This is a genomic window from Chengkuizengella sediminis (assembly GCF_010078385.1).
Lineage (GTDB): Bacteria > Bacillota > Bacilli > Paenibacillales > KCTC-33759 > Chengkuizengella > Chengkuizengella sediminis.
Map to the genome: position 1 here is coordinate 1 of NZ_SIJC01000016.1, position 56503 is coordinate 56503.

A 56503-nucleotide genomic window follows, 5' to 3' on the forward strand; every position below is an offset into this window, starting at 1 on the left:
GGGGTACCACGCGTACCCATACCGAACACGACCGTTAAGCCCTCCAGCGCCGATGGTACTTGGACCGCAAGGTCCTGGGAGAGTAGGACGTTGCCAAGCTAAACCAAAGACACTGTAGTGATATACTCACTACAGTGTCTTTTTTCGTTTTTGGAAGTAATTCTCATAGTTACTTGCGTTTTCTTTGGAAATAGAGTGGTTAGCGGGAATGAAGGGTCTTATTTTGCTTATTTCAGAATTCTATTAGATACTAGAGGGAAAAAACGGTCTTATTTTAGCTGTTTTTTAATAAAAAGAGGTAAATTGTACGATAATGCTAGAAATAAGGCCATCAAAACCCGCTATTTAAATAACTAAGTTCCTTTTTGGCGACTTAAGACCGTGAATTCCCCTTATTTTTCCTTTTAAACAGCTCCCTAAACCTTTACTGAAGCAACTTGAATTGATCAGTGGAACTCTAAAGAGTTTTGATTACACTCACAAAATTTGTTTTGAATATTTCAAATTTCTTATTCAAAAAAATAAAACATTGCTTAAGAGTTTCATTCTTTAACTCACCGATTGGCGAGCCTTAAAGGTGAAGACAGAGGGGGAGTTGCACTTATACTTTTTACATTAAAATATTTATAAATTAAAGTATTAAAAATAAAAATTGACCTAATAACCTATAATTGGTCATGAATTCCGCTTTTTTTGTAAATAATAGTACACTGTGAAAGAAAAAAGGGTTTGAACGATAAATTTGCAAAATAAACATAATTGGGTATAATAGTTATAAGGTCAAAGAAAGTCAAAGTCAGTTAAACTGACAACGTCAAACAACGTGAATGCTTGGGGGAACTGATATATGCGTAATATTTCCGATATTATTGAACAATATCTGAAACATATTCTGCATGAAAGCGAAGAGAAGGTCGTTGAAATTCAACGGAACGATTTAGCAGATCAGTTTAATTGTGTTCCTTCTCAAATCAATTACGTCATTAGTACTCGGTTCACTTTGGAGAAAGGTTATTTAGTTCAGAGTAAACGAGGTGGTGGCGGATACATTCGAATACAAAAGGTATTGTTCCCATCAAATTCATCTCTTCAGAATCATATATTTCAAACGATTGGTCAACAAATCGATCAATCTGCAGCGGAAGGATTCATTTATCAACTTGAAGATACGGGTATCATAAGCGCCCGTGAAGCCAATTTGTTTAGAGCTGCAATAACAAGAGATGTATTAACATTAAAGTTACCCTTAAGAGATGAAATCAGAGCAAAAGTCTTGAAAGCCATGCTCATTTCTTTAATTAGTAAATAAGGGAGGTTTGATTGTGTGATATGCCAAGAGTGCGGTAACAAACCAGCAGCATTACATTTCACTAAAATAGTAAATGGTGAAAAAACAGAGTTTCATTTGTGCGAGTCTTGTGCTAGGGAAAAGGGTGATTCTATTCCAGGTGCACCCAATGGGTTCTCGATACACAATTTATTATCGGGCATTTTAGAATTTGAGCCATCAATGGGTCAAAATGTAAAACAACAAAAAAAAGTGATTCGATGTGAAAATTGCGGTCTGACTTATTCTCAGTTTAGAAAAATAGGGCGTTTTGGTTGTAGCTCCTGTTATAATCATTTTTCAGATCCATTAAACCCATTGCTTAAAAGAGTACATGGCAATTCAGTTCATGTTGGTAAAATCCCTAAGATATCTGGTGGGAAAATAAAATATAAACGTCAAATCAAAGATCTAAAAAAAGAACTTCAATCAAAAATTGATCTTGAAGAATTTGAAGAGGCAGCAAAACTTCGTGATGAAATTCGCAGCCTGGAGCAAAAAATATCAGAGGCATAAATTTAAATAAGTTCAACCTTAATTCTAGGGGGGATTAGGATTGTCTTTAGAACGATTTATTGAGGACGCATTAAGTGAATGGATGAAGGGTGAAGGAGCAGACTCCGACATCGTAATTAGCAGCAGAATCCGTTTGGCTAGGAACTTAACTCACTATCCATTTCCAATGCTTTCAACCAATCAACAATCTGAAGAAGTATTAGAAAAAGTATCTGATGTAGTTCATGATGAAGATTTAAAAATGATTAGTAATTTTGAACGAATCCCGCTTTCTGAAATAAACAGTTTAGAAAGTAAAGTTTTAGTCGAGAAACACTTAATTAGTCCTAATTTAGCAGAGGAATCACGTAATGGTGCAGTGATTCTCAGTGAAAATGAGTCTATTAGCATTATGATTAATGAGGAAGACCATATTCGCATTCAATGTTTATTTCCAGGTTTTCAAATTAATGAAGCATGGGAACTAGCCAATCATATTGATGATATATTTGAAGCGAAATTAAATTATGCTTTTGACGAGAAAAAAGGATATCTGACAAGTTGTCCAACTAATGTTGGCACAGGAATCCGAGCTTCTGTTATGCTCCACCTTCCAGCTTTAGTACTTACACAGCAAATCAATCGAATACTTACAGCAGTTAGTCAAGTTGGTTTAGCTGTTAGAGGGTTGTATGGTGAAGGAAGTGAGTCTTTAGGAAATCTCTTTCAGATATCAAATCAAATTACATTGGGACAGTCTGAACCAGAGATTATTCACAATTTATATAGTGTGGTAAAACAAATTATTGAACACGAGAGAACAGCAAGGGCTAAGATGTTATCTGAGTCAAAAACATTTTTACTAGACCGAGTTAATCGTTCCTATGGAATTTTGTCTTATGCACAAATTATGGATTCGAAGGAAGCTGCTCAACGGCTTTCAGACGTTAGATTAGGGATAGATTTAGGTCTAATATCTAATGTATCAGCGAATGTTTTAAATGAATTAATGATTATGACTCAGCCAGGATTTTTACAGCAATATGCAAGTAAGAAGCTTTCTTCTGATGAAAGAGATGTTTTAAGGGCTGAGATGATTAGAGAGAGAATTAAAAAATAATAAATAAATGAACTGAATTATATGGAGGTGTATGTCATTATGATGTTTGGTAGGTTTACAGAACGAGCGCAAAAAGTGCTCGCATTAGCTCAGGAAGAAGCAGTTCGTTTAGGACATAACAATATTGGAACTGAACATATTTTATTAGGTTTGATTCGAGAAGGAGAAGGGATTGCTGCTAAAGCGATTGTTTCATTGGGGTTAAGTTTGGAAAAGATACAGGATGAAGTTGAAAGCTTAATTGGAAGAGGGAAGGAACAACCTTCAAACATAGCTTACACACCAAGAGCTAAAAAGGTGATTGAACTTTCGATGGATGAAGCAAGAAAATTAGGTCATACGTATGTAGGAACTGAGCACATTTTATTAGGTCTCATTCGTGAGGGTGAGGGTGTTGCAGCAAGGGTACTTAGTAATTTAGGGATTAATTTAAATAAAGCTCGTCAAAAAGTATTACAGTTGTTAGGGAGCAGTGAGAGCTCATCATCCAGCCATAATACGGCAACAAATGCAAATACACCTACATTGGATGGATTAGCTAGAGATTTAACAGCCATTGCTAAAGAGGATAATTTGGACCCTGTCATAGGGAGAAATAAAGAAATCGAACGTGTCATTCAGGTACTAAGCAGAAGAACAAAAAATAACCCAGTATTAATTGGTGAACCAGGTGTAGGTAAAACCGCCATTGCAGAAGGGCTTGCACAAAAAATTATTCATAATGAGATTCCTGAAACGCTCCGCGATAAAAGAGTCATGACATTAGATATGGGTTCTGTTGTAGCTGGGACCAAATATCGTGGCGAATTTGAGGATCGTTTGAAAAAAATTATGGAAGAGATTCGCCAAGCAGGCAATATTATATTGTTTATAGATGAGCTTCACACATTAATCGGTGCAGGAGGCGCTGAGGGAGCGATTGATGCGTCTAACATTTTAAAGCCTTCCTTAGCTAGAGGAGAATTACAATGTATCGGTGCAACGACATTAGATGAATATAGAAAATATATCGAGAAGGATGCTGCTTTAGAAAGACGTTTCCAGCCGATCACAGTAGATCAACCCTCACCTGAAGAAGCGATTCAGATTTTATACGGTTTACGTGACCGTTATGAAGCACATCATCGTGTGAAAATTACAGACGATGCAATTGAAGAAGCCGTGAAGCTTTCAGATCGATATATTACGGATCGATTTCTACCTGATAAAGCCATTGATTTAATCGATGAAGCAGGGTCGAAAGTAAGGCTCCGCTCATATACAGTACCGCCTGATTTAAAGCAGTTAGAAAGCAACTTAGAGGATATACGTAAAGAAAAGGATGCTGCAGTACAAAGTCAAGAATTTGAAAAAGCGGCTGGATTAAGAGATACAGAGCAAAAGCTACGTGAAGAATTAGATTCAACGAAAAAGGAATGGAAAGAAGAGCAAAGTAGTACGGATTCTGAAGTCACTCCAGAGGATATTGCTCAAGTTGTAGCTAGCTGGACAGGAATCCCTGTTAGCAAACTTGCAGAAGAAGAAACAGAACGATTATTAAAAATGGAGTCTATTTTACATGAGAGAGTCATAGGGCAAGATGAAGCAGTCAAATCAGTCAGTCGTTCTATTCGAAGAGCAAGAGCAGGTTTAAAAGATCCAAAAAGACCGATGGGTTCATTCATTTTCCTAGGTCCAACAGGAGTTGGGAAAACCGAATTAGCTAGAGCTTTGGCAGAAGCACTATTTGGTGATGAAAATGCGATTCTACGAATCGATATGTCAGAATATATGGAGAAACACTCTACTTCAAGATTAGTTGGAGCACCTCCAGGGTACGTTGGATATGATGAAGGCGGTCAATTAACAGAAATGGTACGTCGTAAACCTTATTCAGTTGTATTACTAGATGAGATAGAAAAAGCACATCCAGAAGTTTTTAATGTTTTATTACAAGTTTTAGAAGATGGACGTTTAACAGACTCAAAGGGTCGTGTAGTTGATTTTAGAAATACATTAATCATTATGACATCTAACGTGGGTGCAGATACGATTAAGAAAAATTCTTCCTTAGGATTTACAGCTGCAAGTGATGTAGGTAGAGATTATAATAATATGAAGGATAAAGTCATCGAAGAATTGAAAAAAAGCTTCCGTCCTGAATTTTTGAATCGTATTGATGAATCGATCGTGTTCCATTCACTTGATGAGAAACACATTGCAGAAATTGTAACATTGATGGCAGAAGAACTTCGTAAACGTCTAAAAGAGCAGGAAGTAGACTTTAGTTTAACGGATTCAGCCAAAGCCTTCCTTGCAAAAGAAGGGTACGACCCAACCTACGGGGCGAGACCTTTACGCAGAGCGATTCAAAAGCATATTGAGGATAGATTATCAGAAGAGCTTCTAAAAGGGAATATCACTAAAGGTGGCGCGATCGTAATTGATGAAAAAGATGGAGAGTTATTGGTTCAAAAATAATTAGAGCGTCAGCCTAATAGAACAAAAACCCCGAAATTTTGGATTCTTATGAACCAAAATTCGGGGTTTATTAATAAAAGTTACTTCACTTATTAGGATACATAGGATCTACGTCTGCTTCATAATCTACTCCATCGAAAGCAAAACCAAATATTTGTAGAAATTCTTTGCGATATCCTTCTATATCAGAAAGTTGTTCTAAGTTGTCAGTATTAACGTCCTTCCATAGTGCGGCAACTTTTTCTTGAACGTCTTCTTTCATTTCCCAATCATCAATACGAATACGTCCATTTTCATCTAAAGGTTTTGGTGTTGATGTATAAAGACTCTCATTAAAGAGTCTATACATTTGTTCGATACACCCTTCATGAAGTCCTTTTTCTTTCATGACTTTATATAAGAGAGAGATATATAAAGGAACTACGGGAATAGCAGAGCTAGATTGTGTAACTAAAGCTTTATTGACGGATACAAATGCTCTTCCATTGATGGATTTGAGTTGTTCATTTAAATGATGAGCAGTTTGATCTAAATGTTCTTTAGCTTTTCCGATGGTTCCGTTTTTATATATTGCATGTGTAACCTCTGGACCTATGTAATTATATGCCACAGTTGAAAATCCTTCTGCTAGGACCTCAGCTTTGTCTAAGGCTTCAATCCATAACTGCCAGTCTTCTCCACCCATGACTTTAATGGTTTGTTCTATTTCTTCTTCTGTTGCCGGATCCACTGTAATTTCAGATACGACACCTTTTTGGGTATTTACAGTTTTATTTGTATATGCGGCTTTAGTTGGTTTAATTACTGAGTTATATACCTCACCAGTTTTTGGATCAAGTCGTCGAGGTGATGCTAAACTGTATACAACTAAATCTACTTTTCCAAAATCTTTTTTTATAAGTTCAATCGTATCTTTTTTAATTTCATCAGAAAATGCATCGCCATTAAAGCTCTTAGCATAATAACCTGCTTGATTAGCCTCATTTTCAAAAGCGATATTATTGTACCATCCAGCAGATGCTGTTTTAGTTTCAGAAGCGGGTTTTTCAAAATAAACACCAATTGTATCTGCTCCTGCACCAAAGGTTGAAACAATACGTGAAGATAAGCCAAACCCTTGGGATGAGCCAATGACAAGCACTTTTTTTGGTCCTTCTATTTGTTGTTGTTTTTTTACGTAATTGATTTGATTTAAAACATTTTTTTCACATCCTGTAGGGTGCGCGGTTGTACAAATGAAACCTCTAATTTTCGGTTTTACGATCATATTAAATTTACCTCCATATACTTGCATATAATTATTATTATAATTCATTTGAGAAATAAGTCACCCTTTACTTTAATCGAATGCTCTTTTCAGTTTTTGAACAAAATGGTAAACTTTGAAGTAATATTAAGTGTACACGATGAATTACATTTAAGGATTGGTTTACAAATATGGCAAAAAACAAAGTGAAATATACATGTCAACATTGCGGTTATGAATCTCCCAAATGGATGGGTAAATGTCCAGGGTGTTCATCATGGAATAGTCTTGTAGAGGAAACAGTAAAACAAATTAAAACCAAAGGGATGAAGGAATCTAATTATATATCACAGGAAAAAGCCACATCCATTTTAGAAATTGAAGGTGCAAAGGAACCGAGGATTTTAACAGATTTTAAAGAATTAGACCGTGTATTTGGAGGAGGGGTTGTACCGGGTTCACTTATATTAGTAGGTGGAGATCCAGGCATTGGTAAATCCACTCTTTTATTGCAAATGTCACATGCTTTAGTGCAAAAAAAATGTAAGGTACTTTATATTTCCGGTGAAGAATCCGTGAAACAATTAAAACTTCGAGCAGATCGACTAGGCGTTTTATCCGCAGATTTATATGTTCTTTGTGAGACGAATATGGATTCGATTGAAGAAGCCGTACAACATGTGGAACCTGATTTTTTAGTTATTGATTCCATTCAGACAGTTTATCAACCCATGTTAGAATCAGCACCAGGCAGTGTTTCACAAGTTCGCGAATGTACAAGTGCATTTATGAGAATAGCTAAGAATAAAGGTATAGCAACTGTATTAGTAGGTCATGTTACAAAAGAAGGGGCTATAGCCGGCCCTAGAATGCTTGAACATATGGTGGATTGTGTACTTTACTTTGAAGGTGAAAAACAGCACACTTTTCGAATCTTAAGAGCGGTAAAAAACCGTTTTGGTTCCACAAATGAGATGGGTATATTTGAAATGAAGGAATTGGGACTTGTTGAGGTTAGTAATCCTTCTGAATTGTTTTTATCAGAAAGACCTTTAGGGGTATCTGGCTCAATTGTGGTTTCCAGCATGGAAGGTACTCGACCTATTTTAGTTGAAATACAGGCGTTAATCTCTTCAACTAATTTTCCAGCACCTCGCAGAATGACTACTGGGGTGGATCATAATAGACTATCACTCATCATGGCAGTTTTAGAAAAGAGGATGGGATTGTTTTTGCAAAATCAAGACGCTTTTTTAAATGTAGCAGGTGGTGTGAAACTAGATGAGCCAGCCATTGACTTGGCACTCGCTGTTAGTATTGTTTCAAGCTTCAAAGATCAACCGACACGACCATATGATGTAGTATGTGGTGAAATTGGCCTTACAGGTGAAGTAAGGGCTGTTTCTAGAATTGAAGAACGTGTGAAGGAAGCTCAAAAATTAGGTTTTAAACGAATGATTGTACCAGAAAATAGTTTGAAAGGGTGGACGCCTCCTAAAAATATTGAGATTATAGGCGTTCGTAATGTTTCACAAGCACTTGAAGTAGCTTTACAATGAGGTACAGTTTAGAATAGACAAAATAAGACCACGAGGACAAGTAAGGGGGTGCGTCGTCTTATGCAAGAAGAGAAACAACTAGATGTCGTTAGCCAAATCCTAAGGTTAGTCGCTCCTGGTACTCCTTTTAGGGATGGATTAGAGAATGTACTACGTGCAAAAACCGGTGCGTTGATTGTTGTCGGTTGTACGCCCGAAATCATGGAGTTAGTAGATGGAGGATTTTCCATAAATAGTGACTTTTCGCCTAATAATTTATATGAACTAGCAAAAATGGATGGGGCGATTATCTTAAGTGAGGATATCAAACGGATCTTATATGCCAATACACAATTAAATCCCGATCCCTCTATTCCATCAACTGAAACTGGAATTCGGCATCGTACGGCGGAGAGAGTTGCCAACCAAACAAGAAAATTAGTGATATCTATTTCACAAAGAAGAAACATAATCACTTTATATCAAGGGAAATTACGGTATTCATTAAAAGATATAGGAGTGATCTTAACAAAAGCAAATCAGGCTATTCAAACTCTTGAAAAATATAAAGCCGTATTGGATCAGTCATTAACAAATTTAAGTGCGTTAGAATTTGAGGAGTTAGTGACTTTACATGATGTCACTAATGTTGTTCAACGATTAGAAATGGTGCTTCGAATCAAAGCAGAAATTAAAAAGTATATTATTGAATTAGGTTCTGAAGGTCGTTTAATTAGTATGCAGTTGGATGAGTTAGTTGCAACAGTAGATGACGAAGCTTATTTACTTTTGAAAGATTATTGTAAGGATATCGATGAAGATTTCATTCAAGATGTCAAACAAAATCTTAAAAAATTAACGGATGATGATTTATTAGAGCACCAAAACATTTTACGTGTCATAGGAACATTTAAGTCAAATGTTTCTTTAGAAGAAACCATTTCTCCAAGAGGATTCCGTATGTTAAATAAAATCCCGAGAATACCAACGGTCATTGTTATGAACCTAATTAAAAACTTTAAAAGTTTGCCCTATATATTAATGGCTACGATTGAGGAATTGGATGAGGTTGATGGAATTGGAGAAGTACGTGCAAGAGCAATTAAAGAAGGATTAAAGAGAATTCAAGAACAAGTATTTATTGACAGACATATTTAATTTCAATACAATCATACAAATGATAAGTATTTACTTTTTACAGTCCTTGAGGCTTTCTTACTATTGTTGTTTGTCCCTGTTCGTTCCCTTATTTAAAGGGTAATTTAATTTGAGGTGGAAAAACATGTTTACAAAATCACTTCCAAGTGTATTTACAGTTGCAAATTTATTTATCGGTATTACTTCCATCATATTTGTGTTTAATGATCAGCCCCAAATTGCTGCTTTATTGGTAATCATAGCTATTCTAACAGATGGTATTGATGGTCGGGTAGCAAGGGCTTTAAATGTACAGAGTGAATTTGGTAAAGAATTAGATTCTTTGTCAGATGTTATTTCCTTTGGAGTTGCACCAGCTTTCTTGATGTATGTGGTGGCTTTCCAGGAAATGAACACCATCGGATGGATTGCGACTGCTATTTTTCCAATCTGTGGTGCACTAAGGTTAGCACGATTTAATGTGGTGACCAATGATGTTAAGGAACATTTTATCGGTTTACCTATTCCAGCAGCAGGTGGAATCATGAGCTCATTGGCATTATTTCATGAGGGTATTCATCCCATTTTATTGGTCATCATTACGATTGTTTTATCTTTATTAATGGTAAGTAATGTGAAATATCCAAGTTTAAAAACAGTAGGAATTTCTAAATATACATTATTAGTGGCTATGTTTTTAGTTGTATCGGTTGTAATATTGGTGATTTTATTACCTGAACAATTTGGAGGGTATACGAAATATTTATTCCTCCCGTTGATCTTTTACGCAGTATATGGCTTAAAAAAAAACGCTAGTGATCTTATTAAAATGGCATTAAACAAGTACAAGGAAGCACGAAACAACTCAACATAAAGAACCTTATTCAATTGAAATAAGGTTCTTTTTTTTGCAAATCTTTAGTAAGACATACCAAACAAAAAAATACCGTCCAATGTTTATGGACGGCTTTCCTTTTAAGATAAATTAAAAAAACCAAGTGTCGCACATTTTTTAGATTCTTTACTTACCGTCTCTTCAAGATCAATATCTAGCAAATTACAAAGTGAAGACATGTAAAATAAATTTTTTCCAAGCTCTGAAACCACAGCTTCCTTACATTGATCACACATGTGTCCCTGTAGATGATTTTCAAGCAATTCCTTTGCCTGTTCTAATGTCATTTCTGTAGAGTAGGTTTGTTTTTGTGCCTGAATTTCAATACAACCACATTCTGTGACTGCTTTTACAACGGCACGATGTATGGATGAATTAGATTGGTCAAACTTTGATAATACATCCATAAGACTTCGGTGACGGAGAAGTAGATCTGATACTTGAGTTTGAAATTGTTTTAATTGCATAACGTAAAAAGTTCACCTCATTATGCTGCATTTATTTCCATTATATAAGAAATATGCTAATAATTCAAAGGTTTCAAACGAAATTATATGATGAAAATTTGTTTAAAAAGAGATTAGGTTGCTAAAAATTGGTTCATAATTGTAAGGAGGGATTTTCTAAAAAAACTAGGAGGTGAAATTTTATATGTTAAAAAGGTTGATACAAATAGGATTCATTATGATTGGAGGTGTAATAGGATATAGATTTAGTCACTTTTTTGAATCCTTGATTGGCTTAGAAACACAGCAAAATAGTCAATATATAATTATGGGAGTTGGTATGTTGTTATGTTTCCTAATCTCTTTAATCGCAATTCTTTTTTATAATAATGTGATTGAAAAGATGGAGGAAAAATTAGCTATAGTTCCATTATCTCACTTGTTATCAGGTATTGTAGGACTTATCTTCGGTTTACTTGTCTCCGTCATGTTGTATCCAGCTATCTCAACTATTAATGGGATGGGTAATTTTGTTCCGATTATTTTCTCAGTCATTTTAGGTTATGTGGGATTTAGAGTCGGATTCAGTAAAAAAGAGGAAATTAGTTCCATAATATCTAGAAAAGATCAGTCCAAGGAAGATGGGGAGGATGAAGGCCTTGGTGGCGATCATAAAATATTAGATACAAGTGTTATTATAGATGGCAGAATAGCGGATATATGTAAAACTGGTTTTGTGGAAGGAATATTAGTGATTCCTGAATTTGTTTTAGAAGAATTACAACATATTGCTGATTCATCGGATTTATTAAAAAGAAATCGTGGTCGCAGAGGATTGGATATTTTAAACAAAATTCAAAAAGAACTAGATGTGAAAGTGTTGATCTATGAAGGAGATTTCGAGGAGATATCAGAAGTAGATTCCAAGTTAGTGAAACTAGCAAAAGTTTTAATGGGTAAAGTGGTAACAAATGATTATAATTTAAACAAAGTATGTGAGCTACAAGGTGTTTCGGTACTTAATATTAATGATCTTGCAAATGCTGTAAAACCTGTTGTTTTGCCAGGTGAAGAGATGTTGGTGCAAGTCATTAAGGATGGGAAAGAAAATGGACAAGGTGTAGCCTACCTTGACGATGGTACCATGATTGTTGTTGAGGGTGGAAGTGATTTTATTGGTACCAATATTGAGGTGTTGGTGACCAGTGTTTTACAGACTTCAGCTGGTCGTATGATTTTTGCTAAACCAAAATTGTTGGAAAAAGCGCTATAAAAACATTATGATATATGGGAGTGTTCAAAGTTCGCGTCATGAATTTGGACATTTCTATTTTGTTTTTTAGGCGGGGATTGGATGTCAAATTTGGGTGTAGTTATCGTCTCAGCAGGTAAGGGAACAAGAATGAGAACTGAACAAAGCAAGCAGTATATCGAGCTGCAAAACAAACCTATTCTAGTTCACACCTTGGAGCAATTTCATCGTATAAAAGAAATAAAACATATCCATGTCGTTGTAGGAACAGATGATGTAAAACTGGTTGAAGGATATAAAGAAACATATCATCTTCATAAAGTAACCAGTGTGATTCCAGGGGGAAAGGAACGGCAAGACTCGGTTTACAAAGGGTTACTTTCATTTGATGAGTCCATCGATTGGGTCATGATCCATGATGGGGTTCGCCCATTTGTAACTGAGGATGACATTATGTCTTGCTGGAGAAAAGCGGAGGAAAAAGGAGCCGCGGTAATGGCTGTTCCTGTGAAGGACACAATTAAACTTGTGAATGAGAATATGGATGTATTGTCAACACCAGAACGTAAACAGTTGTGGGCAATTCAAACCCCACAAGTTTTCCAGTTAAAAGAATTAATAAAAGCACATGAATATGCAAAAGAACAAAAGTTGCTTGGAACAGATGATGCCATGTTAATGGAGATGGTAGGAGCTTCAATTCATGTTGTTCCAGGAGACTATCAAAATATTAAAATTACAACACCTGATGATTTAGAGTATGCTCAATTTATACTGGCTAAAAAATCGACTTCGAACAACTTAGGTGGGGAAGTTTTGGGGAGAGGGGGAACACAGCAATGATTCGTATAGGGCAAGGATTTGATGTGCATCAACTAGTTGAAGGGCGAGCATGTATTATAGGTGGGGTAGATATACCGTTTGAGAGAGGGCTACTCGGTCACTCTGACGCAGATGTTCTTTTACATGCTATAACGGATGCTATATTAGGTGCAATTGGAAAAGGGGATATTGGAACGCATTTTCCGGATACTTCAGAGGAATTTAAAGATGCTGATAGTAAGGTATTATTGAAAGAAGTATGGAGGATGGTAAAGGATGAAGGATTTAAACTGGGAAATGTAGATGCCACGATTATAGCGCAAAAACCCAAAATGGCTCCATATATTCCACAGATGGTATCCGTTATCTCAGAATTGTTAGAAGCGGATCCATCACAAGTGAATGTTAAAGCTACAACAACAGAAAATCTTGGGTTCACAGGTAGAAGTGAAGGGATTTCTGCTTTATCGGTTGTTTGTTTAACAAAAGATATGCTATGATTTGGAATATTGACCAGGAGAGTATATAGGAGGAGAAAGCATGTCTAGAGAAGAAGTTCGTGTACGTTATGCACCTAGTCCAACTGGACATTTACATATAGGTAATGCTAGGGCTGCACTATTTAATTACTTGTTTGCTCGCAGTTTAAATGGAAAATTTATCGTGAGGATTGAAGATACAGATTTAAAAAGAAATGTTGAAGGTGGAGAAGCCAGTCAATTGAAAAATTTGGCTTGGTTAGGACTAGATTGGGACGAAAGCATCGATAAAGATGGTGGATTTGGACCTTACCGTCAAACTGAACGTCTTGAAATTTACAAGAAATATTGGCAGGAACTTTTAGATAAAGAAGTAGCATATCCATGTTACTGTAGAGAGGAAGAACTAGAAGCAGAACGCGAACAACAAAAAGCATCTGGTGAAATGCCAAAGTATTCAGGGAAGTGTAAACATCTGTCAGAGGAAGATAAAAAAGAATTAGAGAGTCAAGGTAGAATACCTAGTATTCGCTTTAAAGTTCCAATAGATCAATCTTATACCTTTGATGATATGGTAAAAGGAACTGTCTCGTTCGATTCTAGTGATACAGGTGATTTTGTCATTGTAAAAAAAGATGGCATTCCTACTTACAATTTTGCCGTTGTTATAGATGATTATTTGATGAAAATATCCCATGTACTAAGGGGCGATGATCATATATCCAATACCCCACGACAGTTGATGATTTATGAAGCATTGGGATGGGTAGCACCCATTTTTGGACATATGACTTTAATTGTAAATGAGCAGCGCAAAAAATTAAGCAAACGTGATGAATCGACCATTCAATTTATTGAGCAATACCATGATTTAGGATTTTTACCAGAGACATTATTTAATTTTATATCTTTATTAGGTTGGTCTCCAGAAGGAGAGGAAGAAATTTTCTCTAAAGAGGAGTTAGTAAATATATTTGACTCGGCTCGTTTATCCAAAAGTCCAGCTGTTTTTGATACGAATAAATTAAATTGGATGAATAACCATTATATTAAAAATGCTGAACTATCTACAGTTGTAGATTTGACATTACCTCATTTGCAAAAAGTAGGTTATGTTCCTGAAACATTAAATGAAAAGGAAAAAAGTTGGGCCACAGATGTGATTGCACTTTTAAAAGAAAAACTAAACTACGGTGCTCAAATTGTAGAACTATCTGAATTATTTTTTAAAGAAGAATACAAGATAGAGGAAGATGCGGAGCAGGTTTTAAAAGAAGAACAAGTCCCTGTAGTTTTACAAAGTTTCATCAATCAATTGGAACAAACTGAGGAGTTTGCTGCAGATGTTATTAAAAAACTGCTTAAAAATGTCCAAAAAGAAACTGGATTTAAAGGAAAGCAATTGTTTATGCCTGTTCGTGCAGCATTAACTGGGCAAATTCATGGACCTGATTTAAATCAAACCATCTTTTTATTAGGTAAAGACAAAGTCATTCAGAGACTACAGGCATTAAACTCATTGTTTTCTGCTTAGAAATTCGTTATACTGTGATTAATTATGATAATAACCCCATGATTTAGGGAAATATAAAGCGTTGATCAGGAAAGTAATTTTAAGAATGAATGACCAGAGAAGGGTAATCATGAGCATAAGCTCTGGCTGCGAGTTATCCTATTCAATCCTTAGAATGAAGTGCACCTGTGAGCTTTGCAGCTGAATACATTTAGGCTGTAACGATTGGCTCATGTTACGAGCTATTAAGAGGGAAAATCTATCGTTTTTCCAAACAGAGTGGAACCGCGTACTTTACGTCTCTGTAGCAAATAGGCTACAGAGGCTTTTTTATTGGAAATTTAAATTTTAAAGTCCCATTTTGCACAAAGAAAATACTACGAAGTTAATTCGACACCTAAAAGAAAGGAGAGTAGATGTGATGTTTGAAACAATCAGATCTGACGTTCGTGCTGTATTTGATAACGACCCCGCTGCCCGCAGTTTTTTTGAAGTTATTTTTACTTATTCAGGTTTACATGCTTTGTGGTCACATCGAATCGCACATTGGTTTTTCAAAAGAAAACTTTTAACGATTGCCCGCATCATTTCTCAGATCAACCGTTTTTTAACCGGTATTGAAATTCATCCTGGTGCTACAATTGGCAAAAGATTGTTTATAGATCATGGAATGGGTGTAGTTATTGGAGAAACTTGTGAGATTGGCGATGATGTAGTTTTATACCAAGGTGTAACCTTAGGTGGAACTGGGAAGGAAAAAGGGAAGAGACATCCTACAATAGGAAATAATGTAGTGATTAGCTCAGGAGCTAAAGTATTAGGTTCCTTTAAAGTTGGCGATTATTCAAGAGTTGGTGCCAATGCGGTTGTGTTGCAGGAGATTCCGAAGCATAGTACGGTAGTTGGGATTCCTGGAAGAATAGTGAAGCAAAACGGAGTTCGGGTAAATAAGTTAGATCATTGCAATGTTCCTGATCCAGTTTTAGATATTTGTCTCAAATTACAATCTGAGATTGATACATTAAAAAATGAATTAGAATCGCTTAAAACAAGTGGAGGGAAAAAGGAAGATGGCGTTAAAAGTTTATAATACATTATCACGTAAAAAAGAAGAGTTCCAGTCCATTGAGCCTGGAAAAGTAAAAATGTATGTATGTGGACCTACCGTTTACGGTTATATTCATATTGGGAATGCTAGACCTCTCATCTTTTTTGATGTAGTTAGGAAGTATTTGGAAACGTTAAAATATGATGTTGAATATATCATTAATTTTACGGATGTAGATGATAAAATAATCAAAAAAGCAAATGAAACGAACAAAACTGTATCCGAAGTGGCAGAACAATTTATAGAGGCATATCTTGAAGATTCAAAACATCTTGGTGTTAAACCTGCAACAGGTTATCCTCGTGTTACTGAGAATATGCAAGAAATTATCGAGTTCATTTCTACATTAGTGGGAGATGGCTATGCTTATGCAAATGATGGGGATGTGTTTTATAGAACAAATAAATTCGAAGAATACGGAAAGTTATCTCATCAAAATATAGAAGAGCTGCAATATGGTAAAAGGGTTGAAGTAGATGATAGAAAAGAAAACCCCCAAGATTTTGTATTATGGAAAAAAGCAAAACCAGGTGAGGTATTTTGGGAAAGCCCATGGGGAGATGGAAGACCTGGTTGGCATATTGAATGTTCTGCAATGGCAAGTAAATTTTTAGGAAAAACGATGGATATCCACGGTGGAGGACAGGATTTGCAATTTCCACATCATGAGTGTGAGGTTGCGCAATCTGAAGTTGTTAATTCTGCTCCTCTAGCTAATTATTGGCTTCACAATGGTTATGTGAATATTAACAATGAAAAAATGTCGAAATCACTTGGTAATGGGGTAAATGTTACACAACTGCTTTCTCAATATACTGCGGAAGTTATTCGTTATTTTATATTAAGCACACACTATAGCAATCCACTGAATTTTTCAGAAGAAATCATGGAACAAGCAGAACAGAGCTTAGGTAGAATACAAAATTGTATTTCGAATCTGGATTACAGATTAGAAAATGCAACCGATGATAATAATGTTGAACAAGGTCTAGAACAAAAGATTAATCTAATTGTAGAAAACTTCCATGGACGGATGCAGGATGATTTTAATACAGCAGATGCGATTACATCGATGTTTGATTTAGTGAGTGAAACGAATCAATACCTAAAGCGTGAGGAAATCATTCAAGCCAACTTGCAAAGGATTAAAGGTGCATTTAATGAGATGAATACAGTATTGGGTTTAGTAGCTGAGGAAAATAATGATTTGTTAGATGAAGAGGTAGAGAACTTAATTCAAGAGCGTATGGAAGCACGGAAGAATAAAAATTGGGCAAGGGCGGACGAAATAAGAGATTTGTTACATCAGCAGGGAATTTTGTTAGAAGATACACCACAGGGAATGCGTTGGAGAAGAAAGTGAGTGATTTTGAACAAAACCAGCCTCTTTTTTCTTTTACGCCAAGCAAAGCACCCAATTTGCTAAATCCACTTGTACTAGCGTATTTGGGGGACGCCATATATGATACATATATACGCATGTATTTAATTTCGCGTCCTCATCATAAACCGAATCATTTACATCATGAAGCGACCAAGTTCGTTTCTGCAAAAGCACAGGCTCAATTATTGAAAATATGGCTTCCTCACCTAAGTGAAGAGGAGCAAGATGTTGTAAGACGGGGACGCAATGCTAAATCTGCATCCATTCCCAAAAATGCGGATGTATTGGACTATCGTCACAGTACTGCATTTGAATGTTTAATCGGATATTTATATTATAAGGAGCAGCACGATCGGTTGAGTCAATTACTAAAAATGATTATAGATGATTATGAAAGTAGAATATAATTTTATCTACAATCTAGAGAGGAAGATTATATGGATACAGAATATATAGCAGGAAAACATTCTGTTTTAGAAGCAATGCGTTCGCAAAGGTCCATTCATAAAATATGGATTGCTGATCAAACACAAAAATCATCCATACAGCCGATATTAACAGAAGCAAAAAATTCTGGCGCAATTTTACAATATGTGGATAAGAAAAAGTTAGATCAAATGGTTCCGGATATAAAACATCAGGGAGTAGTAGCTCAGGTTGCATCCTATCAATATGCAGAAGTAGATGATATTCTTTCCGCAGCTGCAGAAAAAAATGAAACGCCTTTCTTTTTGATCCTTGATGAAATTGAAGATCCTCATAATTTGGGTTCCATTTTACGTTCTTGTGATTGTACAGGAGTGCATGGGGTAATCATTCCTAAAAGGAGATCTGCAGGTTTAACGGCATCTGTTTCTAAAACTTCTGCTGGAGCTGTGGAACATATTCCTGTTGCAAGAGTTACAAATTTAGGACAAACAATTGATAAATTAAAAAAACAAGGGATATGGATTGCTGGAGCAGATGTTTCAGCTGAAGAAAATATATATCGTACCGATTTAACACTTCCTATTGGTATTGTCATCGGTAATGAACATAAGGGAATCGGGAGATTAATTAAAGAAAAATGTGATTTTTTAATTAAGCTTCCTATGTACGGTCAGATTAATTCTCTTAATGCTTCCGTTGCTGCAGGTGTCATTATGTATGAAGTTGTTCGGCAGCGACATTAAGAAGAGTTAAATATGATGGAAGAATATTTGATTGTGGACGGTTATAATATGGTTGGAGCTTGGCCCGAACTTATAAAAACATCTGAGACAAGTCTAGAAGAAGCACGCAATCAGTTAATTAAATTGCTAGCTGATTATCAAGGGTATTCAGGTATGAAAATCATCGTCGTATTTGATGCTCATCAAGTTCCAGGAATTGGGGTGAAAGAGAAGAATCACAAAATAAAAGTGATCTATACCAAAGAAAAAGAAACGGCAGACGAATGTATAGAAAGATTAGTCACGGAGTTAACTCATCGAAAAAGAGAGATACATGTGGCTACTTCGGATTATGTAGAACAACGTGTAACTTTTGGTAAAGGAGCGCTGAGAAGATCTGCCAGAGAATTATTAATGGATATTAAAGAGAGCAGAAGGAAAGTGGAGAACAAGATAACGAAACACACTAAAAAAAGTAGCTACACATTTGATAGTAAATTATCTAGTGATGTGAAAGATATTTTTGAAAAGTGGCGTAGAGGAGAAAAGTAACGATCTTTCTAAAAAGGTAAATTCAATAAAGACAAGTGGTTGACGGTTTTACTAGTAATCATGTATACTATTTTTATCTTAATTTAGAGTAAAATCTCAAAAATTGACAGTATCCTTGCAGGACCGGAGGGATTATAGTGAGCGTTGACCTCAACGAAAAGTTACACGAGTATTACCTCAAAACGGATGAAGAAATTGTCGAATCGGTCCGAGAAGGCGACAATATTGCTCTAGAGTACTTAATTAATAAATACAAAAATTTTGTGAGAGCTAAAGGGCGATCCTATTTTTTAATAGGAGCTGATCGGGAAGATATTATTCAAGAAGGCATGATAGGGCTTTATAAAGCTATTCGTGATTTTAGGGGAGATAAACTGGCTTCCTTTAAAGCATTTGCAGAATTGTGTATTACAAGGCAAATTATTACCGCAATAAAAACGGCAACTAGACAAAAACACATTCCTTTAAACTCGTATATTTCATTGGACAAGCCTATTTATGATGAAGAATCTGATAGAACTTTATTAGATGTGATTTGTGGATCTAAAGTTACTGATCCAGAAGAATTAATGATTAATAAAGAAGAATTCAGTGGTTTAGAAGATAAGATGGGCGAAATTTTAAGTGATCTAGAACGCAAAGTGTTGATGTTGTATTTAGATGGTAGATCTTATCAAGATATTGCATTGGATTTAGATCGACACATAAAATCTATCGATAATGCTTTGCAAAGAGTGAAGAGGAAATTAGAAAGATATTTAGAAATAAGAGAATTAAATCAATAAACTAAGCATCCATATGGTATATTAGGGTGCTTTTTTAGTAGCTTTTTGAAAAGTTGTGTTATTGAGATTGCTCATTGTTTATTATTAAGAGTGATTGTGAATAATGGGTAATATCATCTTTTTGTTACCTTTTCCTTGACATGGTTTATTCATTGTGATAAATTTTTTTGGGTAGCCTTATTTTGTTACGCGTATATGTTAACATAGACATGAATAGACATGGATAACTAAAAGTTGTCTCGGGAGGTGACATCATGCGGGTGATTATGACTCTTGCGTGTACAGTTTGTAAACGTAGAAATTATACATCAAACAAAAACAAACGAAACCACCCTGACCGCATGGAGATGAAGAAGTTTTGCAGCCATTGCAATCAGCATACGGTTCATCGTGAAACAAGGTAGTTTTTGGAGGTGTTTACTGTGGCAGTCATTAATAGGATCAAACAAGGTTTTGGCTCTACATTTTCATTTTTTTCAGGCAGCTGGTCTGAACTTAAGAAAGTGCGCTGGCCAAAACGGAAAGAATTAACTAGTTATACGATTGTTGTCATATCGACTGTGCTTTTCGTAACACTTTATTTTTACGTACTAGACTTAGGTATTTCTGGTCTTATCGAATTATTCTTTGGGTCAGAGTCATAGGGTGAATATGGATATGGACAAAGGTTGGTATGTTGTGCATACTTATTCAGGGTATGAAAATAAAGTCAAAGCGAATTTAGAAAAACGCGTAGAATCAATGAATATGACAGACAAGATTTTCAGAGTGCTTGTTCCTGTTGAGGAAGAAGTAGTGAACAAAGACGGTAAAAAGAAAACAGTCCAACGCAAAGTTTATCCTGGATATGTCTTAGTAGAAATGGTACAAACAGATGATTCTTGGTATGTAGTTCGTAATACACCAGGTGTTACTGGCTTTGTAGGTTCAGCAGGAGCGGGTTCCAAACCATCTCCTTTATTACCTGATGAAGCAGAATCCATTCTTAAACATATGGGCATTCAGGAACCAAGCCCTATATTTGACTTTGATATTAAAGACAATATTAGAGTGAAAGTAGGTCCATTTGCTGATTTTGTCGGAACAATTGAGGATATCATGCCAGACAAAAACAAAATCAAGGTCCTCGTAAACATGTTTGGTAGAGAAACTCCGTTAGAGCTTGAGTATGATCAAGTGGAGAAAGTTTAGTACCAGACTATTGAAATTACAGCAAGGAGGTGTTACGCATGGCAAAAAAGGTGATTAAACAAGTGAAGCTGCAAATTCCCGCTGGTAAAGCAAATCCGGCACCTCCAGTAGGTCCAGCATTAGGTCAAGCAGGAGTTAACATCATGGCATTTTGTAAAGAGTTTAATGCTCGTACACAAGAACAAGCTGGTTTAATTATTCCAGTTGAAATTTCTGTGTTTGAGGATCGCTCGTTTACATTCATCACCAAAACTCCGCCAGCAGCGGTATTGTTAAAGAAAGCTGCAGGTATTGAGAAAGGTTCTGGAGAACCACATAAAGTTAAGGTTGCTACGGTAAAACGCGATAAGGTGCGTGAAATCGCTGAATCTAAAATGGCTGACTTAAATGCAGGAACTGTGGAAGCAGCAATGCTTATGGTTGAAGGTACAGCAAGAAGTATGGGTATCGTTGTAGAAGACTAATTATTAGTTTCGAATTCGTGGGAGGAATATTCCGTTAATACCACATTAGGAGGAAAATACATCATGGCTAAAAAAGGTAAAAAGTATACAGAAGCTGTTAAACTAATTGATAGTGAGAAATTATATGAGTCAGCAGAAGCGGTAGAATTAGTGAAAAAGACAGCTACTGCGAAGTTTGATGAAACAGTTGAAGTAGCAATTCGTTTGGGTGTTGACCCTAAAAAACAAGACCAAGCTGTTCGTGGAGTCACTGTACTTCCGCATGGTACTGGTAATACAAAAACAGTATTAGTTTTTGCAAAAGGTGAAAAAGCCAAAGAAGCAGAAGCTGCTGGTGCTGACTTTGTTGGTGATCAAGATATGATTAACAAAATTCAACAAGGTTGGTTTGGGTTTGATGTTTGTGTGGCTACACCAGATATGATGAGTGAAGTTGGTAAATTAGGTCGTTTACTTGGTGGTAAAGGTCTAATGCCAAATCCGAAAGCAGGTACAGTCACTTTTGATGTTGAGAAAGCAGTTAAGGAAATTAAGGCTGGTAAAATTGAATTTCGTTTAAACAAACAAGGTCAAATTCACGCTCCAATTGGAAAAGCTTCTTTTGGTGCAGAGCAATTAAGTGAAAACCTTGATTCATTAATGAATTCATTATTAAGAGCTAAGCCTGCATCTGCAAAAGGAACATATTTGAAACATGTTTCCATTTCTTCAACAATGGGTCCTGGTGTGAAGGTGAATACTCAAGTTTACAAATAATTGCTAATTACAGTAATTAGATGTGGTCTTGACATGTATTGATTGTTCTGATAATCTTGAACCTATTGTAATCAATCAAAAATGAATATATTGATCCGTAGACAGTTGGTGCCTTTTATTTTGAGGCTTAATATCCCACCGAGGTGATGTGATAAATTGAAATTTCTTATCATTGAAATTTACATTATCCTGCCTTCGTAAAGTCTACGAAGGTTTTTCTTATTTATTTTAAATATTGGAGGTGTGAAATTTGGCTAATGCAAAAGTACTTGAGCAAAAACAACAAGTTGTTGCTGAAGTGAAAGAAAAGTTTGAATCGAATGCTTGTACTGTTGTTACAGATTATCGTGGGTTGAATGTTACGGATGTAACTGAACTTAGAAAATCTCTTCGTGAAGCAGGCGTAGAATTTAGTGTTATAAAAAACACCTTAGCTAGACGTGCGACTGAAGGATCAGAGTTTGAGAGTTTAAATGAGCATTTTGTTGGTCCTACTGCTGTAGCGTTTAGTAAGGAAGACGTAATTGCACCAGCTAAAATCTTAGCAGACTTCGCTAAAAAGAACGATAACCTAAAAATAAAAGCAGGTGTTCTTGAAGGTCAAGTTGTATCTGTAGATCAAATTAATGATCTTGCTGCTTTACCATCAAGAGAAGGTCTATTATCTATGTTGCTTAGCGTGCTTCAAGCTCCAGTTCGTAACTTTGCACTTGCTGTTAAAGCAGTTGCAGATAAAGATGAAAATGGAGAAGCGCAAGAAGCTTAAATTAAACAAAATTAAACAAAATTAAAATAAATTAAATAATGGAGGTTTACTCATGAGTCAAGAACAAATTTTAGAAGCAATTAAAGGTATGAGTGTTTTAGAACTTAATGATCTTGTTAAAGCAATCGAAGAAGAATTTGGTGTTACTGCTGCTGCGCCAGTTGCAGTAGTTGGTGGAGCTGCTGGTGGAGCTGCTGCTGAAGAAAAAACTGAATTTGATGTTATCCTAACTAGCGCTGGTGGATCTAAAATCAATGTAATCAAAGCAGTTCGTGAAGCAACTGGATTAGGTCTGAAAGAAGCAAAAGCATTAGTTGATGGTGCTCCTGCTCCAATTAAAGAAGGCTTATCTAAAGATGACGCTGAAGCTCTTAAAGCTAAACTTGAAGAAGCTGGTGCTTCAGTAGAATTGAAGTAGAACTTCTTGGAAGCCCCCTCTAGAGATTTTTCCGAGGGGGTTTTCTTTTAAATATGAAAGGAAGAATGGGATGGCTGAGCATTATTACACTCAAGAACCATCAGTACAAAGTAATCGACAAGTGATTCGTGTATCATTGAGAAACAAAGAGTTTAAATTTTATACAGACGCAGGTGTATTCTCTAAAAATATGATTGACTTTGGTTCTAAGTTATTAATAGAACATATGGATATTCCAAGTGACAGTAAAATTCTAGATGTAGGTTGTGGATATGGTCCAATCGGAATATGTGCAGCTTCACTAGAAAAAACCTCTGATGTCACATTGATAGATGTTAATCAAAGAGCGATAGAGTTGGCTGCTGAAAATGCAAAGCTTAATCATATTTCTAATATTAAACTACTTCAAAGTGATGTTTACAGTCGATTAGAAAGTGGTCAAAAATTTGATGTGATTTTAACGAACCCACCTATTCGCGCTGGAAAAGAGGTAGTGCATTCTATTTTTTCAGGTGCAGTTGAAAGATTGAAAGATGGTGGATCACTATGGGTAATTATGCAAAAGAAACAAGGGGCACCTTCAGCATTAGAAAAACTGAAGAGTTTATTTTCAACAGTGGAGGAAGTCTCTAAGAAAAAGGGATTTAAAATATTCAAAGCCATAAATGGCTAAATTTAAAATTTTTCATTAAATCAGTTGACCTTTATTTATCAATATGATATGATAGGTAAATGTCAGAATTAAAGTGGGCGCAATTTCTTTAGTTCATTAAAATGTCAAGATAAAATTTATGAATATTTTTTTCTCTTTTTACGTATAATATTAAGATTTTAGGAAAATCTACTTTATATGTATAAGTGTATCATACGGAGAAATATCTTGGCTACTACAACTTATATTCTGGAAGCTGCCTGAATCTGCAATTTTTAAATTTTGCTTGATAGGGCTTTTCTTGTTTTTCTTTAAGGATAAGGATTCGACGACATCTTCGAATAGTCATCGAAAGGTGATTTTGTTGTGTTGTTATAGGTCAATTGCATGAGAGGTGAAATAGTTTGGCAGGACAACTTGTTCAATTAGGACGACGCGAGCGTAGAAGTTACGCAAGGATTAGTGAAGTGTTGGAGGTTCCAAATTTAATCGAGATTCAAAGGAAATCATATCAGTGGTTTCTTGAAGAAGGTTTACGTGAAATGTTTCACGACATTTCTCCCATTCAGGATTTCACTGGGAACTTAGTATTGGAGTTTATTGACTATAGCTTAGGTGAGCCTAAGTATAATGTCGATGATGCTAAGGAGCGGGATGTGACTTACGCAGCACCGCTGAGAGTGAAAGTTCGTTTAATAAACAAAGAAACAGGAGAAGTGAAAGAACAGGAAGTTTTCATGGGAGACTTTCCACTTATGACAGAAACAGGTACATTCATCATTAATGGTGCTGAACGTGTTATTGTCAGTCAGCTTGTGCGTTCTCCAAGTGTTTATTTTAGTACTAAACCTGATAAACACGGAAAACCAGCTTATACCACAACCGTAATTCCGAATCGTGGAGCTTGGCTTGAGTTAGAAACAGATGCTAAAAATATTATTTATGTTCGTATTGATCGTACACGTAAAATTCCAGTCACGGTTCTTTTAAGAGCGCTTGGATTTAGCTCGGACCAGGAGATTATCGATTTATTAGGTGAAGACGAGTATATTCGTAATACCCTTGAAAAAGATAATACTGAAAATACCGATAAAGCGTTGTTAGAGATTTATGAGAGATTAAGACCGGGTGAGCCACCTACTGTAGATAATGCGAAAAGTTTATTGATTTCTCGATTTTTTGATCCTAGAAGATATGATCTTGCAAATGTAGGAAGATACAAGATTAATAAAAAACTACATATCAAGGATCGTTTGTTCAATCAACGACTTGCTGAATCATTAATAGATCAGGAAACTGGAGAAATTATTGCAGAAGCTGGTCAGGTTGTTGATCGAAGATTACTTGATTCCATTATGTCTAACTTGGAGAAAAGTGTAGGTTTTAAAGAATATAGTGTTTCTACTGGTGTTTTAGATGAAGATACGATACCAATTCAAGCGATTAATGTATTTTCTCCAATTGAAGATGCTAAAGTAGTAAAGATCATCTCAAATGGTAATATTGAAAAGGATGTAAAACACATTACTCAAGCTGATATCATCGCATCCATTAATTACTTTATCAATCTGTTGCATGGTATTGGTCATACAGATGATATTGATCATTTAGGGAATCGTAGACTTCGCTCAGTTGGAGAGCTTTTACAAAATCAATTCCGTATTGGGTTATCTAGAATGGAGAGAGTTGTAAGAGAACGGATGTCCATTCAAGACACAAACGCGATTACACCACAAGCGTTGATTAATATTCGTCCTGTCATCGCTTCAATAAAGGAGTTTTTTGGTAGTTCACAGTTGTCTCAATTTATGGATCAAACGAATCCGTTGGCAGAGCTTACTCATAAGAGACGTCTTTCAGCTCTTGGACCAGGTGGTTTAACAAGAGAGCGTGCAGGATTTGAGGTTCGTGACGTTCATAATTCTCATTATGGACGGATGTGTCCGATTGAAACTCCAGAGGGACCGAATATCGGATTAATTAACTCACTATCAACGTTTGCTAGAGTGAATGAATTTGGTTTCATTGAAGCTCCTTATCGTTGGGTAGACCCAAGTACTGGTCAAGTAACTACAAAAATAGATTATTTGACAGCGGATGAAGAAGATAACTATGTAGTAGCACAAGCGAATGCAAAACTGAACGAAGATGGTACATTTGAAAATGATATGATCATTGTTCGTTACAATAAGTCTGCGGATAACATTCAGACCATGCCTAAAGAACGTGTCGATTATATGGACGTGTCTCCGAAGCAGGTTGTGTCTGTTGCTACCGCATTGATTCCGTTTCTTGAAAATGACGATTCAAACCGTGCGTTGATGGGATCGAACATGCAACGTCAGGCTGTACCATTGTTGATTCCTAGATCTCCATTTATAGGTACGGGAATGGAACATAAGGCAGCCAAGGATTCAGGGGTTTGTATCGTTTCAAAACACGATGGTTTTATTGAAAAAGTTTCGGCCAACGAAATTTTAGTTAGACAACAAGAAACGATAGATGGAAAAGTAGTAAATGGTGATTTGATTCGTCATAGAATCCATAAATTCTTACGCTCTAACCAAGGGACTTGTATTAATCAACGTCCAATAGTGAAAGTAGGAGAGCCAGTTAAGATTGGAGACATTTTAGCGGATGGTCCCTCCACTGAAAAAGGCGAATTAGCTTTAGGTCAAAACGTTGTCGTAGCTTTTATGACGTGGGAAGGTTATAACTATGAGGATGCGATTCTTTTAAGTGAAAAACTAGTGAAAGAAGATGTGTATACCTCAGTTCATATAGAAGAATACGAATCAGAAGCTCGTGATACTAAACTTGGTCCAGAGGAAATCACTAGAGATATTCCTAACGTTGGTGAGGATGCACTCAGAAATCTAGATGAACGAGGCATTATTCGTGTAGGTGCAGAGATTTTCGCTGGGGATATATTAGTAGGTAAGGTTACACCTAAAGGAGTAACGGAACTTACTGCAGAAGAGAGATTGCTTCATGCTATATTCGGTGAAAAAGCTCGAGAGGTAAGAGATACTTCACTTCGAGTTCCACATGGTACAAATGGTATCGTCGTAGACGTAAAAGTATTTACGCGTGAAAATGGTGATGAGCTTCCACCGGGAGTGAATCAACTTGTTCGAGTATATATTGCTCAAAAACGCAAAATCTCCGAAGGGGATAAAATGGCAGGTCGACATGGAAACAAAGGGGTAATCGCAAGAATACTACCTGAGGAAGATATGCCTTTCTTGCCAGATGGCACACCAGTCCAAGTTGTATTAAACCCTCTTGGGGTTCCATCACGTATGAATATCGGTCAGGTACTTGAGGTTCATTTGGGTATGGCCGCAAGATATCTTGGCATACATGTTGCAACACCTGTTTTTGATGGGGCAACTGAGGTGGATGTATTTGATACGATGGAAGAAGCTGGAATGCAACGTAATGGTAAGACAAAATTGTTTGATGGTCGTACTGGTGACCAGTTTGAACGTGAAGTCACTGTAGGTGTGATGTATATGATTAAACTTGCGCATATGGTTGATGACAAAATTCACGCTCGTTCTACTGGACCTTATTCATTAGTTACACAACAACCGTTGGGTGGTAAAGCACAGTTTGGTGGTCAGCGCTTTGGTGAGATGGAAGTATGGGCACTGAAGGCTTATGGTGCAGCTTATACACTTCAAGAGATTTTAACTGTAAAATCGGATGATGTTGTAGGTCGTGTAAAAACCTATGAATCCATTGTCAAAGGTGAGAATGTTCCTGAGCCTGGTATTCCAGAAAGCTTTAAAGTTTTAATTAAAGAGCTTCAAAGTTTAGGTATGGATGTTAAAATGTTAACTGAAAATGAAGAAGAGATTGATTTGAAAGAGTCGGATGATGAAGACGAGGATTCAAACAAAGATAAGTTAAGCCTTCAAATTGAAGGTGCTGAAGTGAAAGTGGATTAATAAAAAAACACGCTAGAGGAGGGTCGCTCCTTGATGGACGTTAATAATTTTGAATTTATGAAAATTGGATTAGCTTCACCGAATTTAATACGCTCATGGTCTCGTGGAGAAGTGAAAAAACCTGAAACGATTAACTATCGAACATTAAAACCTGAAAAGGAAGGGTTATTCTGCGAAAAGATCTTTGGACCTACGAAAGACTGGGAATGTCACTGTGGAAAATATAAGAGAGTACGCTACAAAGGTGTAGTATGTGATCGTTGTGGTGTTGAAGTTACTCGAGCTAAAGTAAGACGTGAACGTATGGGACACATTGAGTTGGCAGCACCAGTAACTCACATTTGGTATTTTAAAGGGATTCCAAGTCGTATGGGTCTTGCGTTAGATATGTCTCCAAGGTCTTTGGAGGAGATCATCTATTTTGCATCCTACGTTGTGACAGATCCCGGTGAAACACCACTTGAGAAAAAACAGCTGCTTTCAGAGAAAGAGTATCGCAGTTATCGTGAAAAGTATGGTTTTGGATTTCATGCAGGTATGGGTGCTGAAGCTATAAAAAAACTTCTACAAAGTTTAGATGTCAACAAAGATATTAGTGTATTAAAAGAAGAGCTTAAAACTGCGCAAGGTCAAAGAAGAAATAGAGCAGTAAAACGTTTGGAAGTGTTGGAGGCCTTTAGAAACTCAGCGAATGACCCTGAGTGGATGATTTTGGATGTATTGCCTGTCATTCCACCTGAACTTAGACCGATGGTGCAATTAGACGGTGGTAGATTCGCTACCTCAGATCTGAATGATTTATATCGCAGAGTGATTAACCGTAATAATCGTTTAAAAAGACTTCTAGATTTAGGTGCACCAGATATTATCGTTCAGAACGAGAAACGTATGTTGCAGGAAGCAGTTGATGCATTAATTGATAATGGTCGACGCGGAAGACCAGTTACAGGACCAGGAAATAGACCGTTAAAATCTCTTAGTCATATGTTAAAAGGGAAGCAGGGTCGTTTCCGTCAGAACCTTTTAGGTAAAAGGGTTGACTATTCTGGTAGATCTGTAATTGTTGTTGGTCCTTACTTGAAAATGTATCAGTGTGGTCTTCCAAAAGAAATGGCGTTGGAATTGTTCAAACCTTTTGTTATGAAAGAGTTAGTTAGTAAAGGGTTTGCTCATAATATAAAAAGCGCAAAACGAAAAGTGGAAAAAGTAAGTCCTGACGTTTGGGATGTTTTAGAAGATGTGATTAAGGAACATCCTGTTCTTCTAAACCGTGCACCTACGCTTCATAGATTGGGAATCCAAGCCTTCGAACCTATTTTAGTTGAAGGAAAAGCGATCAGATTACATCCATTAGTATGTACGGCATATAATGCGGATTTTGATGGGGACCAAATGGCCGTCCATGTTCCATTATCTGCAGAAGCACAAGCTGAATCAAGAATACTGATGCTGGCTTCAGGTAATATTTTAAATCCAAAGGATGGGAAACCTGTTGTTACACCATCACAGGATATGGTTTTAGGTACGTACTACTTGACGATTGATAATCCAGAAGCTAAAGGAACTGGGAGAATCTTTAAATCGGTTCATGAAGCCATTTCTGCATATCAATTGGGGCACGCATCCTTACATGCAAGAGTTGCTATCCCAGTTAAGGCGTTAAAAAAAGAGGATATTACAGAAAAACAACAAAAAGCTCTGTTAGTCACGACGGTAGGGAAGATTATATTTAATGAAATTTTCCCAAGTGTATTTCCTTTCATTAATGAACCAACGAAGAGGAATTTAGAAAAAACACCTGATGAATATTATATATATAAAAAAGGTACGAATGTAAGAGAGTACATTAAAAGTTTGCCAACCGTTGGGGGCATTGGGAAAGACTATTTAGGTAATATCATTGCAGAATGTTTTAGGGAGTACAAAACGACACAATGTTCTATTATTTTAGATAAAATAAAAGAGGTTGGGTTTACTTACTCCACTAAAGCGGGAATTACAATTGCTGTATCAGATGTTATTGTTCCAGAAGAGAAATATGTGCTCATGAAAGAAAATGAAGATAAAGTAGAAACAGTAATGAAACAGTATCGTCGCGGATTAATTACACATGATGAAAGACATGAACGAATTATCGCCATCTGGAGTAAAGCAAAAGATGAAATCTCTGAAGTGATGATGAGTAAGTTTGATAAATTTAATAACATTACTTTAATGGTTGATTCCAAAGCAAGGGGTAATAAATCTCAGATTACTCAATTAGGTGGTATGCGTGGACTAATGGCAGATCCATCAGGACATATTCATGAATTACCGATCAAATCTAACTTCCGTGAAGGTTTAACTGTATTAGAATATTTCATTTCTACGCATGGTGCGAGAAAAGGTCTTGCTGATACTGCTTTACGTACTGCAGATTCAGGATATTTAACCCGTCGTTTAGTTGACGTAGCCCAGGATGTAGTAGTTCGTGAAGATAGTTGTAAAACCGATAAAGGATTCTTAGTATCAAAAATACAAGATGGTAAGGAAGTTATCGAAAATCTGTATGATCGCATTGAGGGTCGTTATGCATTTGCAACAGTACGTCATCCAGAAACAAACAAAATTATCGTTAAACGTGACGATATGATTGACGATCGAATTGCACAAAAAATCATCGCAGCAGGAATTGAAAAAGTACAAATTCGTTCTGTTCTAAGTTGTCGCGCTCGTCATGGCGTATGTAAAAAATGTTATGGTCGTAACTTGGCTACAGGATTTAACGTAGAAATCGGAGAAGCAGTTGGAATTATAGCAGCTCAATCTATCGGTGAACCTGGAACACAGTTAACCATGCGTACTTTCCATACAGGTGGAGTTGCTGGAGATGATATTACACAAGGTTTACCTCGTATTCAGGAGTTGTTTGAAGCTAGAAACCCTAAGGGTCAAGCGCTTATTTCTGAAATAGATGGAGTTGTAAAAGAAATCCGCGAAGTTAAAGATGGTCGTGAAGTTGAAATTGAAGGTGACGCGGAATCAAAAGAGTACACGTTAAGTTACGGCTCTAGAATGAGAATAGCTGTAGGTCAACAAATCGAAGCTGGAGATGAGTTAACGGACGGTTCTATCGATCCTAAAGAAATGTTACGTATTAAAGGCATTCAAGGTGTCCAAAACTATATTCTACAAGAAGTACAACGTGTATACCGTAATCAGGGTGTTGAAATAAATGATAAACACATTGAGGTTATGGTTCGTCAAATGCTTAGAAAAATACGTATCGTGATGTCAGGTGATACGAAATTACTTCCGGGCTCTTTTACAGATGTTCATGAATATGAAGAGGAGAACAAAAAAGCATTGTTCTCTGATCGGGAACCTGCAGTAGCAAAGCCAGTGCTGTTAGGTATTACAAAAGCATCATTAGAAACTGATTCCTTCTTATCTGCAGCATCATTCCAAGAAACAACAAGAGTTTTGACAGATGCAGCCATTAAAGGTAAGGTAGACCAATTGTTAGGTCTTAAGGAAAATGTTATCATTGGTAAATTGATTCCTGCAGGTACAGGAATGAATCGTTACCGCGATGTTAAAATTGTTGATCAAACCAGTGAAAATGTAGAGCTAGAAGAATCACTTAAAGAAACAGTAACGGTAAAGTGAATTTAATATTGACAATGTATTTTTCAGGTGATATTATATTCAAGTGTGCCAAAAACAAATTTCCTGATACTTTGGAGGATGATTAATGTCTTATGAAAAAGTAACACAGGCTAATCGTTTATCGATAGGCACAAAGCAGACTTTAAAAGTGGTCGAACGTGGCAGTGCCACAGAAGTTTACGTTGCGAAGGATGCAGATCCAAAAGTGACGACCAAAGTAATTATGCTTTGTAAGGATATGAACGTTAACATCATTTATGTAGACTCAATGAAACAGCTTGGAAAAGCATGTGGAATTGAAGTTGGAGCTGCTGTAGCAGCCGTAATAAACGACTAACACTATGTTTTTGTTTGCCTTTGGTTTTATGAATTAATTTGACTAAGGGCGGACAAAAACATTTCCTTTGTTCAATTTTGAACCACCTGGATCTGTGGACATAAAAAAATAATTTTTTCAGTCATTATTTTAGGAAGGAGGTGCGGGAATGCCAACTATTAATCAGTTAGTTAGAAAAGGACGTCAAGCAAAAGTTGTAAAATCAACTTCACCTGCTTTACAAAAAGGGTATAATGCGCTAAGAAGAGAAGAAACTAATCTAAGTGCACCTCAAAAACGTGGAGTTTGTACTCGTGTAGGAACGATGACACCGAAAAAACCAAACTCAGCCTTGAGAAAATATGCTCGTGTCCGTTTAACAAATCGTATTGAGGTTACTGCTTATATACCTGGTATTGGTCACAACCTACAAGAACATAGTGTTGTTTTAGTGCGCGGTGGTAGAGTTAAAGATCTCCCAGGGGTACGTTATCATATCGTTCGTGGTGCTTTAGATACTGCAGGTGTTAACGACCGTAAACAGGGAAGATCAAAATACGGTGCTAAAAGACCAAAATCATAATAGAATCACAACAAAAGAAATTACTCAGAAAGGAGGATGACCATGCCTCGTAAAGGACCCGTAACTCGTAGAGATGTATTACCTGATCCAATATATAGCAGTAAGCTTGTCACAAGATTAATCAATAGAATTATGATTGATGGAAAAAGAGGTGTTGCTCAGTCTATTTTATATAATTCATTTGATATTATTAAAAACCGTACTGACAGTGACCCAATGGAAGTTTTTGAGCAAGCAATCAAAAACATCATGCCAGTTCTTGAAGTTAAAGCACGTCGTGTTGGTGGTTCAAACTATCAAGTGCCGATAGAAGTGAAACCAGAACGTCGTACTGCATTGGGACTTCGTTGGTTAGTAAACTATTCCCGTCTTCGCGGTGAAAAAACAATGGAAGAGCGTTTAGCTGCAGAAATTATGGATGCTAGTAACAATACTGGTGCAGCAGTTAAAAAACGTGAAGATACTCATAAAATGGCGGAAGCAAATAAAGCATTTGCTCACTATCGCTGGTAAAATAATATGAACTAGAAAGGAGATTATATAATGACTAGAGAATTCTCCTTAAATGATACACGTAATATTGGGATCATGGCGCACATTGATGCTGGTAAAACTACTACTACAGAACGTATTTTGTTCTACACTGGTCGTACTCACAAAATTGGTGAGGTTCACGAAGGTGGAGCAACGATGGACTGGATGGAGCAAGAACAGGAGCGAGGTATTACTATTACCTCCGCTGCTACTACTGCTCAGTGGAAAGATCATCGCATTAACATTATTGATACCCCGGGACACGTTGACTTTACAGTTGAGGTTGAACGTTCCCTTCGTGTATTAGATGGAGCAGTTGGTGTATTCTGTGCAAAAGGCGGAGTAGAACCTCAATCTGAAACCGTTTGGCGTCAAGCAGACCGTTATGGTGTGCCACGTATAGCATATGTAAACAAAATGGACATTCTTGGTGCTGACTTTGAAGGTGCTGTTGCACAAATGCGAGAAAGACTTCAAGCAAATGCAGTACCTATTCAATACCCAATTGGTGCTGAAGACAATTTTCAAGGTTTTGTAGACTTAGTAGAAAATGTTGCATGGATTTTCAAAGATGATTTAGGTCAAGATATTGAAAAATCAGGAATTCCTGCGGATTTAACTGATAAAGTTGAAGAACTTCGTAATGAAATGATTGAAAAGATTGCAGAGTTAGATGAAGATTTGACTATGAAATACCTAGAAGGAGAAGAAATCACAATCGAAGAGTTGAAAGCAGCACTTCGTATAGGTGTTTGTGATGTTAAAATCACACCCGTTCTATGTGGTTCTTCTTACAAGAACAAAGGAGTTCAAGCGGTATTAGATGCAGTTATTGCTTATTTACCTGCTCCTACTGATGTTCCTCCTATCCGTGGTGAACTTGAAGATGGTACAGAGGTATTTAGAAATTCTTCAGATGAAGAACCATTTTCTGGTTTAGCATTTAAAATTATGACTGACCCTTATGTTGGTAAATTAACGTTTTTCCGTGTGTACTCTGGAACATTAACTTCAGGTTCATATGTTTTAAATACAACAAAAGGAAAACGTGAAAGAGTCGGTCGTATCCTAATGATGCATGCAAACAGTAGAGAAGAAGTAGGGACTGTATATGCTGGGGATATTGCTGCGGGAGTTGGGTTTAAAGACACAACAACAGGAGATACTTTAAGTGATGAAAAGAATCCGGTGATATTGGAATCTATGACATTTCCTGATCCTGTTATCTCTGTGGCGATTGAACCGAAAACGAAAACTGACCAAGATAAAATGGGTATTGCACTATCTAAATTAGCTGAGGAAGATCCTACTTTCAAAACCGAAACGGATGATGAAACAGGACAAACGATTATTAAAGGGATGGGTGAACTTCACCTTGAGATTATCGTTGACCGCCTTATGCGTGAATTCAAAGTAGATGCTAATGTAGGTAAACCACAGGTTGCTTACAGGGAAACATTCAAAACTTCGGCAAAAGTAGAAGGTAAATTTGTACGTCAATCAGGTGGTCGTGGTCAATTTGGACACGTATGGGTTGAGTTTACTCCACTTGAAGCTGGTGACGGTTTCGTATTTGAAAACAAAATTGTCGGTGGATCTGTTCCTAGAGAATACATCCCAGCAGTACAAAACGGTATTCAAGAATCAATGCAAAGTGGTGTACTTGCTGGTTATCCGCTAGTTGATGTGAAAGCAACTTTATATGATGGTTCTTACCATGATGTCGATTCTAGTGAAATGGCATTTAAAATTGCTGGTTCCATGGCATTAAAAGGAGCAAAAGGGAAATGTAATCCTGTTATCCTAGAACCGATCTTTAAAATTGAGGTCACTATCCCAGAAGAATATATGGGTGACATTATGGGTGACGTAAGTTCTCGTCGTGGACGTGTTGAAGGTATGGATTCACGCGGTGGTGCACAAATCATCCGTGCTAAAGTACCTTTATCAGAAATGTTTGGATATTCCACATCACTTCGTTCTAGAACACAAGGACGTGGAACATACTCTATGGAATTATCTCATTATGAAGAAGTACCTAAGTCTATAGCAGAAGAAATTACTGCTAAAAACCAAGGTGCATAAAAAATAAATTATGATTGAATGAAATGAGGAGGAAGATTTAAAATGGGAAAAGCTAAATTTGAACGTAATAAACCACATTTAAACGTTGGTACTATCGGTCACGTTGACCATGGTAAAACAACTTTAACAGCAGCAATCACTACTGTATTAACTAAAACATACGGTGGAGGAGAAGCTCGTGCTTTTGATCAAATCGATAATGCACCTGAGGAAAGAGAACGCGGTATCACAATCGCAACTTCTCACGTTGAGTATGAATCTGAAGCTCGTCACTATGCCCACGTAGATTGTCCTGGACATGCTGACTATGTTAAAAACATGATTACTGGAGCAGCACAAATGGATGGAGCGATTCTTGTTGTATCTGCAGCAGACGGTCCAATGCCACAAACTCGTGAGCACATCTTACTTTCACGTCAGGTTGGCGTACCTTACATTGTAGTATTCATGAACAAATGTGATATGGTTGAAGATGAAGAGTTATTAGAATTAGTAGAGATGGAAATTCGTGATCTATTAAACGAATACGAATTCCCTGGTGACGATACTCCAATCGTTCAAGGATCTGCATTAAAAGCTTTAGAAGATCCAGATGGTGAGTACGGACAAAAAATCATTGAATTATTTAAAATCATCGACGAGTATGTTCCAGAACCTGAACGTCAAACTGACAAACCTTTCTTAATGCCTGTTGAGGATGTATTCTCAATTACAGGTCGTGGTACAGTTGCTACTGGTCGTGTTGAGCGTGGTACTGTAACTGTAGGTGAAGAAATTGAAATCGTAGGTATCGAAGAAGAAACTAAGAAAACTACGGTTACTGGTGTTGAAATGTTTAGAAAACTTCTTGACTCAGCTCAAGCAGGTGACAATATTGGAGCATTGCTTCGTGGTGTTGATCGTACTGACATCGTTCGTGGTCAAGTATTAGCTAAACCAGGGTCAGTTAACCCACATACAAAATTTAGTGCTCAAGTTTACGTTTTAACTAAAGAAGAAGGTGGACGTCATAAGCCATTCTTTACTGGATACCGTCCTCAATTCTACTTCCGTACAACTGACGTAACTGGTATCATCGAACTTCCAGAAGGTACTGAAATGGTTATGCCTGGTGACAACATCACTGTAACAGTTGAACTAATCAACCCAATCGCAATAGAAGAAGGTACTCGCTTCGCGATTCGTGAGGGTGGACGTACAGTTGGTGCTGGTGCGGTAGCAACTATCGAAAAATAAAAAAATGATCAATATTTATTTAAGTCCTTGTCAATTATGACGAGGACTTTTCTCCATTATATATAGATAGTGAGAGAATATTGTTATCGATTATTACAAAAATATTATGAAGGAATGAATAAAATTTCATTTCAATCTATAGGTGAAAATATTTTACTTGCAATTTGTATGTATTTTTTATATAATAGTGGAGTTGGTCTGAGACAGTGCGATGATGTGAGAGGTTGCTGACACACACGGCTCCTTTGCCATGAGTCATGTGTTAGGATATTTTCATGGAGTAGGTCCGATTAAAATTTGGGCGATAGAAGGAGGGAATTTGAATGGCAAAGCAAAAGATTAGAATTCGATTAAAGGCGTATGATCATAGAGTGTTAGATCAATCTGCTGAAAAAATTGTTGAAACAGCTAAACGTTCTGGTGCAAGTGTTTCTGGTCCGATACCGTTACCTACTGAAAAACAAATAGTAACGGTTTTAAGAGCGGTACACAAATACAAAGATTCTAGAGAACAATTTGAAATGCGTACACATAAACGTCTGATCGATATTGTGAATCCAACGCCGCAAACAGTTGATGCTCTTATGCGTCTGGATTTGCCATCCGGTGTGGATATTGAAATAAAATTATAATATTAATCTTAACTTTACATTTAGAAACGAGGTGTCAAAATGACTGCGAAAGGTATCTTAGGTAAGAAATTAGGAATGACTCAAGTTTTCACGCCAGAAGGAATCGTAATTCCTGTAACGGTTGTAGAAGCTGGGCCAAACGTAGTTCTTCAAAAGAAGGATCTTGAAACGGATGGATACGAAGCGATCCAACTTGGTTTCGGAGATAAAAAAGAAAATAACGCAATTAAACCTGAAAAGGGTCATGCGAAGAAAGCAAACGCAACACCTAAGCGCTACGTGAAAGAATTTCGCGGAATTAATTCAAGCGAATATGAAGTAGGGCAAGAAGTAAAAGCAGACATATTTGCTGAAGGTGAGTTTGTTGATGTTACAGGAACTTCCAAGGGTAAAGGATTCCAAGGTGCTATTAAAAGACATGGACAACGCATAGGTCCTAAGAGTCACGGGTCTCATTATCATCGTAAACCAGGTTCAATGGGTGCGATTGTCAATCGTGTATTCAAAGGAAAGAAATTACCTGGACACATGGGTTCTGAAACAGTGACATTACAAAATCTTGAAGTAGTTAAAGTGGATGTTGAAAAAAACATCATTTTAGTTAAAGGATCTATTCCTGGTGCTAAAAAAAGCTTTGTAAGACTTCAAGCATCCGTTAAAAAATAGAGGTTATACAGAAAGGAGGATTTCATAATGCCAAAGGTTGCCTTATATGATGTGAATGGCTCACAAGTAGGTGATGTAGAATTATCTGATGCAGTGTTTGGGATTGAACCAAACAAGCATGTTCTTCATCAAGCTGTAGTGATGCAACAAGCATCTTTACGTCAAGGTACTCACAAAGTAAAAGGACGTTCTGAAGTGCGTGGTGGCGGACGCAAACCATGGAAACAAAAAGGAACGGGTAGAGCACGTCAAGGTACGATCAGAGCACCTCAATGGAAAGGTGGAGGTGTTGTATTTGGACCAACACCAAGAAGCTATGCTACTAAATTACCTAAAAAGGTACGTCGCTTAGCTATCAAATCTGCACTTTCTTCAAAAGTGATTTCTAATGAAATTATCGTATTAGATCAATTAGTATTGGAACAACCGAAAACAAAACAATTCGCTTCTATTTTAAATAAATTAAAAGTTGAACGTAAAGCACTAGTAGTTGGATTGGATACTGACAATAATGCAGCGTTATCCGCTCGCAATATTCCAGGTGTTAAATTCGTTGCTGCTGATGGTATAAATGTTTTGGACGTTCTGGCTTATGATAATTTAATTATTACTAAAGAAGCTGTTGAGAAAGTAGAGGAGGTGCTTGCGTAATGAAATATGCTCACGATCTTATCAAGCGCCCTGTCGTTACTGAACGTTCTAGCGATATGATGGCAGACAATAAATACGTTTTTGAAGTGGATTTACGTGCGAACAAAACGGAAATCAAACAGGCTGTTGAAGAAGTATTCAAAGTAAAAGTCTTGAAAGTTAATACGATTAGAATGCCTAAAAAGCCTAAGACTTATGGGCGCCACAGAGGATATACATCTGAATGGAAAAAAGCAATTATCACATTGAGTGATGATAGTAAACCATTGGAGTATTTTGAAACTGTATAAGAAAATTTTTTAATGTAAGGAGGGAAAACACAAAATGCCGATTAAAAAATATAAACCGACGAGTCCAGCTCGACGTGGGATGTCAGTTTCTACATTTGAAGAGATTACAACATTAGAACCGGAAAAATCCTTACTTGCTCCTTTGAGTAAAAAAGCTGGTCGTAACAATCAAGGGAAAATTACCACTCGACATCATGGTGGTGGACATAAGAAGAAGTACCGAATCATTGACTTTAAACGTTTGAAAGACGGAATACCAGGACGCGTTGCTACAATCGAATATGATCCAAACCGTTCAGCTAATATTGCGCTTATCCATTACCTAGATGGTGAAAAACGTTACATTTTAGCACCTAAGGGATTAACAGTAGGTACTGAAATTGTGTCTGGTCCAGATGCAGATATTAAAGTTGGAAATACTCTTCCACTTGCAAATATACCTGTAGGTACAGTTATCCACAATATCGAGTTACAACCAGGTAAAGGTGGACAACTAGTTCGTGCTGCTGGAACAGAAGCACAATTGTTAGGTAAAGAAGAACAATACGTGATCATCCGTTTAACTTCAGGAGAAGTAAGAAAGATTCTTAAAACTTGCCGTGCTACTATCGGTACTGTTGGTAACGAAGATCATGAACTTGTGAACATTGGTAAAGCGGGTCGTACACGTTGGTTAGGTAAAAGACCTACTGTTCGTGGATCTGTAATGAACCCGAATGACCATCCACACGGTGGTGGTGAAGGTAAATCACCAATCGGACGTAAGTCTCCAATGTCACCATGGGGTAAACCGACATTGGGTTACAAAACTCGTAACAAAAACAAAGCTTCAGATAAATATATCGTTCGTAGACGTAAGCAGAAATAATTATTTTGCAGGAAGGGAGGATCATAAATGGGACGTAGCTTAAAAAAAGGGCCATTTGTAGATGAGTACTTATTGAAAAAAGTTGAAGAAGCTGATCAATCTAAGAAAAAAGTAGTCATTAGAACATGGTCTCGCCGCTCAACGATTTTTCCGCAATTTGTTGGTCATACATTTGGTGTGTATGATGGTCGTAAACATGTTCCGGTTTATGTGACTGAGGATATGGTTGGACATAAATTAGGTGAATTTGCTCCAACTCGTACTTTTAGAGGTCATGATGATGATAAGAAAACAGGAAAAAGATAAATAAATCTATAAAAAAATTGAACATTGTTTGAGAGGAGGTTTTACTTCCATGCAAGCAAAAGCACAAGCGAAATATATTCGTATTGCTCCTCGTAAAGTTAAGTTGGTTATTGACTTAATTCGTGGGAAGGAAGTTGGTGAAGCGATTTCTATCTTAAGACATACACCAAAAGCATCTTCACCAGTTATTGAAAAAGTCTTAAACTCAGCTATTGCAAATGCAGAGCACAATTATGAAATGGATCCAAATAGCTTGGTAGTTAGCGAAGCATATGTTAATGCAGGTCCAATCATGAAAAGATTCAGACCACGTGCAATGGGACGTGCGTCTCGTATAAATAAACGTACTAGCCACATCACATTAGTGGTTACTGAAAATAAATCATAAGGAGGGATGACGTGTGGGACAAAAGGTAAGCCCAATTGGCTTAAGAGTCGGAGTAATCAGAGACTGGGAATCCAAATGGTACGCTGATAAAGAGTATGGAGATTACCTAGTAGAAGACGTGAAAATTCGTGATTATTTAAAACAAAAATTACAAGATTCTGCAGTTTCTCATTTCGATATTGAACGTGCTGCAAATCGAGTAAACATAACAATTCACACTGCAAAACCTGGTATGGTTATTGGTAAAGGTGGATCTGAAGTAGAAAACCTTCGTAACCAAATTACAAAGTTAACGAATAAAAAAGTTCACATTAATATTACTGAAATTAAAAACCCAGATGTTGTAGCAACACTAGTTGCTGAAAATATTGCACAACAACTAGAACGTCGTGTTTCTTTCCGTCGTGCAATGAAACAAGCGATCCAAAGATCAATGCGTTCAGGCGCAAAAGGAATTAAAACAATGGTCAGCGGACGTCTTGGTGGTGCTGAAATCGCTAGAAGCGAAGGGTATAGTGAAGGAACTGTTCCTCTTCATACTCTACGTGCGGATATCGATTACGGTACTGCTGAAGCTCATACAACATATGGTCGTCTTGGTGTAAAGGTTTGGATCTATCGCGGTGAAGTATTACCACCTGCGAAGAAAAGAGCTTCTCAGGAAGGAGGCAACTAAACATGTTAATGCCTAAACGTACAAAACATCGTAAAGAGCATCGCGGTTCTCTTAAAGGACGTGCAAAAGGTGGTACTGAGGTTGCTTTCGGTGAATACGGTATTCAAGCAACAACAGCTTGTTGGATTACAAACCGTCAAATTGAAGCAGCTCGTATTGCAATGACACGTTATATGAAACGTGGTGGTAAAGTATGGATCAAAATTTTCCCTGCTAAACCGGTTACTGCTAAGCCGTTAGAAGTTCGTATGGGTAGTGGTAAAGGTAACGTTGAGAAATGGGTTGCAGTTGTTAAACCTGGTAAGGTATTATTTGAAATTGCAGGTGTGGAAGAGGAAGTTGCTCGTGAAGCATTGAGACTTGCATCTCATAAATTACCTTGCAAAACGATTTTTGTTAAACGCAAAGAAACGGGTGGTGAAGTAAATGAAAGCTAATGATTTTCGTAACTTAACCACTGCTGAGATAGAGCAAAAAATTACAGGTTTTAAAGAAGAGCTTTTTAACCTTCGTTTTCAAATGGCTACTGGTCAACTTGATAACCCTGGACAAATAAGAATCGTTCGTAAAGCAATTGCACGCGCTAAAACGGTTCTAAGAGAAAGAGAACTTGGGATTAATTAACACAGTGAAAAGACTGTATGATATATCCAGAGAGGAGGGCACTGAATGAGTGAACGTAATGATCGCAGAGTCCAAATTGGTAAAGTAGTCAGCGATAAAATGGACAAAACAGTTGTTGTTGCTGTGGAAACTTATAAAAAACACTCTCTTTATCATAAAAGACTAAAGGTTACTAAAAAATTCAAAGCGCATGATGAGAACAACGAAGCTAAAATCGGTGATACGGTTAAAATCATGGAGACTCGTCCGCTATCAAAAGATAAGCGCTGGAGATTAGTAGAGATTACTGAAAAAGCTGTAATTATATAAGCACGTATGATAGACGGAAGGAGGGACTAACATGATCCAAGCATTTACTCGCTTAAAAGGTGCTGATAACTCTGGTGCAAAAGAATTAATGTGTATTCGAGTGTTAGGTGGTACTGGACGTCGTACAGCTAACATCGGAGATATGATTGTTTGTTCAGTCAAACAAGCAACGCCAGGTGGAGTTGTCAAAAAAGGTGATGTCGTTAGAGCCGTTATAGTTCGTACTAAACGAGGATCTAGACGTAATGATGGTTCATATATTACTTTTGATGAAAATGCTGCAGTACTTATTAAAGATGATAAGAGTCCGAGAGGAACACGTATCTTTGGTCCTGTAGCACGTGAACTTCGTGATCGGAATTACATGAAGATTGTATCTCTAGCTCCAGAAGTAATTTAATGAAAATAGCTTTTAAAAGCCAGGAGGTGTAAAGAAGAGATGCCAAAGCCAAAAAAATTAGAGAGTCATAACAATAAATTACACGTAAAAAAGGAAGACACAGTGATTGTTATCGCTGGTAAAGATAAAGGTAAAAAAGGACGCATCATTCAAGCTATACCTAGACAAAACAAAGTGCTTGTTGAAGGAGTAAACTTGATAAAAAAACATGCTAGACCAAGTCAAGATAATCCACAAGGCGGGATTATAACACAAGAGGCTCCCATTCATGTTTCTAACGTGATGTTGGCAGATCCAAAGACCGGAAAACCAACTCGTATTGGTCATAAAGTATTGGATAATGGGAAAAAGGTTCGTGTGGCAAAGAAATCAGGTCAAGTGATTGACTAATCGTTTGCAGGAAGGAGGTTAAAACAATCATGGCAGCTAGATTAAAGGATCGTTATTTAAACGAAATAACACCATCTTTAATTCAAAAGTTTAACTACACTACAGTGATGCAAGTTCCTAAAATCGAGAAGATTGTTGTGAATATGGGAGTCGGTGAAGCGATCTCAAATTCAAAAATTTTAGATTCCGCTGTTGAAGATTTGCAAACTATTACAGGTCAAAAACCAGTAATTACCAAAGCAAAGAAATCAATTGCTGGATTTAAACTTCGTGAAGGAATGCCAATTGGAGTAAAAGTTACTCTACGTGGTAATCGCATGTATCACTTTTTAGATAAATTAGTAAATGTTACTTTACCTCGTGTACGTGACTTCCGTGGTGTATCTAAAAAGTCATTTGATGGTAGAGGAAACTATACTTTAGGACTAAAAGAGCAAATCATATTCCCAGAGATTGAATATGATCAAATTGATAAAGTACGCGGTATGGATATTGTAGTAGTAACTACAGCCAATACTGATGAAGAAGCTAGAGAATTACTAGCACAAGTTGGAATGCCTTTCGCAAAATAAAGGAACCACATTAAAAATCGGATTGCTTAGAAGAATCCAATATCGGAGGTGTATACAAGTGGCCAAAACTTCGATGGTCGTTAAGCAAAAACGTAAACCAAAATTTAAAGTACGTGCATATACACGTTGTGAACGTTGCGGAAGACCGCATTCCGTTTTACGTAAGTTTAAAATATGTAGAATTTGTTTTCGTGAGTTAGCATACAAAGGTCAAATCCCAGGTGTTAAAAAAGCAAGCTGGTAATAACCTATTTCGGGAAGGAGGTTACTTAATATGTCTATGTCAGATCCAATTGCTGATATGTTAACACGTATTCGTAACGCAAATACTGTTCGTCATGAAACGGTAGAAATTCCAGCATCAAAAATTAAAAAGGATATTGCTGAAATTTTAAAAAGTGAAGGTTTTATCCGAGATGCTGAGTATATAGATGATAATAAACAAGGATTGATCCGTATTTTCTTGAAATATGGAATTGAAAATGAACGTGTTATTACTGGATTGAAAAGAATCAGTAAACCAGGGTTACGCGTTTATGCTAAAAATGAACAATTACCACGTGTTCTTGGTGGTTTAGGGATTGCAATCATCTCTACTTCCAAAGGTTTAATGAGCGATAAAGGTGCTCGTCAAGCTAAATCAGGTGGAGAAGTATTATGTTACGTATGGTAAAAATGAATTCTTTTGTACGAACGGAGGTGTAAACAACATGTCTAGAATTGGAAAAAAAGTAATTGAAATTCCAAACGGAGTTACAATTAATTTAAAAGATAAATCAATTCAAGTTAAGGGACCAAAAGGTGAGCTTTCAAGAGACTTTCATAAAGATATGAATGTTATCGTAGAGGAAAAGGAAGTTCGTGTTGAACGTCCTTCTGATAATAAATTGCATCGTTCTTTACATGGAACAACTCGTAGTGTCATTTCTAACATGGTAAGTGGAGTAACTGAAGGATTTACAAAATCTTTAGATCTTGTAGGTGTTGGATACCGAGTAAACAAATCTGGGAAAAAGATTGTTCTTAACGTAGGTTATTCACATCCAGTTGAAATCGAACCAGAAACTGGTATCGAATTTGATGTTCCTTCAAACACGAAAATTATCGTAAAAGGAATTGACAAAGAGCGTGTAGGCGCAGTTGCTGCAAATATTCGTTCTGTACGTGAGCCTGAACCTTATAAAGGTAAAGGGATTAAATACGAAAATGAGCGTATTCTTCGTAAAGAAGGTAAAACAGGTAAATAATAAAATCGCATAAAGTCTTTTGTTAACATTATTCAGAAGGGAGTGTTAACGGTATGATCACTAAACCTAATAAAAACAAAATGCGTTTAAAAAGACATCTTCGTGTTCGGAAAAAAATAAATGGAACGACTTTAAAACCTCGCTTATGTGTTTTTCGTTCTTCAAAACATATTTATGCACAGGTTATTGATGACATCAATGGTGTCACATTAGTTTCAGCTTCTACTTTAGATAAAGGCATCGAAATCTCAAACGGTGGAAATGTTGAGTCTGCAAAAAAAGTAGGAGAACTAGTTGCGAAGAAAGCGAAAGAAAAAGGAATTGAAGAAGTTGTTTTTGACCGCGGCGGATATATTTATCATGGCAGAGTGAAGGCATTAGCTGATGCTGCTAGAGAAGCTGGGTTAGATTTTTAAAAAATTGATTACAAGGAGGTTTATCCTTTGCGCGTAGATCCCAATGCTTTAGAATTAAACGAAAAAGTCGTTAATATAAATCGAGTTGCTAAAGTAGTTAAAGGTGGACGTCGTTTTAGTTTCAGTGCATTAGTTGTTGTAGGAGATGGAAACGGCTGGGTAGGTGCAGGAATCGGTAAAGCTTCTGAAGTTCCAGATGCAATAAGAAAAGGAATTGACGATGCTAAGAAGAATTTAGTTAAAGTACCGATTATTGACACTAGTATTCCACATTTAGTAACAGGTCGCTTTGGTGCAGGTAAAGTATTATTAAAACCAGCATCAAAAGGTACAGGTGTTATTGCAGGCGGTCCTGTTCGTGCGGTATTAGAACTTGCAGGTGTAGGAGATATCCTAACAAAATCTTTAGGTTCTTCTAATCCCATTAACATGGTGAATGCAACACTTGAAGGTTTAGGACGTTTAAAAAGAGTTGAAGATGTTGCAAAATTACGTGGTAAAACTGTAAAAGAAATTTTAGGTTAGGAGGGGAACATTTTGGCGAATAAAATTGAAATTACCCTCAAACGTAGTTTGATTGGTCGTCCGGAGGATCAAAGAGTTACAGTTAAAACGTTGGGTTTAGGAAAATTAAACTCATCTGTAGTTCAACCAGACAATCCGGCAATAAGAGGAATGGTTAAAAAAGTTGCTCATTTAATCGAAGTTAAAGAAATATAAGCATCAACCTGAAATAACCATATGAATCAATTAAGGAGGTGCGACAATGAAACTACACGAACTATCTCCAGCTCCAGGATCACGTCATACTCGTAAGCGTGTAGGACGAGGTACTGGAAGTGGTAAAGGAAAAACTGCTGGTCGTGGACATAAAGGACAAAATTCACGTTCTGGTGGCGGAGTTCGCCCAGGATTTGAAGGTGGACAAAACCCGATCTTTAATCGTTTACCTAAACGAGGGTTCACTAACATTCACCGTAAAGAATATGCAGTAGTTAACGTGGATGAGTTGAACAAGTTTGCGGCAGGTACCGAAATTACTCCTGAAACATTAAAAGAATCCGGAATTGTTAAAAATGCAAAAAGCGGAATCAAAATTTTAGGAACTGGCGAGATTACTGTAAGTCTTTCAGTTAAAGCAAATAAGTTTTCTCAAACTGCCGTGGCTAAGATCGAAGCTGCTGGCGGCAAAACCGAGGTGATTTAATGTTTAGAACAATTTCGAATATCATGAAGGTTGAAGATTTACGTAAAAAAATTCTATTCACTTTATTAATATTAATTGTTTTTAGAGTTGGTAGTTTCATACCAGTACCGAACATTAATGTTGATGCACTAAAGAGCTTTGGTGAAGCTCAAGAAGGTATATTCGGTTTGATCAATACTTTTTCTGGTGGAGCGTTGTTTAATTTCTCTATCTTTGCAATGGGAATCATGCCTTACATTACGGCTTCCATTATCGTTCAATTGTTGACGATGGATGTTATTCCTAAATTTGTACAGTGGGCAAAAGAAGGCGAAGCTGGAAAAAGAAAATTGGCTCAGGTAACAAGATATGGAACGATCATATTAGGTTTAGTTCAAGCATATGGTTTATCTATTGGATTTAACACACAGTATAACATGGTTATTAATCCAAGCTTTATGATTTACACGATTATTGCGATTGTATTAACTGCTGGTACAGCATTTTTAATGTGGATTGGTGAGCAAATCACTGAAAAAGGGATTGGTAATGGAATTTCCATTATTATCTTTGCTGGTATCGTTGCAGGTATTCCTGATATGTCAAAACAAATATATACTTCTCTTTTTGTTGCAGAAGACGTTACTATGTTTTTAAGTGTATTGAAACTAGTTTTAATTCTAATTTCAGTTTTATTAATTGTAGTTGGCGTAATCTTTGTTCAACAAGGGGTTCGTAGAATTCCTGTTCAATATGCGAAACGTGTTGTAGGAAGAAAAATGTATGGTGGTCAATCTACTCATATTCCATTAAAGGTTAATGCTGCAGGGGTAATTCCTGTTATTTTTGCATTATCACTAATTATCTTCCCTACTACAATTGCTAGCTTTTTCGCAGGCAATGGAGTAGCAGATTGGATTTTAGCAAATTTATATTATGATCAACCACTTGGCATGTTTTTATATGTTGTACTGATTATAGGGTTTACTTACTTCTATACATTTGTACAAATAAATCCAGTGCAAATGGCAGATCAAATGAAGAAAAACGGTGGTTATATTCCAGGTATACGACCAGGGAAAACAACGGCCGCATATATTACGAAATTGATGACTAGAATCACATTATCAGGTGCTATCTTCTTAGCATTAATTTCTATTTTACCTGTAATATTTATTAAAATAGCAGGCTTACCAGCATCAGTAACGATTGGTGGAACATCATTACTTATCGTAGTAGGTGTTGGTCTTGAAACAATGAAACAAGTAGAAAGTCAGTTAATTAAACGACACTACAAAGGTTTCATTAATAAGTAAGTGTCTGTGTGGTCAGCAAATAGGAGGTTATCATAAGTGAATATTATTTTCATGGGTCCTCCTGGTGCAGGTAAAGGGACTCAAGCCGAGAGGATTGTAGAAGAATTAAACATTCCTCATATCTCTACTGGGGATGCCTTTCGCTTGGCTATGAGTCAAGGCACTTCACTAGGATTGAAAGCTAAAGAATATGTAGATCAAGGACTTTTAGTTCCTGATGAAATAACGATTGGAATTGTCACTGAACGTTTGTTGCAGGAAGATTGCAACAATGGTTTCCTCTTGGATGGTTTTCCAAGAACAATTCCACAAGCAGAAGCGTTAGACGAGTTTTTAAAAGTAAATGGAAAAACGATAAATCATGTGATTAATCTTTCTGTTAACCGCGAGTTTCTGTTAGCAAGATTAACTGGGCGTAGAATTTGTAAAAATTGTGGTTCTACCTACCATGTAATATTTAATCCACCAAAACAAGAAAATGTATGTGACAAATGTTCTGGTGAATTGTATCAACGTTCAGATGATACAGAGGAAAAGGTAGGAACGCGCCTTGATGAATATATGAGTAAAACGGCTCCATTGCTTGATTTTTATGATAAAAAAGATTTATTGAGACAGGTAGATGGAGAACAATCCATTGATGAAGTTACTGGTGATATCATTTCTTTAATGAGAGGTCAAAATAAATGATCATTTGCAAATCTGAAGCAGAATTAAATTATATGCGTGAGGCAGGTCGTATCGTAGCAGAAACTCATCGTGAAATTGCGAAAGTGATTCAGCCGGGTATTACGACATTAGAGATTGACCGAATCGCTGAAAAATTTATTGGCAATCAGAATGCATCGCCTTCCTTTAAAGGTTATAATGGCTTTCCTGCCAGTGTATGTGCTTCAGTAAATGAAGAATTGGTACATGGTTTTCCTAGTGAAAGAGTATTAAATGAAGGTGATATCATTAGCATTGATATTGGTGCTGAGTACAATGGGTATCATGGTGATTCTGCTTGGACCTATCCTGTAGGCAGCATATCAAATGAAGCACAGAGGCTGTTAGATGTCACTGAAAAATCATTATATGCAGGCTTAGAAGAAGCCAAATCAGATGTTCGTTTATATACGATCTCACATGCTATTCAAAAATGCATTGAAGATGAAGGTTTTTCTGTTGTTAGAGAATATGTCGGGCATGGCATAGGAGCCAATCTACATGAAGAACCACAGATCCCAAACTTCGGTCTACCAAACAGAGGACCTCGTTTGAAACCTGGTATGGTATTGGCTATTGAACCGATGGTTGTCGCAGGTGAGCGTTTTGTCAAAACGTTGGATGACGATTGGACAGTTGTTAGTACAGATGGAACATTATGTGCACACTTTGAGCATACAATTGCGATTACAACTGATGGTTATGAGATATTAACCAAGGTTGATATGTAGGTGATATTAGAGTGGATGAATCGAGTATACCTAGGTTGGGTCAAATAGCAAAAGTGATTCGTGGTAGAGACAGTGATAAATATGCTGTAATAATCGATGTAGTGGATGAGCGATATGTGCTTATTGCTGACGGTGATAAACGCAAATTTGATAATCCGAAAAAGAAAAACATTCTTCATCTTGAATTGCAGGATGAAATTAGTAATGAAGTAGTTAACAGTTTGAATGAGACGGGTAGAGTTACAAATGGGAAATTACGATTTTCTATTAGTCGACATTTAGAAAACATTCAAACTGATGAAGACTTGAAAGGAGAATGATTGTGGCCAAGGAAGATGTAATTGAAGTTGAAGGAACTGTGATTGAACCTTTACCGAATGCGATGTTTAGAGTTGAACTCGAAAATGGACATGAAATACTTGCTCATATATCAGGCAAACTAAGAATGAATTTTATTCGTATTTTAACAGGAGACAGAGTGGTCATACAGCTCTCCCCATATGATCTTTCAAGGGGACGTATCACTTATCGGAAATAATGAGGATTTTACGTTTGTAAATCTCTTAGGAGGGAATGAATATGAAGGTAAGACCATCGGTCAAGCCGATTTGTGAAAAATGTAAAGTCATTCGACGCAATGGAAATGTGATGGTAATCTGTCAAAATCCAAAACATAAACAAAAACAAGGATAATAGGAGGTGTTCGCTAAGTTATGGCTCGTATTGCTGGTGTAGATTTACCTCGTGATAAACGAATTGTAATTGCGCTAACTTATATATATGGTATCGGAACTACTACTGCGCAAAAAATTATTAGTGAATCAGGATTAAATGCTGATACTCGTGTTCGTGATCTAACAGAGGACGAAGTAAGTAAATTACGTGATGCTATTGATCAAATTAAGGTAGAAGGAGATCTTCGTAGAGAGATTGCTCTAAATGTTAAACGCCTTATGGAAATCGGTTGTTATCGTGGAATTCGTCATCGTCGCGGTTTACCTGTTAGAGGTCAGAAGACAAAAACGAATGCACGTACACGTAAAGGTCCTCGTAGAACAGTTGCGAATAAGAAAAAATAATAAATAAAAAGGAGGGATAAAGATGGCAAAACCTAAAACAAAAGTGGCACGTACCAAACGCCGTGATCGTAAAAATATTGAAAATGGAGTTGCACATGTCCGTTCCACTTTTAATAATACAATTGTAACGATTACAGATCCGCATGGTAATGCAGTTTCTTGGGCAAGTGCAGGTAATTTAGGTTTTAAAGGTTCTAAAAAAAGCACTCCGTTTGCTGCGCAAATGGCTGCAGAAGCTGCTGCGAAATCAGCAATGGAGCATGGAATGAAACATGTTGAAGTCATGGTGAAAGGTCCAGGCGCAGGACGTGAAGCTGCTATTCGTTCTTTACAAGCTGCTGGATTAGAAGTTAGCATGATTAAAGATGTGACTCCAATTCCACATAACGGATGTCGTCCACCAAAACGTCGTCGTGTGTAAACATGGATGAATGAGTGGTATAATTATCCTATACGAGTGAATAATAATTGTAGAGGATTGGAATACTACAAAGTTTAATGATTTATGGTGATCCATTTTTAACGACGTTTTGAAGGAGGGTTCATTTTTATGATAGAAATTGAAAAACCAAAAATTGAAACAGTATCTGTAAGTGAAGACGGAGCCTATGGAAAGTTTGTTGTAGAACCATTAGAGCGCGGGTATGGAACTACATTAGGTAATTCATTACGTCGGATTTTATTGTCCTCACTTCCAGGTGCTGCAGTATCATCAGTACAAATTGATGGAGTACTTCATGAGTTTTCAACGATCCCTGGGGTTATGGAAGATGTAACGGAAGTTATTCTTAACCTTAAGGGACTATCTTTGAAAATTCATTCAGATGAAGAAAAAATTCTTGAAATTGATGCCGATGGTGAAGGTGACATATTAGCAGGAGATATTCGTGCAGATAGTGATGTTGAAATCTTAAATCCTGATCTACACATTGCTACCTTATCGTCAGGTGCAAGATTGCACATGCGTATCTTTGCCAATAAAGGGCGCGGATATGTAACTGCGGATAATAACAAATCAGAAGGACAGCCAATTGGAGTTATTCCAACGGATTCTATTTTTACTCCGATTACTAGAGTAAACTATAAAGTTGAGAATACTCGTGTCGGTCAAGTCACAAACTATGATAAATTGACCCTCGAAGTTTGGACCGATGGCAGTATCCGTCCTGAGGAATCAGTAAGTTTAGGTGCTAAAATCATGAATGAACATTTAATGTTATTTGTGGGACTTACTGATGAAGTAAAAGAAGTAGAAATTATGGTTGAAAAAGAAGAGGACAAGAAAGAAAAAGTTCTGGAGATGACAATCGAGGAACTAGATCTATCTGTTCGTTCTTACAACTGTCTAAAACGTGCCGGAATAAATACAGTTCAAGAGTTAATTACAAAAACGGAAGAGGATATGATGAAAGTTAGAAACCTCGGACGTAAATCCTTGGAGGAAGTCCAAGAAAAATTAGCTGAACTGGCTTTAGGATTACGCACTGAAGAATAATACTAACACGATCAAACAACAAAAGGAGGGAAGAGAACATGGCATATCAAAAACTAGGACGAAACTCTAGTCAACGTAAAGCTTTATTCCGTGATTTAGTAACTGATCTTTTTATTAATGAACGTATTCAAACAACTGAAGCGAAAGCAAAGGAAGTTCGCTCAATTGCTGAAAAGATGATTACATTAGCTAAAAAGGGAGACCTTCCTGCTCGTCGTCAAGCTGCTGCGTTTGTTCGTAGAGAGCAAGCTGGCGATCAGGAAGTTCTACAAAAGCTATTTTCTGAATTAGCCACTCGTTACTCTGAGCGCCCAGGTGGATACACTCGCATTCTAAAACTTGGACCTCGCAGAGGAGATGCTGCTCCTATGGTTTATTTGGAATTAGTGGATCAGGCGTAAAAAACAGAAGTAAAAGGGTGGACAGAATTATATTCTGATGAAGCCCTTTTTTTCGTTCCTCTTAGAGGAAGTTTAAAAAGTATCACTTTGTCAGCACAGGATGTGCTGATCCTACGTTAGTCACAAGGATGTGACTGGTTTTAAGTAGGGATCACGCAGTGAATCAAAGTAGCTTAATCGACATCGAATCTTAAGAATGTAGGTCGACTAAAATCACAACACATCCTTGTGTTGAACATCGACATCAGTTCATCCATGAACTGAAAGTCCGGTGCTCATGTAGGTTTACCTACACTGTGCTCCTCCTTCTTAAAGAATCATTCAACCTTCTCGGTGCTGAAAGCGAGACTTTATAAACCTTGATTTAAAGCTGGAAGTTTTAAAAGTACCAATTTGATTATGTTTTAAAAGTATCACCGGAGGTATTATGCGGAACATTTGTATGATTGTAAGTTATGATGGAACATCTTATAGCGGGTTTCAAACACAAATTAACCAAAAAACAATACAAGATGTCATTGAAGAAAAGCTTCAAAGGATTACAGGAGAGAATATTAAAATTATTAGCTCTGGGCGTACCGATTCAGGTGTTCACGCAAGAGCTCAAGTTTTTAACTTTCAAACAAATTCGTCCATCCCATCAAAACGATGGTGTTTGGCAATCAATGATTGGTTACCTAAGGATATCATTGCCCGTGCAGCATTTGATGTGCCTCTTGACTTTCATGCAAGAAAATATGCAAAATCAAAAACGTATGTATACTCCATTAATAACCATCGGTATAAGGACGTTTTTAGACAAAAATATCAATTACATTACCCTAGAAAACTTAATGTAAAAGAGATGAAGACAGCCTTAGAAGCGATTGTAGGGGAGCATGATTTTACATCTTTTTGTTCTTTAAAATCAGATAAAACTTCACATATAAGGACAATTCATCAAGCTACTCTAGAGGAGCACAAACACTCAGATCTAGAACATAGAATTGATATTAAGATTTCGGGCAGTGGCTTTTTACGTCAGATGGTTCGAATCATTGTAGGTACATTATTAGAAATTGGGGCAGGAAAAAAGAAAAGTGAAGATATGATAATCATATTAAATGCAAAAAATCGATTAAAGGCAGGTCCTACTGCTTTACCAGATGGATTGACTTTATGGGAAGTTCAATATGATTGCATTGATAAGAAAATGTTGTAAAAAATAATATTCTTCTTGATTCTGCACTTATAATATAGTATAGTGATTATTGGTGTTCTTTAGCTGGCATCCCACGCCCCGAGTTAAAGAATGACCTCAATTATAAATTTAAATGAAATATAAATGAATAGATTTCATTGTTTAAATAGTGATTTAGTTACTGTTTTAACAATTAAAGGAGGATATACAGTGCGTACTACTTATATGGCGAAGCCAAATGAAATTGAACGTAAATGGTTCATCATTGATGCGACTGGTAAAACATTAGGACGTTTAGCGAGTGAAGCAGCAACTCTTATTCGCGGTAAACATAAACCTCAATTTACACCGCATTTAGATACAGGTGATTTTGTTATCATCATCAATGCAGAAAAAATCGTATTAACAGGTAAAAAATTAACGGACAAGAAGTATTACCGTCACTCTATGCATCCAGGTGGATTAAAAGTAACAACAGCTGGAGAAATGTTAGAGAAAAAACCTGAAAAGATGATGGAACTTGCAGTACATGGCATGTTACCTAAAAATCGTTTAGGTGAAAAAATGAAGTTAAAATTAAAGGTTTATGCTGGAAGCGAACATCCGCATGAAGCTCAACAACCTGAAGTTTATGAACTACGAGGATAATATAAAGGGAGGTTAGATTCGTGGCACAAGTACAATACTACGGAACAGGTCGACGTAAAAATTCTGTTGCACGTGTTCGTTTAGTTCCTGGTGAGGGACGTATAATCATTAATAATGAAGATATCAATCAATATTTTGGTTTAGAAACTTTAAAATTAATCGTAAAACAACCATTAAATTTAACTGAAACACTTGGTAATTATGATGTTTTAGTTAACACTCATGGTGGTGGTTATTCTGGTCAAGCTGGAGCAATTCGTCATGGAATTTCTCGTGCATTATTAAAAGTTGATCCTGAATATCGTTCTGAACTTAAAAAAGCTGGGTTCTTAACACGTGACCCACGTATGAAGGAACGTAAGAAGTATGGATTAAAAGCAGCACGTCGTGCTCCACAATTCTCAAAACGTTAATATTATTTCAAATAAAAAACCAGTGTTGTTTTTACAACACTGGTTTTTTTGCACTTTAATTTTTAATAAGAAAAGTAACAATGTAAACCGACTCTCATTTATTATACTGTCGCGTCCATGTGATCATCGATGGATCAGCACGTCCTGAACACGGTCAATCATTAGTTACTACATCCTTCTGGAAACTCCGACATCAGTTCACCCACGAATCTGGATACTTTCCCTCTGTCTTTGTCTTTGAGGCTCGCCAATCGGCGATTTTTTTTATGTTTTTTGTTTTATTGATGAATTTCAGTTTTCATACCATTAATCAATTCAGATGCATACTATATATTTCATATGTGATTTTATGGGTATATTTCCTATTTTAAATCAATTTTATTACTTAAGGAATTTTATTTATAAAAAAATATTGACATTCTATATAAAATTTTTATAATTAAAAGATAAGTTAATAATTCATATCGATTTACTTGGAATTAATAAATGGAGGTTCATTTTAATGAATTTACTGGAGAAGGAATCATTAATAGAAAAAGCAAGTATAGAATTTGAAGAAAAAACACCACATGAGTTAATAAAATATGCAGCAGAAACATTCCCAAGCATCACTTTAGCGAGTAGCTTTGGTGCTGAGGATGTTGTATTGGTTGACATGTTATACAAAACAAATCCTGAAGTAGATATTTTTTATTTAGATACGGATTTTCATTTTAAAGAAACTTACGAGACAATTGAAAAAATTAAAGAGCGTTATGAGGGAATTAAACTAGTACGAGTTCAACCAGAAATAACACCTGAAGAGCAAGTTGAACAGTATGGTGAAAAACTTTGGGAAACAAGTCCAGATAAATGCTGTGACATTAGGAAAGTTCAGCCTTTAACTAATATTTTAGGGAAGTACGATGCATGGATTACAGGGATTCGGAGAGATCAAGCTCCTACTAGAGCCAACTCTAAAAAGGTAGAGTATGATAACAAGTTTGGATTAGTTAAGTTTAATCCATTAGCAAGCTGGACAACTGAAGATGTTTGGAGTTATATTCGTGAAAATGATGTGATTTATAATCCTTTACATGATCAAAACTATCCGAGCATCGGGTGTTTGTATTGTACTCGTCAGGTTCAACCAGGTGAAGATCCAAGAGCGGGGCGTTGGTCAGATACAAGTAAAACGGAGTGCGGTTTACACAAGTAATACAAAAATAAATCTTAAGGAGAGCTGTTAAATGACGATTAATGCTCATGGAGGCGAACTAATCAATCGCTTGGTTACAGGGCAAGAAAGAGAAGACTTGTTAAAACTTGTTCCTTTATTACCCCAAATTAAAGTAAATACCTGGGCAATATCTGATATTGACCTTATCGGTGTAGGAGCATTTTCTCCTTTAACTGGATTTTTTAACGAAGACGATTACAAATCTGTTGTTGAAAACATGCGTCTAGCTAATGGTACAGTATGGAGTATACCTATCACATTAGGTGTGGATAAAGAAATTGTAGGACATTTAGAAATTGGAAAACAAGCTGCTTTGATAGGAGAGCAAGATGGTATTCCTTATGCTGTTATTCAAATAGAAAGTATTTATGATGTTGATCAATCTTTAGAAGCAGAAAAAGTGTTTAAGACAAGTGAAAATGAACATCCAGGTGTACAAAAATTATATACAAAATCGTCTACTTATGTAGGGGGAGCAATACAGGTATTAAATAGACCACAGCCAGAAAAATTTAATGAATTTTATTTTGATCCTGTTCAAACTAGAGCTCTTTTTGAACAAAAAGGTTGGAAAACTGTATGTGGATTTCAAACAAGAAACCCTGTACACCGCGCACATGAATATATTCAAAAAAGTGCAATGGAAATTGTAGACGGTTTGTTTTTAAACCCATTAGTTGGAGAAACAAAATCGGATGATATTTCCGCAGATGTACGTATGAAAAGTTATCTTGTTTTACTGGAAAACTACTACCCGCAAGATCGAGTCCATTTGGGTGTATTCCCTGCTGCAATGAGATATGCAGGACCTAGAGAGGCGATTTTCCATGCACTTGTACGAAAAAATTACGGTTGTACACATTTTATAGTGGGTAGAGATCATGCAGGTGTTGGGGATTATTATGGTACCTATGAAGCGCAGGCGATTTTTAGTCAATTTACAGGCGAAGAGATTGGAATTACCCCACTCTTTTTTGAACATAGTTTTTATTGTAAAAAATGTGGCAATATGGCTTCAAGTAAAACTTGTCCACATGACAAATCAGAACATCTTCATTTATCAGGTACAAAGGTAAGAGCGATGTTAAGAGAAGGGAATTGTCCTCCTCCAGAGTTTTCTCGACCGGAGGTTGCAAAAGTATTAATTGAGGGCATGTCAGAAAACAACTTAGTTTCTTCGAAATAACACTACTAATCAAAAAACAAAAACATGAACTAGACATAAATAACATGTTTACTTCATGTAATATTTGTCCACCCTACTCCATATAGATATATAAGTCATATGGAGTGGGGTGTTTTTTATGTTTAAGGGAAAAATAAGAGAAGTGATAAGGGACCTAAGAATATCGAAATTGTTTTTCATATTGTTATTATTAG

71 protein-coding genes, 1 rRNA gene and 2 other annotated features (1 of these 74 cut by a window edge) are annotated in these 56503 nt (G+C 36.6%); of the genes, 70 read left to right on the plus strand and 2 right to left on the minus strand.

From position 1 onward, the window contains the following. The 5 genes from rrf to clpC form a co-directional block, all read left to right on the plus strand. Window positions 1-99: ribosomal RNA gene (gene rrf, locus EPK97_RS19640) — 5S ribosomal RNA — on the plus strand; the annotation flags it as partial. Window positions 100-847: 748 nt separating this feature from the next. Then, on the plus strand, window positions 848-1309 hold the full coding sequence (locus EPK97_RS19645) for a CtsR family transcriptional regulator (RefSeq protein WP_162038336.1): 462 nt from the start codon (window positions 848-850) through the stop codon (window positions 1307-1309). Between the two features lie 15 nt (window positions 1310-1324). Beyond that, the gene (locus EPK97_RS19650) at window positions 1325-1843 is read left to right on the plus strand and encodes a protein-arginine kinase activator protein McsA (protein ID WP_162038337.1); all 519 of its coding nucleotides are present in this window, start codon (window positions 1325-1327) and stop codon (window positions 1841-1843) included. An 82-nt stretch (window positions 1844-1925) separates the two neighbouring features. Then, window positions 1926-2942 carry a protein-arginine kinase McsB gene (locus tag EPK97_RS19655; RefSeq protein WP_420826817.1) on the plus strand — a complete coding sequence of 339 codons (1017 nt, stop codon included), beginning with the start codon at window positions 1926-1928 and terminating at the stop codon, window positions 2940-2942. A gap of 39 nt (window positions 2943-2981) precedes the next feature. Then, window positions 2982-5402: an ATP-dependent protease ATP-binding subunit ClpC gene (gene clpC / locus EPK97_RS19660; protein WP_162038339.1), complete on the plus strand. Its 2421-nt coding sequence runs from the start codon at window positions 2982-2984 to the stop codon at window positions 5400-5402. Window positions 5403-5487: 85 nt separating this feature from the next. On the opposite strand, the gene fabV is transcribed toward clpC, so the two are convergent. Further along, a complete protein-coding gene (gene fabV, locus EPK97_RS19665; protein ID WP_162038340.1) occupies window positions 5488-6669 on the minus strand; it encodes an enoyl-ACP reductase FabV in 1182 nt (393 codons plus the stop codon). A gap of 170 nt (window positions 6670-6839) precedes the next feature. Between fabV and radA the strand changes: the two genes are divergently transcribed. From radA to pssA, 3 genes are all read left to right on the plus strand, one after another. After that, entirely contained in the window at window positions 6840-8207 is a 1368-nt protein-coding gene (gene radA, locus EPK97_RS19670; RefSeq protein WP_162038341.1) for a DNA repair protein RadA, read from the plus strand. A gap of 60 nt (window positions 8208-8267) precedes the next feature. Then, complete coding sequence (gene disA / locus EPK97_RS19675) at window positions 8268-9344, plus strand: DNA integrity scanning diadenylate cyclase DisA (RefSeq protein WP_162038342.1); 1077 nt, start codon at window positions 8268-8270, stop codon at window positions 9342-9344. A gap of 124 nt (window positions 9345-9468) precedes the next feature. Next, window positions 9469-10197 carry a CDP-diacylglycerol--serine O-phosphatidyltransferase gene (pssA, locus tag EPK97_RS19680; RefSeq protein WP_162038343.1) on the plus strand — a complete coding sequence of 243 codons (729 nt, stop codon included), beginning with the start codon at window positions 9469-9471 and terminating at the stop codon, window positions 10195-10197. A gap of 101 nt (window positions 10198-10298) precedes the next feature. On the opposite strand, the gene EPK97_RS19685 is transcribed toward pssA, so the two are convergent. Next, on the minus strand, window positions 10299-10685 hold the full coding sequence (locus tag EPK97_RS19685) for a nucleoside triphosphate pyrophosphohydrolase family protein (protein WP_162038344.1): 387 nt from the start codon (window positions 10683-10685) through the stop codon (window positions 10299-10301). A 184-nt stretch (window positions 10686-10869) separates the two neighbouring features. Between EPK97_RS19685 and EPK97_RS19690 the strand changes: the two genes are divergently transcribed. The 62 genes from EPK97_RS19690 to cwlD all read left to right on the plus strand — a co-directional run. Further along, window positions 10870-11937 carry a PIN/TRAM domain-containing protein gene (locus EPK97_RS19690; RefSeq protein ID WP_162038345.1) on the plus strand — a complete coding sequence of 356 codons (1068 nt, stop codon included), beginning with the start codon at window positions 10870-10872 and terminating at the stop codon, window positions 11935-11937. Window positions 11938-12018: 81 nt separating this feature from the next. Next, window positions 12019-12759 carry a 2-C-methyl-D-erythritol 4-phosphate cytidylyltransferase gene (gene ispD, locus EPK97_RS19695; RefSeq protein WP_162038346.1) on the plus strand — a complete coding sequence of 247 codons (741 nt, stop codon included), beginning with the start codon at window positions 12019-12021 and terminating at the stop codon, window positions 12757-12759. After that, window positions 12756-13238: a 2-C-methyl-D-erythritol 2,4-cyclodiphosphate synthase gene (gene ispF, locus EPK97_RS19700; RefSeq protein WP_162038347.1), complete on the plus strand. Its 483-nt coding sequence runs from the start codon at window positions 12756-12758 to the stop codon at window positions 13236-13238. The genes ispD and ispF overlap by 4 nt, the downstream gene beginning before the upstream one ends. Window positions 13239-13278: 40 nt before the next feature. After that, on the plus strand, window positions 13279-14751 hold the full coding sequence (gltX, locus tag EPK97_RS19705; protein ID WP_162038348.1) for a glutamate--tRNA ligase: 1473 nt from the start codon (window positions 13279-13281) through the stop codon (window positions 14749-14751). 52 nt (window positions 14752-14803) lie between these two features. Next, window positions 14804-15037, plus strand: a binding site (T-box leader). 114 nt (window positions 15038-15151) lie between these two features. After that, on the plus strand, window positions 15152-15820 hold the full coding sequence (gene cysE, locus EPK97_RS19710; protein ID WP_162038349.1) for a serine O-acetyltransferase: 669 nt from the start codon (window positions 15152-15154) through the stop codon (window positions 15818-15820). Then, window positions 15801-17201, plus strand: coding sequence for a cysteine--tRNA ligase (gene cysS / locus EPK97_RS19715; RefSeq protein ID WP_162038350.1), 1401 nt, complete (start codon window positions 15801-15803; stop codon window positions 17199-17201). Before cysE ends, cysS begins: the two co-directional genes overlap by 20 nt. Further along, entirely contained in the window at window positions 17198-17629 is a 432-nt protein-coding gene (locus EPK97_RS19720; protein WP_162038351.1) for a ribonuclease III domain-containing protein, read from the plus strand. The genes cysS and EPK97_RS19720 overlap by 4 nt, the downstream gene beginning before the upstream one ends. Before the next feature lie 30 nt (window positions 17630-17659). Next, the gene (rlmB, locus tag EPK97_RS19725) at window positions 17660-18394 is read left to right on the plus strand and encodes a 23S rRNA (guanosine(2251)-2'-O)-methyltransferase RlmB (RefSeq protein WP_162038352.1); all 735 of its coding nucleotides are present in this window, start codon (window positions 17660-17662) and stop codon (window positions 18392-18394) included. A gap of 15 nt (window positions 18395-18409) precedes the next feature. Next, window positions 18410-18925, plus strand: a complete 516-nt coding sequence (locus tag EPK97_RS19730) for an NYN domain-containing protein (protein WP_162038405.1) — start codon at window positions 18410-18412, stop codon at window positions 18923-18925. A gap of 137 nt (window positions 18926-19062) precedes the next feature. Beyond that, window positions 19063-19710 carry an RNA polymerase sporulation sigma factor SigH gene (sigH, locus tag EPK97_RS19735; RefSeq protein ID WP_162038353.1) on the plus strand — a complete coding sequence of 216 codons (648 nt, stop codon included), beginning with the start codon at window positions 19063-19065 and terminating at the stop codon, window positions 19708-19710. 254 nt (window positions 19711-19964) lie between these two features. Beyond that, window positions 19965-20114, plus strand: a complete 150-nt coding sequence (gene rpmG, locus EPK97_RS19740; RefSeq protein ID WP_162038354.1) for a 50S ribosomal protein L33 — start codon at window positions 19965-19967, stop codon at window positions 20112-20114. Window positions 20115-20132: 18 nt separating this feature from the next. Continuing rightward, window positions 20133-20354 (plus strand): preprotein translocase subunit SecE, encoded by a 222-nt coding sequence (gene secE / locus EPK97_RS19745; protein WP_162038355.1) that lies wholly within the window; start codon window positions 20133-20135, stop codon window positions 20352-20354. Between the two features lie 13 nt (window positions 20355-20367). Then, entirely contained in the window at window positions 20368-20901 is a 534-nt protein-coding gene (gene nusG, locus EPK97_RS19750; protein WP_162038356.1) for a transcription termination/antitermination protein NusG, read from the plus strand. Window positions 20902-20939: 38 nt separating this feature from the next. Next, window positions 20940-21365, plus strand: a complete 426-nt coding sequence (gene rplK / locus EPK97_RS19755) for a 50S ribosomal protein L11 (protein WP_162038357.1) — start codon at window positions 20940-20942, stop codon at window positions 21363-21365. 63 nt (window positions 21366-21428) lie between these two features. Continuing rightward, a complete protein-coding gene (gene rplA / locus EPK97_RS19760) occupies window positions 21429-22121 on the plus strand; it encodes a 50S ribosomal protein L1 (protein WP_162038358.1) in 693 nt (230 codons plus the stop codon). A 77-nt stretch (window positions 22122-22198) separates the two neighbouring features. Beyond that, window positions 22199-22350: a sequence feature (ribosomal protein L10 leader region), on the plus strand. 21 nt (window positions 22351-22371) lie between these two features. Beyond that, window positions 22372-22887 carry a 50S ribosomal protein L10 gene (gene rplJ, locus EPK97_RS19765; RefSeq protein WP_162038359.1) on the plus strand — a complete coding sequence of 172 codons (516 nt, stop codon included), beginning with the start codon at window positions 22372-22374 and terminating at the stop codon, window positions 22885-22887. 52 nt (window positions 22888-22939) lie between these two features. Beyond that, window positions 22940-23305, plus strand: coding sequence for a 50S ribosomal protein L7/L12 (rplL, locus tag EPK97_RS19770; protein WP_162038360.1), 366 nt, complete (start codon window positions 22940-22942; stop codon window positions 23303-23305). A 70-nt stretch (window positions 23306-23375) separates the two neighbouring features. Then, complete coding sequence (locus EPK97_RS19775; protein ID WP_162038361.1) at window positions 23376-23978, plus strand: class I SAM-dependent methyltransferase; 603 nt, start codon at window positions 23376-23378, stop codon at window positions 23976-23978. Between the two features lie 383 nt (window positions 23979-24361). Beyond that, window positions 24362-27910 carry a DNA-directed RNA polymerase subunit beta gene (gene rpoB / locus EPK97_RS19780; RefSeq protein ID WP_162038362.1) on the plus strand — a complete coding sequence of 1183 codons (3549 nt, stop codon included), beginning with the start codon at window positions 24362-24364 and terminating at the stop codon, window positions 27908-27910. A gap of 30 nt (window positions 27911-27940) precedes the next feature. Next, on the plus strand, window positions 27941-31558 hold the full coding sequence (gene rpoC, locus EPK97_RS19785; RefSeq protein WP_162038363.1) for a DNA-directed RNA polymerase subunit beta': 3618 nt from the start codon (window positions 27941-27943) through the stop codon (window positions 31556-31558). An 85-nt stretch (window positions 31559-31643) separates the two neighbouring features. After that, window positions 31644-31895 (plus strand): 50S ribosomal protein L7ae-like protein, encoded by a 252-nt coding sequence (locus EPK97_RS19790; RefSeq protein WP_162038364.1) that lies wholly within the window; start codon window positions 31644-31646, stop codon window positions 31893-31895. A gap of 148 nt (window positions 31896-32043) precedes the next feature. Then, window positions 32044-32457: a 30S ribosomal protein S12 gene (gene rpsL, locus EPK97_RS19795; RefSeq protein WP_160647156.1), complete on the plus strand. Its 414-nt coding sequence runs from the start codon at window positions 32044-32046 to the stop codon at window positions 32455-32457. Between the two features lie 42 nt (window positions 32458-32499). Further along, complete coding sequence (rpsG, locus tag EPK97_RS19800) at window positions 32500-32970, plus strand: 30S ribosomal protein S7 (protein WP_162038365.1); 471 nt, start codon at window positions 32500-32502, stop codon at window positions 32968-32970. A gap of 30 nt (window positions 32971-33000) precedes the next feature. Continuing rightward, on the plus strand, window positions 33001-35076 hold the full coding sequence (fusA, locus tag EPK97_RS19805) for an elongation factor G (protein ID WP_162038366.1): 2076 nt from the start codon (window positions 33001-33003) through the stop codon (window positions 35074-35076). A gap of 42 nt (window positions 35077-35118) precedes the next feature. Continuing rightward, entirely contained in the window at window positions 35119-36312 is a 1194-nt protein-coding gene (tuf, locus tag EPK97_RS19810; protein ID WP_162038367.1) for an elongation factor Tu, read from the plus strand. A 323-nt stretch (window positions 36313-36635) separates the two neighbouring features. Then, the gene (rpsJ, locus tag EPK97_RS19815) at window positions 36636-36944 is read left to right on the plus strand and encodes a 30S ribosomal protein S10 (RefSeq protein WP_162038368.1); all 309 of its coding nucleotides are present in this window, start codon (window positions 36636-36638) and stop codon (window positions 36942-36944) included. Between the two features lie 39 nt (window positions 36945-36983). Continuing rightward, window positions 36984-37610, plus strand: a complete 627-nt coding sequence (gene rplC / locus EPK97_RS19820) for a 50S ribosomal protein L3 (RefSeq protein ID WP_162038369.1) — start codon at window positions 36984-36986, stop codon at window positions 37608-37610. 27 nt (window positions 37611-37637) lie between these two features. Beyond that, window positions 37638-38261: a 50S ribosomal protein L4 gene (rplD, locus tag EPK97_RS19825; RefSeq protein WP_162038370.1), complete on the plus strand. Its 624-nt coding sequence runs from the start codon at window positions 37638-37640 to the stop codon at window positions 38259-38261. Further along, the gene (gene rplW / locus EPK97_RS19830) at window positions 38261-38551 is read left to right on the plus strand and encodes a 50S ribosomal protein L23 (protein ID WP_162038371.1); all 291 of its coding nucleotides are present in this window, start codon (window positions 38261-38263) and stop codon (window positions 38549-38551) included. The genes rplD and rplW overlap by 1 nt, the downstream gene beginning before the upstream one ends. Before the next feature lie 34 nt (window positions 38552-38585). Beyond that, on the plus strand, window positions 38586-39419 hold the full coding sequence (rplB, locus tag EPK97_RS19835; protein WP_162038372.1) for a 50S ribosomal protein L2: 834 nt from the start codon (window positions 38586-38588) through the stop codon (window positions 39417-39419). A 27-nt stretch (window positions 39420-39446) separates the two neighbouring features. Beyond that, window positions 39447-39725, plus strand: coding sequence for a 30S ribosomal protein S19 (rpsS, locus tag EPK97_RS19840; protein WP_162038373.1), 279 nt, complete (start codon window positions 39447-39449; stop codon window positions 39723-39725). A 49-nt stretch (window positions 39726-39774) separates the two neighbouring features. Then, window positions 39775-40113, plus strand: a complete 339-nt coding sequence (gene rplV / locus EPK97_RS19845; RefSeq protein ID WP_160647166.1) for a 50S ribosomal protein L22 — start codon at window positions 39775-39777, stop codon at window positions 40111-40113. Between the two features lie 13 nt (window positions 40114-40126). Further along, window positions 40127-40789: a 30S ribosomal protein S3 gene (rpsC, locus tag EPK97_RS19850; RefSeq protein ID WP_162038374.1), complete on the plus strand. Its 663-nt coding sequence runs from the start codon at window positions 40127-40129 to the stop codon at window positions 40787-40789. Window positions 40790-40791: 2 nt separating this feature from the next. Continuing rightward, window positions 40792-41226 carry a 50S ribosomal protein L16 gene (rplP, locus tag EPK97_RS19855; RefSeq protein ID WP_162038375.1) on the plus strand — a complete coding sequence of 145 codons (435 nt, stop codon included), beginning with the start codon at window positions 40792-40794 and terminating at the stop codon, window positions 41224-41226. After that, a complete protein-coding gene (gene rpmC, locus EPK97_RS19860) occupies window positions 41216-41413 on the plus strand; it encodes a 50S ribosomal protein L29 (protein ID WP_160647169.1) in 198 nt (65 codons plus the stop codon). The genes rplP and rpmC overlap by 11 nt, the downstream gene beginning before the upstream one ends. A 45-nt stretch (window positions 41414-41458) precedes the next feature. After that, window positions 41459-41722, plus strand: coding sequence for a 30S ribosomal protein S17 (gene rpsQ / locus EPK97_RS19865; protein ID WP_162038376.1), 264 nt, complete (start codon window positions 41459-41461; stop codon window positions 41720-41722). A gap of 31 nt (window positions 41723-41753) precedes the next feature. Further along, the gene (rplN, locus tag EPK97_RS19870; protein WP_162038377.1) at window positions 41754-42122 is read left to right on the plus strand and encodes a 50S ribosomal protein L14; all 369 of its coding nucleotides are present in this window, start codon (window positions 41754-41756) and stop codon (window positions 42120-42122) included. Between the two features lie 39 nt (window positions 42123-42161). Further along, window positions 42162-42512 (plus strand): 50S ribosomal protein L24, encoded by a 351-nt coding sequence (rplX, locus tag EPK97_RS19875; protein ID WP_162038378.1) that lies wholly within the window; start codon window positions 42162-42164, stop codon window positions 42510-42512. Between the two features lie 29 nt (window positions 42513-42541). Further along, the gene (gene rplE, locus EPK97_RS19880) at window positions 42542-43084 is read left to right on the plus strand and encodes a 50S ribosomal protein L5 (protein ID WP_162038379.1); all 543 of its coding nucleotides are present in this window, start codon (window positions 42542-42544) and stop codon (window positions 43082-43084) included. A gap of 58 nt (window positions 43085-43142) precedes the next feature. Then, window positions 43143-43328, plus strand: a complete 186-nt coding sequence (locus EPK97_RS19885; RefSeq protein WP_160647174.1) for a type Z 30S ribosomal protein S14 — start codon at window positions 43143-43145, stop codon at window positions 43326-43328. Window positions 43329-43358: 30 nt separating this feature from the next. Further along, window positions 43359-43757 (plus strand): 30S ribosomal protein S8, encoded by a 399-nt coding sequence (gene rpsH, locus EPK97_RS19890; RefSeq protein ID WP_162038380.1) that lies wholly within the window; start codon window positions 43359-43361, stop codon window positions 43755-43757. A 37-nt stretch (window positions 43758-43794) separates the two neighbouring features. After that, window positions 43795-44331 carry a 50S ribosomal protein L6 gene (gene rplF / locus EPK97_RS19895; RefSeq protein ID WP_162038381.1) on the plus strand — a complete coding sequence of 179 codons (537 nt, stop codon included), beginning with the start codon at window positions 43795-43797 and terminating at the stop codon, window positions 44329-44331. 53 nt (window positions 44332-44384) lie between these two features. Further along, the gene (gene rplR, locus EPK97_RS19900) at window positions 44385-44747 is read left to right on the plus strand and encodes a 50S ribosomal protein L18 (protein WP_162038382.1); all 363 of its coding nucleotides are present in this window, start codon (window positions 44385-44387) and stop codon (window positions 44745-44747) included. Window positions 44748-44774: 27 nt separating this feature from the next. Further along, window positions 44775-45272 (plus strand): 30S ribosomal protein S5, encoded by a 498-nt coding sequence (rpsE, locus tag EPK97_RS19905; RefSeq protein WP_162038383.1) that lies wholly within the window; start codon window positions 44775-44777, stop codon window positions 45270-45272. Between the two features lie 12 nt (window positions 45273-45284). Beyond that, a complete protein-coding gene (rpmD, locus tag EPK97_RS19910) occupies window positions 45285-45467 on the plus strand; it encodes a 50S ribosomal protein L30 (protein WP_162038384.1) in 183 nt (60 codons plus the stop codon). A 46-nt stretch (window positions 45468-45513) separates the two neighbouring features. Then, window positions 45514-45954 carry a 50S ribosomal protein L15 gene (rplO, locus tag EPK97_RS19915; protein WP_160647180.1) on the plus strand — a complete coding sequence of 147 codons (441 nt, stop codon included), beginning with the start codon at window positions 45514-45516 and terminating at the stop codon, window positions 45952-45954. After that, the gene (gene secY / locus EPK97_RS19920; protein ID WP_162038385.1) at window positions 45954-47249 is read left to right on the plus strand and encodes a preprotein translocase subunit SecY; all 1296 of its coding nucleotides are present in this window, start codon (window positions 45954-45956) and stop codon (window positions 47247-47249) included. Before rplO ends, secY begins: the two co-directional genes overlap by 1 nt. 36 nt (window positions 47250-47285) lie before the next feature. After that, window positions 47286-47939, plus strand: coding sequence for an adenylate kinase (locus EPK97_RS19925; protein ID WP_162038386.1), 654 nt, complete (start codon window positions 47286-47288; stop codon window positions 47937-47939). Next, window positions 47936-48688, plus strand: a complete 753-nt coding sequence (map, locus tag EPK97_RS19930; RefSeq protein ID WP_162038387.1) for a type I methionyl aminopeptidase — start codon at window positions 47936-47938, stop codon at window positions 48686-48688. Before EPK97_RS19925 ends, map begins: the two co-directional genes overlap by 4 nt. A gap of 11 nt (window positions 48689-48699) precedes the next feature. Further along, window positions 48700-49008: a KOW domain-containing RNA-binding protein gene (locus EPK97_RS19935; protein ID WP_162038388.1), complete on the plus strand. Its 309-nt coding sequence runs from the start codon at window positions 48700-48702 to the stop codon at window positions 49006-49008. A gap of 2 nt (window positions 49009-49010) precedes the next feature. After that, on the plus strand, window positions 49011-49226 hold the full coding sequence (gene infA / locus EPK97_RS19940) for a translation initiation factor IF-1 (protein WP_160647185.1): 216 nt from the start codon (window positions 49011-49013) through the stop codon (window positions 49224-49226). 41 nt (window positions 49227-49267) lie between these two features. Further along, on the plus strand, window positions 49268-49381 hold the full coding sequence (gene rpmJ / locus EPK97_RS19945) for a 50S ribosomal protein L36 (protein ID WP_160647186.1): 114 nt from the start codon (window positions 49268-49270) through the stop codon (window positions 49379-49381). Between the two features lie 20 nt (window positions 49382-49401). Then, window positions 49402-49767 (plus strand): 30S ribosomal protein S13, encoded by a 366-nt coding sequence (gene rpsM, locus EPK97_RS19950; protein WP_162038389.1) that lies wholly within the window; start codon window positions 49402-49404, stop codon window positions 49765-49767. 22 nt (window positions 49768-49789) lie between these two features. Continuing rightward, window positions 49790-50188 (plus strand): 30S ribosomal protein S11, encoded by a 399-nt coding sequence (rpsK, locus tag EPK97_RS19955; RefSeq protein WP_162038390.1) that lies wholly within the window; start codon window positions 49790-49792, stop codon window positions 50186-50188. Window positions 50189-50317: 129 nt separating this feature from the next. After that, the gene (locus EPK97_RS19960) at window positions 50318-51262 is read left to right on the plus strand and encodes a DNA-directed RNA polymerase subunit alpha (protein ID WP_162038391.1); all 945 of its coding nucleotides are present in this window, start codon (window positions 50318-50320) and stop codon (window positions 51260-51262) included. A gap of 38 nt (window positions 51263-51300) precedes the next feature. Beyond that, on the plus strand, window positions 51301-51663 hold the full coding sequence (gene rplQ, locus EPK97_RS19965; protein ID WP_162038392.1) for a 50S ribosomal protein L17: 363 nt from the start codon (window positions 51301-51303) through the stop codon (window positions 51661-51663). A 427-nt stretch (window positions 51664-52090) separates the two neighbouring features. Continuing rightward, a complete protein-coding gene (gene truA, locus EPK97_RS19970) occupies window positions 52091-52864 on the plus strand; it encodes a tRNA pseudouridine(38-40) synthase TruA (RefSeq protein WP_162038393.1) in 774 nt (257 codons plus the stop codon). Between the two features lie 189 nt (window positions 52865-53053). Further along, a complete protein-coding gene (rplM, locus tag EPK97_RS19975; protein WP_162038394.1) occupies window positions 53054-53491 on the plus strand; it encodes a 50S ribosomal protein L13 in 438 nt (145 codons plus the stop codon). Window positions 53492-53511: 20 nt separating this feature from the next. Then, a complete protein-coding gene (gene rpsI / locus EPK97_RS19980) occupies window positions 53512-53904 on the plus strand; it encodes a 30S ribosomal protein S9 (RefSeq protein WP_162038395.1) in 393 nt (130 codons plus the stop codon). Between the two features lie 502 nt (window positions 53905-54406). Further along, on the plus strand, window positions 54407-55102 hold the full coding sequence (locus EPK97_RS19985; RefSeq protein WP_162038396.1) for a phosphoadenylyl-sulfate reductase: 696 nt from the start codon (window positions 54407-54409) through the stop codon (window positions 55100-55102). 31 nt (window positions 55103-55133) lie between these two features. Then, the gene (gene sat / locus EPK97_RS19990) at window positions 55134-56309 is read left to right on the plus strand and encodes a sulfate adenylyltransferase (RefSeq protein WP_162038397.1); all 1176 of its coding nucleotides are present in this window, start codon (window positions 55134-55136) and stop codon (window positions 56307-56309) included. A gap of 118 nt (window positions 56310-56427) precedes the next feature. After that, window positions 56428-56503: the beginning of an N-acetylmuramoyl-L-alanine amidase CwlD gene (cwlD, locus tag EPK97_RS19995; protein WP_162038398.1), read on the plus strand. The gene runs 656 nt beyond the window's last position; the window shows 76 of its 732 coding nt (coding positions 1-76); it begins with the start codon at window positions 56428-56430; the stop codon falls past the right edge of the window.

What these genes read in the sequence shown, in the direction of transcription:
- EPK97_RS19645 (WP_162038336.1), top strand. Translation starts at nt 848, where the DNA reads ATGCGTAATATTTCCGATATTATTGAACAATATCTGAAACATATTCTG.
- EPK97_RS19655 (WP_420826817.1), top strand. Translation starts at nt 1,926, where the DNA reads ATGAAGGGTGAAGGAGCAGACTCCGACATCGTAATTAGCAGCAGAATC.
- clpC (WP_162038339.1), top strand. Translation starts at nt 2,982, where the DNA reads ATGATGTTTGGTAGGTTTACAGAACGAGCGCAAAAAGTGCTCGCATTA.
- fabV (WP_162038340.1), bottom strand. Translation starts at nt 6,669, where the DNA reads ATGATCGTAAAACCGAAAATTAGAGGTTTCATTTGTACAACCGCGCAC.
- radA (WP_162038341.1), top strand. Translation starts at nt 6,840, where the DNA reads ATGGCAAAAAACAAAGTGAAATATACATGTCAACATTGCGGTTATGAA.
- disA (WP_162038342.1), top strand. Translation starts at nt 8,268, where the DNA reads ATGCAAGAAGAGAAACAACTAGATGTCGTTAGCCAAATCCTAAGGTTA.
- pssA (WP_162038343.1), top strand. Translation starts at nt 9,469, where the DNA reads ATGTTTACAAAATCACTTCCAAGTGTATTTACAGTTGCAAATTTATTT.
- EPK97_RS19685 (WP_162038344.1), bottom strand. Translation starts at nt 10,685, where the DNA reads ATGCAATTAAAACAATTTCAAACTCAAGTATCAGATCTACTTCTCCGT.
- EPK97_RS19690 (WP_162038345.1), top strand. Translation starts at nt 10,870, where the DNA reads ATGTTAAAAAGGTTGATACAAATAGGATTCATTATGATTGGAGGTGTA.
- ispD (WP_162038346.1), top strand. Translation starts at nt 12,019, where the DNA reads ATGTCAAATTTGGGTGTAGTTATCGTCTCAGCAGGTAAGGGAACAAGA.
- ispF (WP_162038347.1), top strand. Translation starts at nt 12,756, where the DNA reads ATGATTCGTATAGGGCAAGGATTTGATGTGCATCAACTAGTTGAAGGG.
- gltX (WP_162038348.1), top strand. Translation starts at nt 13,279, where the DNA reads ATGTCTAGAGAAGAAGTTCGTGTACGTTATGCACCTAGTCCAACTGGA.
- cysE (WP_162038349.1), top strand. Translation starts at nt 15,152, where the DNA reads ATGTTTGAAACAATCAGATCTGACGTTCGTGCTGTATTTGATAACGAC.
- cysS (WP_162038350.1), top strand. Translation starts at nt 15,801, where the DNA reads ATGGCGTTAAAAGTTTATAATACATTATCACGTAAAAAAGAAGAGTTC.
- rlmB (WP_162038352.1), top strand. Translation starts at nt 17,660, where the DNA reads ATGGATACAGAATATATAGCAGGAAAACATTCTGTTTTAGAAGCAATG.
- EPK97_RS19730 (WP_162038405.1), top strand. Translation starts at nt 18,410, where the DNA reads ATGGAAGAATATTTGATTGTGGACGGTTATAATATGGTTGGAGCTTGG.
- rpmG (WP_162038354.1), top strand. Translation starts at nt 19,965, where the DNA reads ATGCGGGTGATTATGACTCTTGCGTGTACAGTTTGTAAACGTAGAAAT.
- nusG (WP_162038356.1), top strand. Translation starts at nt 20,368, where the DNA reads ATGGACAAAGGTTGGTATGTTGTGCATACTTATTCAGGGTATGAAAAT.
- rplK (WP_162038357.1), top strand. Translation starts at nt 20,940, where the DNA reads ATGGCAAAAAAGGTGATTAAACAAGTGAAGCTGCAAATTCCCGCTGGT.
- rplA (WP_162038358.1), top strand. Translation starts at nt 21,429, where the DNA reads ATGGCTAAAAAAGGTAAAAAGTATACAGAAGCTGTTAAACTAATTGAT.
- rplL (WP_162038360.1), top strand. Translation starts at nt 22,940, where the DNA reads ATGAGTCAAGAACAAATTTTAGAAGCAATTAAAGGTATGAGTGTTTTA.
- EPK97_RS19775 (WP_162038361.1), top strand. Translation starts at nt 23,376, where the DNA reads ATGGCTGAGCATTATTACACTCAAGAACCATCAGTACAAAGTAATCGA.
- EPK97_RS19790 (WP_162038364.1), top strand. Translation starts at nt 31,644, where the DNA reads ATGTCTTATGAAAAAGTAACACAGGCTAATCGTTTATCGATAGGCACA.
- rpsL (WP_160647156.1), top strand. Translation starts at nt 32,044, where the DNA reads ATGCCAACTATTAATCAGTTAGTTAGAAAAGGACGTCAAGCAAAAGTT.
- rpsG (WP_162038365.1), top strand. Translation starts at nt 32,500, where the DNA reads ATGCCTCGTAAAGGACCCGTAACTCGTAGAGATGTATTACCTGATCCA.
- fusA (WP_162038366.1), top strand. Translation starts at nt 33,001, where the DNA reads ATGACTAGAGAATTCTCCTTAAATGATACACGTAATATTGGGATCATG.
- tuf (WP_162038367.1), top strand. Translation starts at nt 35,119, where the DNA reads ATGGGAAAAGCTAAATTTGAACGTAATAAACCACATTTAAACGTTGGT.
- rpsJ (WP_162038368.1), top strand. Translation starts at nt 36,636, where the DNA reads ATGGCAAAGCAAAAGATTAGAATTCGATTAAAGGCGTATGATCATAGA.
- rplC (WP_162038369.1), top strand. Translation starts at nt 36,984, where the DNA reads ATGACTGCGAAAGGTATCTTAGGTAAGAAATTAGGAATGACTCAAGTT.
- rplD (WP_162038370.1), top strand. Translation starts at nt 37,638, where the DNA reads ATGCCAAAGGTTGCCTTATATGATGTGAATGGCTCACAAGTAGGTGAT.
- rplW (WP_162038371.1), top strand. Translation starts at nt 38,261, where the DNA reads ATGAAATATGCTCACGATCTTATCAAGCGCCCTGTCGTTACTGAACGT.
- rplB (WP_162038372.1), top strand. Translation starts at nt 38,586, where the DNA reads ATGCCGATTAAAAAATATAAACCGACGAGTCCAGCTCGACGTGGGATG.
- rpsS (WP_162038373.1), top strand. Translation starts at nt 39,447, where the DNA reads ATGGGACGTAGCTTAAAAAAAGGGCCATTTGTAGATGAGTACTTATTG.
- rplV (WP_160647166.1), top strand. Translation starts at nt 39,775, where the DNA reads ATGCAAGCAAAAGCACAAGCGAAATATATTCGTATTGCTCCTCGTAAA.
- rplP (WP_162038375.1), top strand. Translation starts at nt 40,792, where the DNA reads ATGTTAATGCCTAAACGTACAAAACATCGTAAAGAGCATCGCGGTTCT.
- rpmC (WP_160647169.1), top strand. Translation starts at nt 41,216, where the DNA reads ATGAAAGCTAATGATTTTCGTAACTTAACCACTGCTGAGATAGAGCAA.
- rpsQ (WP_162038376.1), top strand. Translation starts at nt 41,459, where the DNA reads ATGAGTGAACGTAATGATCGCAGAGTCCAAATTGGTAAAGTAGTCAGC.
- rplN (WP_162038377.1), top strand. Translation starts at nt 41,754, where the DNA reads ATGATCCAAGCATTTACTCGCTTAAAAGGTGCTGATAACTCTGGTGCA.
- rplX (WP_162038378.1), top strand. Translation starts at nt 42,162, where the DNA reads ATGCCAAAGCCAAAAAAATTAGAGAGTCATAACAATAAATTACACGTA.
- rplE (WP_162038379.1), top strand. Translation starts at nt 42,542, where the DNA reads ATGGCAGCTAGATTAAAGGATCGTTATTTAAACGAAATAACACCATCT.
- rpsH (WP_162038380.1), top strand. Translation starts at nt 43,359, where the DNA reads ATGTCTATGTCAGATCCAATTGCTGATATGTTAACACGTATTCGTAAC.
- rplF (WP_162038381.1), top strand. Translation starts at nt 43,795, where the DNA reads ATGTCTAGAATTGGAAAAAAAGTAATTGAAATTCCAAACGGAGTTACA.
- rplR (WP_162038382.1), top strand. Translation starts at nt 44,385, where the DNA reads ATGATCACTAAACCTAATAAAAACAAAATGCGTTTAAAAAGACATCTT.
- rplO (WP_160647180.1), top strand. Translation starts at nt 45,514, where the DNA reads ATGAAACTACACGAACTATCTCCAGCTCCAGGATCACGTCATACTCGT.
- secY (WP_162038385.1), top strand. Translation starts at nt 45,954, where the DNA reads ATGTTTAGAACAATTTCGAATATCATGAAGGTTGAAGATTTACGTAAA.
- map (WP_162038387.1), top strand. Translation starts at nt 47,936, where the DNA reads ATGATCATTTGCAAATCTGAAGCAGAATTAAATTATATGCGTGAGGCA.
- rpmJ (WP_160647186.1), top strand. Translation starts at nt 49,268, where the DNA reads ATGAAGGTAAGACCATCGGTCAAGCCGATTTGTGAAAAATGTAAAGTC.
- rpsM (WP_162038389.1), top strand. Translation starts at nt 49,402, where the DNA reads ATGGCTCGTATTGCTGGTGTAGATTTACCTCGTGATAAACGAATTGTA.
- rpsK (WP_162038390.1), top strand. Translation starts at nt 49,790, where the DNA reads ATGGCAAAACCTAAAACAAAAGTGGCACGTACCAAACGCCGTGATCGT.
- EPK97_RS19960 (WP_162038391.1), top strand. Translation starts at nt 50,318, where the DNA reads ATGATAGAAATTGAAAAACCAAAAATTGAAACAGTATCTGTAAGTGAA.
- rplQ (WP_162038392.1), top strand. Translation starts at nt 51,301, where the DNA reads ATGGCATATCAAAAACTAGGACGAAACTCTAGTCAACGTAAAGCTTTA.
- truA (WP_162038393.1), top strand. Translation starts at nt 52,091, where the DNA reads ATGCGGAACATTTGTATGATTGTAAGTTATGATGGAACATCTTATAGC.
- EPK97_RS19985 (WP_162038396.1), top strand. Translation starts at nt 54,407, where the DNA reads ATGAATTTACTGGAGAAGGAATCATTAATAGAAAAAGCAAGTATAGAA.
- sat (WP_162038397.1), top strand. Translation starts at nt 55,134, where the DNA reads ATGACGATTAATGCTCATGGAGGCGAACTAATCAATCGCTTGGTTACA.